Origin of the sequence: Vibrio sp. OPT41 (genome assembly GCF_015163595.1) — a bacterium.
In the GTDB taxonomy this organism is placed as follows: Bacteria; Pseudomonadota; Gammaproteobacteria; order Enterobacterales; family Vibrionaceae; genus Vibrio; species Vibrio alginolyticus.
On the sequence record NZ_JADDYH010000014.1, the window covers coordinates 551,632 to 609,302 of the forward strand.

General features: G+C 44.1%; 49 protein-coding genes (1 of these 49 running past the window's edge). 28 read left to right on the forward strand and 21 right to left on the reverse strand.

Features of this window, described 5'->3' with window-relative positions:
- From IQP38_RS06130 to purT, 7 genes are all read left to right on the forward strand, one after another.
- Positions 1-578, forward strand: partial view of an NAD(P)H-binding protein gene (locus IQP38_RS06130; protein ID WP_005377884.1) — the 3' portion only. It extends 112 nt beyond the left edge of the window; the window shows 578 of its 690 coding nt (coding positions 113-690); its start codon lies beyond the left edge, outside the window; the stop codon is at positions 576-578.
- A gap of 200 nt (positions 579-778) precedes the next feature.
- Entirely contained in the window at positions 779-2,152 is a 1,374-nt protein-coding gene (locus IQP38_RS06135; protein ID WP_193837428.1) for an L-cystine transporter, read from the forward strand.
- Between the two features lie 157 nt (positions 2,153-2,309).
- The gene (gene sbcB, locus IQP38_RS06140) at positions 2,310-3,731 is read left to right on the forward strand and encodes an exodeoxyribonuclease I (RefSeq protein ID WP_193837429.1); all 1,422 of its coding nucleotides are present in this window, start codon (positions 2,310-2,312) and stop codon (positions 3,729-3,731) included.
- 55 nt (positions 3,732-3,786) lie between these two features.
- On the forward strand, positions 3,787-4,161 hold the full coding sequence (locus IQP38_RS06145; protein WP_005397786.1) for a CidA/LrgA family protein: 375 nt from the start codon (positions 3,787-3,789) through the stop codon (positions 4,159-4,161).
- Position 4,162: 1 nt separating this feature from the next.
- Positions 4,163-4,840 carry an LrgB family protein gene (locus IQP38_RS06150; RefSeq protein ID WP_171344747.1) on the forward strand — a complete coding sequence of 226 codons (678 nt, stop codon included), beginning with the start codon at positions 4,163-4,165 and terminating at the stop codon, positions 4,838-4,840.
- 431 nt (positions 4,841-5,271) lie between these two features.
- Positions 5,272-6,159 carry a cytidine deaminase gene (cdd, locus tag IQP38_RS06155; RefSeq protein ID WP_005377892.1) on the forward strand — a complete coding sequence of 296 codons (888 nt, stop codon included), beginning with the start codon at positions 5,272-5,274 and terminating at the stop codon, positions 6,157-6,159.
- Positions 6,160-6,302: 143 nt separating this feature from the next.
- Complete coding sequence (gene purT / locus IQP38_RS06160) at positions 6,303-7,478, forward strand: formate-dependent phosphoribosylglycinamide formyltransferase (RefSeq protein WP_193837430.1); 1,176 nt, start codon at positions 6,303-6,305, stop codon at positions 7,476-7,478.
- 72 nt (positions 7,479-7,550) lie between these two features.
- Here the strand turns inward: purT and IQP38_RS06165 are convergent, their stop codons facing one another.
- Entirely contained in the window at positions 7,551-8,201 is a 651-nt protein-coding gene (locus tag IQP38_RS06165) for a thiopurine S-methyltransferase (RefSeq protein ID WP_021707633.1), read from the reverse strand.
- Between the two features lie 315 nt (positions 8,202-8,516).
- Here IQP38_RS06165 and IQP38_RS06170 point away from each other — a divergent pair, with 315 nt between their 5' ends.
- Positions 8,517-9,296, forward strand: a complete 780-nt coding sequence (locus IQP38_RS06170; protein ID WP_005377897.1) for a phosphoribosylglycinamide formyltransferase — start codon at positions 8,517-8,519, stop codon at positions 9,294-9,296.
- Between the two features lie 121 nt (positions 9,297-9,417).
- Here IQP38_RS06170 and ihfA read toward each other — a convergent pair whose 3' ends face one another.
- Positions 9,418-9,714, reverse strand: coding sequence for an integration host factor subunit alpha (gene ihfA / locus IQP38_RS06175; RefSeq protein ID WP_005377899.1), 297 nt, complete (start codon positions 9,712-9,714; stop codon positions 9,418-9,420).
- 534 nt (positions 9,715-10,248) lie between these two features.
- On the opposite strand from ihfA, the gene IQP38_RS06180 reads away from it, so the two are divergent.
- On the forward strand, positions 10,249-11,130 hold the full coding sequence (locus IQP38_RS06180) for an AEC family transporter (RefSeq protein WP_005377901.1): 882 nt from the start codon (positions 10,249-10,251) through the stop codon (positions 11,128-11,130).
- Positions 11,131-11,343: 213 nt separating this feature from the next.
- Here the strand turns inward: IQP38_RS06180 and pheT are convergent, their stop codons facing one another.
- From pheT to IQP38_RS06210, 6 genes are all read right to left on the reverse strand, one after another.
- Positions 11,344-13,749 (reverse strand): phenylalanine--tRNA ligase subunit beta, encoded by a 2,406-nt coding sequence (gene pheT / locus IQP38_RS06185; protein WP_065274407.1) that lies wholly within the window; start codon positions 13,747-13,749, stop codon positions 11,344-11,346.
- 18 nt (positions 13,750-13,767) lie between these two features.
- Positions 13,768-14,751 carry a phenylalanine--tRNA ligase subunit alpha gene (gene pheS, locus IQP38_RS06190; protein WP_193837431.1) on the reverse strand — a complete coding sequence of 328 codons (984 nt, stop codon included), beginning with the start codon at positions 14,749-14,751 and terminating at the stop codon, positions 13,768-13,770.
- Between the two features lie 191 nt (positions 14,752-14,942).
- Positions 14,943-16,118 carry a hypothetical protein gene (locus tag IQP38_RS06195; protein WP_054574059.1) on the reverse strand — a complete coding sequence of 392 codons (1,176 nt, stop codon included), beginning with the start codon at positions 16,116-16,118 and terminating at the stop codon, positions 14,943-14,945.
- 10 nt (positions 16,119-16,128) lie between these two features.
- Entirely contained in the window at positions 16,129-16,920 is a 792-nt protein-coding gene (locus IQP38_RS06200; RefSeq protein ID WP_025766823.1) for an outer membrane lipoprotein-sorting protein, read from the reverse strand.
- Positions 16,921-16,938: 18 nt separating this feature from the next.
- Positions 16,939-19,317 (reverse strand): efflux RND transporter permease subunit, encoded by a 2,379-nt coding sequence (locus IQP38_RS06205; protein WP_054574058.1) that lies wholly within the window; start codon positions 19,315-19,317, stop codon positions 16,939-16,941.
- Positions 19,318-19,566: 249 nt separating this feature from the next.
- Positions 19,567-20,355, reverse strand: coding sequence for a TetR/AcrR family transcriptional regulator (locus tag IQP38_RS06210; RefSeq protein WP_005377913.1), 789 nt, complete (start codon positions 20,353-20,355; stop codon positions 19,567-19,569).
- A 270-nt stretch (positions 20,356-20,625) separates the two neighbouring features.
- Between IQP38_RS06210 and IQP38_RS06215 the strand changes: the two genes are divergently transcribed.
- Positions 20,626-20,811: a hypothetical protein gene (locus IQP38_RS06215; protein WP_005377915.1), complete on the forward strand. Its 186-nt coding sequence runs from the start codon at positions 20,626-20,628 to the stop codon at positions 20,809-20,811.
- Here IQP38_RS06215 and IQP38_RS06220 read toward each other — a convergent pair.
- The 6 genes from IQP38_RS06220 to thrS form a co-directional block, all read right to left on the reverse strand.
- Positions 20,804-21,613 (reverse strand): helix-turn-helix domain-containing protein, encoded by an 810-nt coding sequence (locus IQP38_RS06220; RefSeq protein WP_005385480.1) that lies wholly within the window; start codon positions 21,611-21,613, stop codon positions 20,804-20,806. The two genes, IQP38_RS06215 and IQP38_RS06220, sit on opposite strands and share 8 nt — an antisense overlap.
- 366 nt (positions 21,614-21,979) lie before the next feature.
- Positions 21,980-22,297, reverse strand: coding sequence for a heavy metal-binding domain-containing protein (locus tag IQP38_RS06225; protein ID WP_033905144.1), 318 nt, complete (start codon positions 22,295-22,297; stop codon positions 21,980-21,982).
- Between the two features lie 189 nt (positions 22,298-22,486).
- Entirely contained in the window at positions 22,487-22,840 is a 354-nt protein-coding gene (rplT, locus tag IQP38_RS06230) for a 50S ribosomal protein L20 (RefSeq protein WP_004727974.1), read from the reverse strand.
- 40 nt (positions 22,841-22,880) lie between these two features.
- The gene (gene rpmI / locus IQP38_RS06235) at positions 22,881-23,075 is read right to left on the reverse strand and encodes a 50S ribosomal protein L35 (protein WP_005377932.1); all 195 of its coding nucleotides are present in this window, start codon (positions 23,073-23,075) and stop codon (positions 22,881-22,883) included.
- A 121-nt stretch (positions 23,076-23,196) separates the two neighbouring features.
- Positions 23,197-23,748 carry a translation initiation factor IF-3 gene (gene infC / locus IQP38_RS06240; protein ID WP_080276913.1) on the reverse strand — a complete coding sequence of 184 codons (552 nt, stop codon included), beginning with the start codon at positions 23,746-23,748 and terminating at the stop codon, positions 23,197-23,199.
- A 3-nt stretch (positions 23,749-23,751) separates the two neighbouring features.
- The gene (gene thrS / locus IQP38_RS06245; protein WP_005395892.1) at positions 23,752-25,680 is read right to left on the reverse strand and encodes a threonine--tRNA ligase; all 1,929 of its coding nucleotides are present in this window, start codon (positions 25,678-25,680) and stop codon (positions 23,752-23,754) included.
- A gap of 404 nt (positions 25,681-26,084) precedes the next feature.
- On the opposite strand from thrS, the gene IQP38_RS06250 reads away from it, so the two are divergent.
- Positions 26,085-27,062: a DUF3187 family protein gene (locus tag IQP38_RS06250; protein ID WP_193837432.1), complete on the forward strand. Its 978-nt coding sequence runs from the start codon at positions 26,085-26,087 to the stop codon at positions 27,060-27,062.
- Between the two features lie 6 nt (positions 27,063-27,068).
- Here IQP38_RS06250 and IQP38_RS06255 read toward each other — a convergent pair whose 3' ends face one another.
- Positions 27,069-27,812, reverse strand: coding sequence for a sporulation protein (locus IQP38_RS06255; RefSeq protein WP_005385491.1), 744 nt, complete (start codon positions 27,810-27,812; stop codon positions 27,069-27,071).
- A gap of 248 nt (positions 27,813-28,060) precedes the next feature.
- On the opposite strand from IQP38_RS06255, the gene hutC reads away from it, so the two are divergent.
- The 6 genes from hutC to IQP38_RS06285 all read left to right on the forward strand — a co-directional run bounded on the left by hutC (position 28,061) and on the right by IQP38_RS06285 (position 35,539).
- On the forward strand, positions 28,061-28,768 hold the full coding sequence (gene hutC, locus IQP38_RS06260) for a histidine utilization repressor (RefSeq protein WP_005385493.1): 708 nt from the start codon (positions 28,061-28,063) through the stop codon (positions 28,766-28,768).
- 129 nt (positions 28,769-28,897) lie between these two features.
- Positions 28,898-30,148: an imidazolonepropionase gene (hutI, locus tag IQP38_RS06265; protein ID WP_017634852.1), complete on the forward strand. Its 1,251-nt coding sequence runs from the start codon at positions 28,898-28,900 to the stop codon at positions 30,146-30,148.
- A 1-nt stretch (position 30,149) separates the two neighbouring features.
- Positions 30,150-31,160 (forward strand): formimidoylglutamase, encoded by a 1,011-nt coding sequence (gene hutG, locus IQP38_RS06270; RefSeq protein WP_170897140.1) that lies wholly within the window; start codon positions 30,150-30,152, stop codon positions 31,158-31,160.
- 73 nt (positions 31,161-31,233) lie between these two features.
- Positions 31,234-32,931: a urocanate hydratase gene (gene hutU, locus IQP38_RS06275; protein ID WP_054578031.1), complete on the forward strand. Its 1,698-nt coding sequence runs from the start codon at positions 31,234-31,236 to the stop codon at positions 32,929-32,931.
- An 11-nt stretch (positions 32,932-32,942) separates the two neighbouring features.
- Positions 32,943-34,478 carry a histidine ammonia-lyase gene (gene hutH / locus IQP38_RS06280; RefSeq protein WP_017821814.1) on the forward strand — a complete coding sequence of 512 codons (1,536 nt, stop codon included), beginning with the start codon at positions 32,943-32,945 and terminating at the stop codon, positions 34,476-34,478.
- A gap of 335 nt (positions 34,479-34,813) precedes the next feature.
- On the forward strand, positions 34,814-35,539 hold the full coding sequence (locus IQP38_RS06285; RefSeq protein ID WP_017821813.1) for a DUF3581 domain-containing protein: 726 nt from the start codon (positions 34,814-34,816) through the stop codon (positions 35,537-35,539).
- A 110-nt stretch (positions 35,540-35,649) separates the two neighbouring features.
- On the opposite strand, the gene IQP38_RS06290 is transcribed toward IQP38_RS06285, so the two are convergent.
- Positions 35,650-36,111 (reverse strand): methyltransferase family protein, encoded by a 462-nt coding sequence (locus IQP38_RS06290; RefSeq protein WP_005377951.1) that lies wholly within the window; start codon positions 36,109-36,111, stop codon positions 35,650-35,652.
- 73 nt (positions 36,112-36,184) lie between these two features.
- Entirely contained in the window at positions 36,185-39,220 is a 3,036-nt protein-coding gene (locus IQP38_RS06295) for an FAD-binding and (Fe-S)-binding domain-containing protein (protein WP_017820825.1), read from the reverse strand.
- Positions 39,221-39,483: 263 nt separating this feature from the next.
- On the opposite strand from IQP38_RS06295, the gene IQP38_RS06300 reads away from it, so the two are divergent.
- The 7 genes from IQP38_RS06300 (at position 39,484) to IQP38_RS06330 (ending at position 45,466) form a co-directional block, all read left to right on the forward strand.
- Complete coding sequence (locus IQP38_RS06300) at positions 39,484-40,164, forward strand: DUF3334 family protein (RefSeq protein WP_005388843.1); 681 nt, start codon at positions 39,484-39,486, stop codon at positions 40,162-40,164.
- A gap of 208 nt (positions 40,165-40,372) precedes the next feature.
- Positions 40,373-41,068 (forward strand): DUF2786 domain-containing protein, encoded by a 696-nt coding sequence (locus tag IQP38_RS06305; RefSeq protein WP_005377954.1) that lies wholly within the window; start codon positions 40,373-40,375, stop codon positions 41,066-41,068.
- A gap of 216 nt (positions 41,069-41,284) precedes the next feature.
- On the forward strand, positions 41,285-41,944 hold the full coding sequence (locus IQP38_RS06310) for an OmpA family protein (protein WP_005377956.1): 660 nt from the start codon (positions 41,285-41,287) through the stop codon (positions 41,942-41,944).
- A 76-nt stretch (positions 41,945-42,020) separates the two neighbouring features.
- On the forward strand, positions 42,021-42,995 hold the full coding sequence (locus tag IQP38_RS06315; RefSeq protein WP_193837433.1) for a J domain-containing protein: 975 nt from the start codon (positions 42,021-42,023) through the stop codon (positions 42,993-42,995).
- 177 nt (positions 42,996-43,172) lie between these two features.
- Complete coding sequence (locus IQP38_RS06320; RefSeq protein WP_005377960.1) at positions 43,173-43,355, forward strand: hypothetical protein; 183 nt, start codon at positions 43,173-43,175, stop codon at positions 43,353-43,355.
- Positions 43,356-43,766: 411 nt separating this feature from the next.
- Positions 43,767-44,159 carry a SulA-like leucine-rich domain-containing protein gene (locus IQP38_RS06325; protein WP_005377962.1) on the forward strand — a complete coding sequence of 131 codons (393 nt, stop codon included), beginning with the start codon at positions 43,767-43,769 and terminating at the stop codon, positions 44,157-44,159.
- 203 nt (positions 44,160-44,362) lie between these two features.
- Positions 44,363-45,466 carry a phosphoribosylaminoimidazolesuccinocarboxamide synthase gene (locus tag IQP38_RS06330; RefSeq protein WP_193837434.1) on the forward strand — a complete coding sequence of 368 codons (1,104 nt, stop codon included), beginning with the start codon at positions 44,363-44,365 and terminating at the stop codon, positions 45,464-45,466.
- A gap of 78 nt (positions 45,467-45,544) precedes the next feature.
- On the opposite strand, the gene IQP38_RS06335 is transcribed toward IQP38_RS06330, so the two are convergent.
- The 3 genes from IQP38_RS06335 to IQP38_RS06345 form a co-directional block, all read right to left on the reverse strand.
- Positions 45,545-47,218, reverse strand: a complete 1,674-nt coding sequence (locus IQP38_RS06335; RefSeq protein ID WP_104979024.1) for an alkaline phosphatase D family protein — start codon at positions 47,216-47,218, stop codon at positions 45,545-45,547.
- A gap of 330 nt (positions 47,219-47,548) precedes the next feature.
- The gene (locus IQP38_RS06340) at positions 47,549-47,926 is read right to left on the reverse strand and encodes a hypothetical protein (protein WP_005377965.1); all 378 of its coding nucleotides are present in this window, start codon (positions 47,924-47,926) and stop codon (positions 47,549-47,551) included.
- A 288-nt stretch (positions 47,927-48,214) separates the two neighbouring features.
- Positions 48,215-50,569: a helicase-related protein gene (locus tag IQP38_RS06345; protein WP_193837435.1), complete on the reverse strand. Its 2,355-nt coding sequence runs from the start codon at positions 50,567-50,569 to the stop codon at positions 48,215-48,217.
- A 213-nt stretch (positions 50,570-50,782) separates the two neighbouring features.
- Here IQP38_RS06345 and IQP38_RS06350 point away from each other — a divergent pair, with 213 nt between their 5' ends.
- The 3 genes from IQP38_RS06350 to IQP38_RS06360 all read left to right on the forward strand — a co-directional run bounded on the left by IQP38_RS06350 (position 50,783) and on the right by IQP38_RS06360 (position 54,950).
- Positions 50,783-52,471, forward strand: a complete 1,689-nt coding sequence (locus IQP38_RS06350; RefSeq protein ID WP_005377977.1) for an NAD-dependent malic enzyme — start codon at positions 50,783-50,785, stop codon at positions 52,469-52,471.
- Positions 52,472-52,625: 154 nt separating this feature from the next.
- Positions 52,626-53,360: a SanA/YdcF family protein gene (locus tag IQP38_RS06355; RefSeq protein WP_005388862.1), complete on the forward strand. Its 735-nt coding sequence runs from the start codon at positions 52,626-52,628 to the stop codon at positions 53,358-53,360.
- 219 nt (positions 53,361-53,579) lie between these two features.
- The gene (locus tag IQP38_RS06360; protein ID WP_017634863.1) at positions 53,580-54,950 is read left to right on the forward strand and encodes an SLC13 family permease; all 1,371 of its coding nucleotides are present in this window, start codon (positions 53,580-53,582) and stop codon (positions 54,948-54,950) included.
- A 143-nt stretch (positions 54,951-55,093) separates the two neighbouring features.
- Here IQP38_RS06360 and IQP38_RS06365 read toward each other — a convergent pair whose 3' ends face one another.
- Positions 55,094-56,431 (reverse strand): GGDEF domain-containing protein, encoded by a 1,338-nt coding sequence (locus IQP38_RS06365; RefSeq protein WP_031781257.1) that lies wholly within the window; start codon positions 56,429-56,431, stop codon positions 55,094-55,096.
- Between the two features lie 336 nt (positions 56,432-56,767).
- Between IQP38_RS06365 and IQP38_RS06370 the strand changes: the two genes are divergently transcribed.
- Entirely contained in the window at positions 56,768-57,592 is an 825-nt protein-coding gene (locus tag IQP38_RS06370) for a DUF2797 domain-containing protein (protein ID WP_005377984.1), read from the forward strand.
- Positions 57,593-57,671 lie beyond the last annotated feature (79 nt).

Consider the following 57,671-nt stretch of genomic DNA (forward strand, 5'->3'; position numbering starts at 1 on the left):
GCCGCCCACTCGATGGCGTCCTAGATGTGGACAACAAGCTTATTCCTCTCATTGATGCAGACCTTTCTATCCACCAATGGGATGAGAACCAACCAACACCAACCATCGGCTTTATCTGTTTAGGCACGACCCTTAAGCAAGCAGGCAGTAAGGATAATTTGCGTAGAGTAGATGTTGATCTGGTGTGCAAAGTCGCCCAACAAATGAAAACAATCGGAGTCAAACGCCTTGCGGTTGTTTCTAGCCTCGGTGCAAATAGTAAATCGCCATCCCATTACTTAGCTTGTAAAGGACAAATGGAACAACGAATCGAAGCTATGGATTTTGAGGAAATCGTATTTGTTCGCCCAGGCCCGCTTGTTGGTCAACGTCAAAACCCAAGAATGGACGAGAAGTTAGTACAAACTCTGTTTAAGGTAATTCGCCCACTTATGCTAGGCAAACTGTCCAACTTTTTACCTATTCGAGCAGAAGATGTCGCCAAAGCGATGATTTATCAACTTTTCAGTTATCAAGAAGACTCGGTGGTTTACTTACAAAGGAAAGAAATGCGTGAATTACTGCATCACTACGAATAACCATTTTGTACAATTAACGTGCTAATTCACACTCTCACGCGACTTAGATCTCGTTTTTATATTCATTTTAGATCTAGCTAATACCCGTTTGTCATTTTTAAAGTTATATCACGAGCGTTATCTTACGCTCCATAAATAAATCCGTATAAAACCCCGTATAAAAAACAACCGCCACTTCGGCTGGTTGATAAGGTCAAATTATGAATTTTGCAGTGATAGCCTCTCTAGCCGTCTTTGTTGGAATATTGTTCTTTCTATTTAATCAGCAACAAAAGAAACACACTCTTTCACGTCTCGTTTTGATCGGTCTTGTTACCGGTTCTCTTTTTGGTCTTGCTTTGCAACTCATTCACGGTGAAGGCAACAGCGCAATTGCTCAAACACTTGAATGGGTAGGCATTGTAGGCAGTGGCTACGTTGGTCTACTGAAAATGGTCATCATGCCACTAGTATTGGTATCGATGATCTCTGCAGTTGTTAAGTTGGAGAAAGGTGGATCTTTAGGTAAAATTTCTGGCCTGACCATCTCTGTTCTTCTAGTAACGACTGCAATTGCTGCAATTATCGGTATTTTGGTGACAACGACATTTGGCCTGTCAGCAGAAGGGTTAACTGAAGGTGCGCGTGAAACCGCTCGTATCGCCGTTTTAGAAAGCCGTGCCGGTACAGTAAGTGACTTAACTATTCCTCAAATGCTAGTTAGCTTCATTCCAACCAACCCATTTGCTGATCTAACAGGTGCTCGCTCGACATCAATTATCGCTGTTGTGATTTTCGGCGTGTTAACTGGTATCGCCGCTCGTAAAGTGATGATGGAAAAAGCAGAGTTGGAATCACCGATTCGTACTTTCGTAGAAGCTGCTCAATCTATCGTTATGCGACTAGTGAAGATGATCATGGCCCTAACGCCATACGGCATCGCAGCACTGATGGCAAAAGTGGTAGCGACATCAAGCGCAGGCGACATCCTAAACCTACTTGGCTTTATTGTGGCGTCTTATGTTGCTATCGCACTGATGTTTGTTGTTCATGGCGTATTAGTCTCTTTTGTCGGCGTTAGCCCTGCGGAATACTTTAAGAAAATCTGGCCTGTACTGACCTTCGCGTTTACATCTCGTAGCTCAGCAGCAACAATTCCACTAAACGTAGAAGCGCAAATCACGAAGCTTAACGTACCACCAGCGATTGCAAACCTATCAGCATCGTTTGGTGCCACTATCGGCCAAAACGGCTGTGCGGGTATCTATCCTGCAATGCTTGCAGTGATGGTAGCTCCGACAATGGGCATCAACCCACTTGATCTACACTTTATCCTGTCATTGATTGCGATTATCACCATCAGCTCATTTGGTATTGCAGGTGTCGGCGGCGGTGCGACGTTTGCAGCCTTGATTGTTCTTCCTGCAATGGGCTTACCTGTGACCATCGCGGCACTGCTTATCTCTATTGAACCACTGATTGACATGGCACGTACCGCACTAAACGTTTCAGGCTCAATGACTGCGGGTACAATTGCTAGCCGAGTGCTGAAGTCACCAGAAAGTGAAGCAACATTGGAAGAAACACGAGCATAGAACTCAAATTCCTTCCAAAGCGATAAAACATAAAATATCAAGCCGATGGTTCGCCATCGGCTTTTTTCATTTTCAAAAATTCAACTTGCATCTTTCGTTGCTAGTCAAGGCGTTGAATGGTCTAATACTGTCATCGGTTTTGTAAACGGTAAGCAGAATGCACCAAGATAATCAGCCCACTTTTTTCTTCTTTGATTATGAGACATGGGGAACCAACCCCGCGAAAGATCGCCCAAGCCAGTTTGCTGGTGTTCGTACAGATGAAAACTTTAATATCATCGGCGAGCCTTTAGTCATGTACTGTCAACCACCGGCTGATTATCTTCCGTCTCCTGAAGCTGCGCTTATTACTGGTATTACTCCGCAAAAAACGGTTCAAGAAGGCCTTTCTGAGCCAGAGTTTATCGCTAAGATTCACACTGAACTCGCGAGACCAAATACCACCAGTTTAGGCTACAACAGCATTCGCTTTGATGACGAAGTGACCCGTTATACTTGTTATCGCAACTTTATCGAACCATACGCATGGAGTTGGCAAAACGGTAACTCACGTTGGGATTTACTCGATGTACTACGCGCGTGCCATGCCCTTCGCCCAGAAGGCGTAGAATGGCCAGAAAACGAAGATGGCTTCACTAGCTTTAAATTAGAACACTTGTCTGTGGCTAACGGCATAGAGCATAGTAACGCGCACGATGCCATGGCAGATGTGGTTGCGACTATCGAAATGGCAAAGAAAGTAAAAGCAGCGCAACCAAAATTGTTTGATTACTTTTTTTCTATGCGCCAAAAGCGCAAGCTCAATGATTTAGTCGACATCGTCAACATGACACCGTTGATGCACGTTTCAGGCATGCTAGGGCGCGAATGCCAGTACACTAGCTGGATTGTGCCTGTTGCTTGGCATCCAACCAATAATAACGCCGTTATCACCATCGATTTAGCGAAAGACCCTCAACCTATTCTTGAGCTATCCGCAGAAGAGCTGCACGAAAGACTCTACACTAAGCGCGAAGATCTTGGTGAATTGCTACCAGTGCCAGTTAAACTAGTTCATTTGAACAAATGCCCTATTCTCGCCCCTGCAAAAACGTTAACGGCTGAAAATGCGGAGTCTATTGGCATTGATCGCCAGCAATGTCTCGCTAATCTCGCTTTGTTGCGCCAACATCCTGAAATTAGAGAAAAGCTGATTAGCCTCTTTTCAGTCGAGCGTAAATTCGATAAAAGTGATGACGTCGATACACAGCTTTACGACGGGTTCTTTTCTCCGGCTGATCGCGCAGCTATGGATATCATTCGAGAAACCGACCCGAATAATCTTGCTGCATTAGACATTGAATTTGATGACAAGCGTATTAAACCTCTATTGTTCCGCTATCGTGCGCGTAACTTCCCAGGCACATTAGACGAGCAAGAACAAAGACGCTGGGCACTACACTGTCGAGAAGTGTTTGAAAGCCAAATTGAAGAGTACATGCTGAATTTAGAAAACTTAGTTCACGAACATGAAAGTGACGAAAAGAAGATTGCGATATTAAAATCCGTGTACCGTTATGTAGAGAGCTTAGCTTCCTAACTCCTCCTAATACAAGCGCACCTTATGGTGTGCTTGTTGTTTATATACTGTCAAAATGATTAAAGAACGATTCTTACAACTGATCCAACTGCTCATTTCAATCTTCCTCATCATGGGAGCACTTGGCATCGGAATTACCATTCAAAAGTTCACTGGCGTTTCCGTTCCAGGAAGTGTCATCGGTATGCTCGTACTGTTTTTCTCCATGACTCTTGGGCTTGTAAAAGTCGACTGGGTCAAACCGGGCGCCACGCTATTTATCCGCTATATGATCTTATTGTTCGTTCCTATTAGCGTCGGATTAATGCAACATTTCGATATGCTACTCGCTAATGCCCTCCCTATCATTGCCAGCGCAGTTGGAGGCTCACTCATTGTACTAGTCAGCCTCGCTTGGCTGCTGGACTACTTGCTAAAGGAGAAACACTGATATGTGGTTAGTTGTTACCATTGCGGTTTTTCTTATCGCTCGCCAAATCGCAATCAAAGTGAACAATCCTCTAGCAAACCCTTTGCTGATCAGTATCGCAGTGCTCATTCCTTTGCTTACTTACTTAAATGTGCCATTTGAAAAGTATTATGCGGATAACGAAGGAATTAGCTTTTTGCTTCAACCTGCTGTAGTTGCTCTGGCTTATCCACTATATGAACAACTACCACAAATTAAAGCAAACTGGCGAATCATCACTTTCGCTTGCACAGTAGGCAGTGTGATGTCGATGATGACAACCACCTTGATCGCAGTCGCTTTCAAAGCAGATATCAGTTTAATCGCAAGTCTAGTGGGTAAATCCGTCACTACGCCAATAGCAATGGAAATTTCGAGTCACCTCGGTGGTGAAGCTGCCGTTGCGGCGATCTTGGTTCTGATTGTTGGTTTATTGGGCGCGATTTTGGCATACCCAATTTACAACTTAATTGGAATTAAACACCCGATTGCACGTGGTCTGACAATGGGTACAGTCTCTCATGCCTTAGGCACCGCTACTTGTGCAGAGAAACAGCCCATAGATGCCGCGTTCTCATCACTCGCATTGGTTTTATGTGGGATCATAACTTCTATTTTGGCTCCAAGTTTTTTTGCTTTGGCGGTCTGGCTATATCAATAGTTAAGCGCTCTCGGTCTGCCCTCCTTCCGGCAGGCCGTAGCCTTTCCGTTTCTTACTTATCCCTTTTCAAAACCCTATCTTATCTATCAAACTCACCCAGTAATATCGTGAAGGGACTTGACTGAGATATACATTCATAGCATTAGCATTCTAGCTGCTACCACTCGCTCTAGATTACGTAAGTATAAAGTAGCATAGCGGTAAAAGTCGCGTTGGTAACATACTCCTGCTCCTTGGTCATATGAATATATACTGATATGGTTAATTGTGAGACGGAGATAACGCTTCACACCTGTGCAATCGAATACATGTGTGAGCTCACTCTAATTATGTAACAGAATTATCAATTGCATTATTTATCGTGATCTAACGCACGGAACATTTCTATCTTTCACATAGAATAACTGTCCATGCAATAACAAGGATTCAACATGAAAAGTCGCATTGAACAGGCGCTAGCAGGCGCTCCAGAAGCACTTTCCAAACAACTTGCTCCTATCATCCAAGCTGATGATTTTGATGCTACGCTTTCAGTTCAACAATTTGAGCAGTTGCTTTCAGCTACCGGTCTATCAGACAAAGAGCTTCGTGTTGCGCTACTTCCTTTTGCCGCAGCGTACTCCTATGCTCCCCTTTCTGACTTTTATGTCGGCGCTATCGTTCGTGGTCTTTCAGGTCGCCTTTACTTCGGTGCCAACATGGAATTCTTTGGTGTACAGTTGGGTCAAACGGTTCACGCAGAGCAGTCTGCGATTAGCCATGCTTGGATGAAAGGCGAACGTGGTGTTAAGGATATCACTATCAACTTCAGCCCATGTGGTCACTGCCGCCAGTTCATGAATGAGTTATCTACCGCAAACGAGCTTAAAATCCAGCTCCCAGAACGCGAAGAAAAGTCACTTCATGAATACCTGCCTGAAGCCTTTGGACCAAACGATCTCGGTATCGAGTCCGGCTTAATGGCAGAAGTTAAACACCAATTCTCATGTGATGATGAAGACGCACTCATCCAAAGTGCAGTTGAAGCGATGAACATGAGCCACTCTCCATACACCAACAACTTGAGTGGTTTAGCATTAGAGATGACTAGCGGCCGTGTATTCCAAGGCGCTTATGCAGAAAATGCAGCGTTTAATCCTAGCTTGCCACCGCTACAAGTTGCGCTAATCCAAGTTTTACTTGCGGGTGAAACCTTTGACAGCATCAAAGCCGCTGCATTGGTAGAAAACTCTGAAGGTAAGATCAGTCACTTAGCCGATACGCAATCAACGTTGGAAGCGTTGAATCCAGATATTCCGCTTAGTTTTGTCAACGTATAAACGACAAATTCAACAAAAAGCTCTACAACATGTAGAGCTTTTTTATTACCTAAAAACCAAAAGCAAACGTTTGCTTTGTCATGAAACTTGAGTATGATCTCCTGCAATTTCTGTCTCATCACTCTATTTTGTAAGGGAACACTATGTTTGGCACTGCAACTAGCGCAAATGCTACCCGTGTATTACTTTTAGGCTCTGGCGAACTCGGTAAAGAAGTCGCCATTGAATGCCAGAGACTTGGTTTAGAAGTGATTGCTTGTGATCGCTATGCCAATGCTCCAGCGATGCAAGTCGCTCACCGTAGTTATGTTATCGACATGTTAGATGGGAACGCCTTAGAAGAAGTTATTACGAAGGAACAACCTACTTACGTCGTACCAGAAATTGAAGCCATCGCAACCGGCAAACTGGTAGAGCTTGAAGAAAAAGGACTGAATGTTGTTCCAACCGCTAAGGCAACCAGGCTAACAATGAATCGTGAAGGTATCCGACGTTTGGCAGCAGAAGAACTGGAATTGACGGCTTCACCTTATCGTTTTGCAGATAACTTTGAAGACTTCAAAGCCGCGGTTGAGCATGTGGGTATTCCGTGCGTGGTGAAGCCTGTGATGAGCTCTTCAGGTAAAGGGCAAAGTGTTATCAAGACCGAAGACGACGTTACAAAAGCATGGGATTACGCTCAGGAAGGCGGGCGTACGGGTGCAGGTCGCGTTATCGTGGAAGGTTTTATCGACTTCGATTACGAAATCACTTTATTGACCATCAGAGCCGTTGACGGTGTGCATTTCTGTGCTCCAATTGGTCATCGTCAGGAAGATGGCGACTACCGCGAATCATGGCAACCGCAAACTATGTCAGAAAACGCAGTAAAAGCAGCTGAATACACGGCTGAGAAAGTGGTAAACGCGCTCGGTGGCTACGGCATCTTTGGTGTAGAGCTATTTGTTAAAGGCGATAAAGTCATTTTCAATGAGGTCTCTCCTCGCCCTCACGATACGGGTATGGTTACAATGATTTCACAGGAAATGTCTGAGTTTGCTCTCCACGTGCGCGCGTTTACCGGAATGCCAATTAATAATATTGTGCAATATGGCCCATCTGCGTCTGCTGTTATTCTTGGACAAGGGACTTCCACAAACATTCGCTTTGAAAACCTAAGCAAAGCTTTAGCTCAACCTCAAACACAAGTTCGTCTATTCGGTAAGCCAGAAATCGATGGTCGCCGCCGTTTAGGTGTTGTCCTTACGCGACGAAAAACCACCGAAGAAGCCGTTCAAGATGCTATTGAAAGTGCTTCAAAAGTGAATATCATTTATTAAATACGAACCACTCATACAAAAATAGCGCAGCTCAAATTGCTGCGCTATTTCGTGTTCCAAACCGAAGAGAGCCTATTCACTCTCGATTAAGTACACTTCTTCAGAGAAGCGACTTAAGCCTTTTTTCGCAATTTTAGGATGATTCTCGTCAGCTTCATCTACGTTCAAACAAGTAACTTTGTAACCTGAAAATAACTGCTCAATCTCTTCGACCGGCACGCTAAATGGAGGCCCCGCCATCTCTTCTTGAGGATAGTTGAGTGTAACAAGCAAAATACGACCGCCTGGGTTCAAAAGTTGCTTGAGACGCTCTACATACTCCTCTCGCATATCTTGCGGTAAAGCAACCAACGCGGCGCGATCATAAATGATATCGGCTTGAGATACTGGTGCAGTGAAAAAGTCCCCAGTATAAATAGAGAGCTCATCAAATTGATAAAGCTCGTGCATGCCATTAAGAGGCGTTACCGTTGGCGTGTAAAAATGTTCAGCAAAAAAGGCACGCACAGCAATATGGCTTAGCTCAACGCCTTCAACCGAATCATGCTTCATCGCTAGCCAAATCAAGTCTTCTGACTTTCCACATAAAGGAACTAACACTTTATCTTCACGCTTTGGATTAGTGTGTTTCCAATATACTGGTAATAGCGGGTTTACATCTTCCAAGTGAAATCCGATTTGATTGCTGGCCCATTTGTTATGCCAAAATTCTTGGTCTCTCATTTTACTTTCTACTTGTCGGCTGTTTTCATTTTGAGAGGTAAGACTAACGTTTTTTTTCAATTTGTCTATGCCGTTCATCTTTGGTTAATACTGCGGTGATAGGATGTAATCGGTCTCATAGGAGACGCGCCTTTATCTGATAATCAGAATAAAGAAAAGAGAAATGGTGATCTAACGCATGATTCTACTTCAAGATAAAACTGAAACCTTGGAATCTTTCGTAATGGCCCCATTTATAAGTTAGTACCTGATTTGCCGAACTTAGCGACCTTTATGTTCCCTATTTTCTAAGTACAAGCAAGTTAAGGAGAGTGAATGAGCTTATTTCTTCGTACTACAGCATTGATGCTTTTGGTACTTAGCCGTGCACCGGCATTTGCCGCACTTCCAATTACCCCTGCGCCTAATGGCGAACAAAATCGTTCAACCAGCCAAAACGAAGTTTGTTCGAAACTTTTTAAACACAGCCTTAGCGGTTTATATGGCATTCAGTCAATCGACACCACACCAACTCAGCCATATTCTGACTTCGACATCCTTTACAGCAAAGCTCACCAAGCACAATTTGAACTTGAAACTATCTGTAAGAGTACCGCACTTCTTAATGACGCTCAGCCATACTTCGCAGGCGTGAAATCCAAACAACGAGCAGAAGAAAAGATAGCTTTAGAGTTAGATGGGAAAGTTGAACGTATTACTGACCTAGCACGTGCAACGATTGTAGCTGAAGACGTCGCGAGCTTAGTCTCCATTTATGAAACGTTAGAGCGTGAAACAACGATTGTGAAAGTAAAAAATCGATTCAAAAAACCTGGCCCTTCAGGATATAGAGACTTGAACTTGCTCGTTCGTTTACCAAAAACAAACCTAGTAGCCGAAGTTCAACTGCACTTGAAAGCAATCGCAGATGTAAAAAGCGGTCCCGAACACGACCTATACGAAAAAATCCAGAAACTAGAACGTCAAGCGATGTTGGAAAAACGTGAGCTAAGCGAAATAGAGCTTGCCTCTATTCGCAACATGCGTACACAGTCTAAGAACTTGTACCAACAAGCATGGCAACCATACTTAACAACGCATCTAGAAGCGGCGTAACCGATATCATTAAGCGTCTCTCATAAACAGAAAAACCACCGCATGGCGGTGGTTTTCATTTGTATGCACACGAATTTTACGCAAAAAAAGACCACGCCTTAGCGTGATCCATTTATTCGGCTTACTGTACTTTCTTCAGGTTTTCTACACGAGCTTTTAACTTCTGACCCGGGCGAAAAGTCACTACACGTCGAGCAGTAATTGGAATATCTTCACCAGTTTTCGGGTTACGACCAGGTCGTTCATTCTTGTCACGAAGATCAAAGTTACCAAAACCTGACAGTTTTACCTGTTCGCCACTTTCCAGTGCCTTACGAATCTCTTCAAAGAACACTTCCACCGTTTCCTTGGCGTCCCGCTTACTAAATCCTAATTTATCAAACAGGTTTTCTGCCAGTTCGGCTTTTGTGAGCGCCATAAAACTTTCCTCAAAGCTATGTTAAACAATGCTACGTTAGTGTAGCGCCAGAGCAGTTTTACCCTACCAATTCAACAACATATCGGGGTTACATCAGGAAGTGTATGACAAGCTTATGATTTTCGCCAACTTTTTTCTTGGCGAACAAAAGGAATAGCACTACGTAAATTATTGTTAAACGCCAGGAATTTGATATTTTTGTTTTTGTTTCATCTTTATCAGGAAAAACATCCAGATTATAAAACTAAAAGTAGTTTAAATATCAACATTAAACACTATTTAATAAAAATATCAGATATTGGTTATTTAACAGACACTTGACATAGAACTTGTCGTAAATTCAGTGATTTGTATGTAACTCGATACGTAACAATTAGATTAAAAGGTATGACCACCTGTACTTTGCAACTGTGCTTAGAAAGCTTGATTAAACCCACGCTTCTCGCTGTTTAACGATGACGCCATATATAAAGATTGATAATGTGGAAGTTCGTGTATTTCCTCATTAGCTTCTTACACTGCTTCTAGGCGACCATGATTAATCAAATCATAAATATTCTTTTCCCTGTTTTTGCTCTTGTCGGAGTTGGCTATTTGGTCGGTCGTTACATCAAGCCTGACTTTCGCCCAATAAACCGCATTAATATTGAGGTATTTACGCCAGCACTGGTATTTTCGTCACTCGTTAGCATGCCGCTCGATTCAAATCAGGGGCCGCTTCTTTTGGCGGCAATTGTCGCGGTTTTAATTCCCGCACTACTCATGATCCCGGTATGTCGATGGACGTCACTCTCGTTTAAAACCTGGGCGCCACCACATATGTTTCGCAATAGCGGAAATCTAGCTATTCCTTTGTTTACCTATACGTTTGGAGAAATTGCGCTGTCGTCAGCAGTGCTTTTATTTGTCGTGTCAGCATGCTTGCATATCAGCTTAGGCGTAATGCTGCTTAGTCATGGCAACCCTTTTAAGCAAATAGTCAAGATGCCAATCTTTTTAGCAGCGTCGCTGGCTCTGTTTCTCAACGTGTCAAATGTGGGTGCATGGGCGCCTTTATACGAAGCCACGGCTCTACTTGGGCAAGCGGCCGTACCCGTGATGCTTTTATCTCTGGGGGCACAAATGTGTCATTTAAGGTTGGACGGTTTAAAGATTGGTGTGTTGTGTACCGTGCAGTCACTGGCAACTGGTGCTGTCGCTTTTGCACTTATTTATTGGTTAATTCCCCTTCCAACGATGCAATTGCAAATGATGGTGCTCTTCACAATGCTGCCGCCAGCCGTCATGAATTACCTATTTGCGGAAAGGCTGAATATAGAACCCATGAAAGTGGCGTCAATGGTACTATTTGGCAACTTTTTCAGCATTCTTACGCTACCTCTTCTGCTTAGCTATACCCTCTCACTCGCTGCCTAACCGCCAACAAGCTATCGTTAGCGTGTATTAGCTGAAAAACAATACGTTCCTAATCTCGGGTAAGGGCCATCCCTAGTTTGGTCTAGTATTTTAAAGTAATGAGGGATGGTGCGAGCAGTAAGGAACTTGAACAACGATAAGGTAATCCTAAAAATAAAAAACCCTGCCAAACTGGCAGGGTTTTCATTTCTTAAGAAGATACGTTACGCGAGATTAGTCACGCAGAGACGCACCAAACTTCTCAGAAACGTGAGCAACGATAGCGTCAACCGCACCAGCGATATCTGCATCTTCAAGCGTACGCTCAAGTGACTGTAGAGTCAGAGCGATTGCTAGGCTCTTCTTACCATCTTCAACGCCTTTACCTACGTAAACGTCGAACAGTTTCGCATCTTTAAGGAACTCGCCACCTTGCTCTAGACAAGCGTTAACAATGTCACCAGATGCAACAGCTTCATCCACTACTACCGCGATATCACGACGGTTTGAAGGGAATTTAGAAAGTGCTACCGCTTCTGGGATCACTTTGCTGTTGATTGCAGACCATTCGATTTCGAATACGATAGTACGACCGTTTAGACCGAACTTACGCTCAAGCTCAGGGTGAACTGTACCGATCACGCCCACTTCTTTGCCGTCTACGATGATTGCCGCAGATTGACCTGGGTGAAGTGCTGGGTTAGCTTTTTTGCTTTCAGGTGACAGTGCAGCGAAAGAGTACGCTTTTTCGTTCGCAGATAGCTCTAGAATCGCTTCTAGATCGCCCTTAAGGTCGAAGAAATCAACAGTGTTGGTTTCGATATCCCAGTGCTCTTCACCACGAGTACCAGCAATAACACCTGCAAGCATAGGCTCTTGACGCATGCCGTTTTCTGCAGATTCACATGGGATGAAACGTAGGCCATATTCGAATAGACGAACGCGTGGCTGTTGACGCTTCTGGTTGTGAACAACCGTGTTCAACAGACCTTGGATAAGACCAAGACGCATTGCTGACATGTCTGCAGAAATTGGGTTTGGAAGTACGAGAGGCTCAACACCAGGTACAACTAGCTTTTGCTGCTCAGGCTCAACGAAGCTGTATGTGATTGCTTCGTGATAACCACGGTCAACAAGAAGATCACGAACGCGTTTCAGTGGAAGATCCGCTTCAACGTGGTTGTGCATCTTAAGTGCTGCTGCTGGGTTTTGGTTAGGAATGTTGTCGTAACCGTAGATACGGCCAACTTCTTCAATCAGGTCTTGCTCGATAGCGATATCGAAACGCCATGTTGGCGCTACTGCCACCCAACCTTCTTCAGAAGCTTCAACAGTCAAACCTAGGCGCTCTAGGATTTCTACTACGTCAGCATCAGCGATGTGGTGACCTAGTAGGTTGTCTAGTTTAGTACGACGTAGAGCAACTTTGTTTGGCTTAGGTAGGTCTGCTTCAGACTCTACTGCAACAACAGGTGCTACTTCACCACCACAGATCTCAACTAGAAGCTGAGTTGCACGCTCCATTGCGCTTACTTGTAGTGCGTAATCCACACCACGCTCGAAACGCATTGAAGAATCAGTGTGCAGACCGTAGCTACGAGCGCGACCACGGATGTGGTCAGGTGCAAAGAATGCACACTCTAGTAAAACGTCTTTAGTCTCAGTTGTTACACCTGACTCTTCACCACCAAAGATACCTGCGATTGCAAGTGCTTTGTTGTGGTCCGCTACTACTAGTGTATCTGCGTTTAGTTCTGCTTCGCTGCCGTCAAGAAGTGTTAGCTTCTCACCTTGCTCAGCCATACGAACTACGATGCCACCTTCGATCTTCGCTAGATCGAATGCGTGCATTGGTTGGCCTTGCTCTAGAAGAACGTAGTTAGTGATATCTACCACAGGGTCGATAGAGCGAATACCACAACGACGCAGTTTCTCTTGCATCCATAGTGGCGTTTCAGCTTGAACGTTTACGTTCTTAACTACACGACCTAGGTAACGTGGACACGCAGCTGGCGCTTTCACTTCGATAGACACTTTATCGTCGATTGAAGGGGCAACTGCTTCTACTAATGGCTCTGTCACGTCAGCACGGTTTAGTACGCCAACTTCACGAGCTAGACCACGAATGCTGAAACAGTCAGCGCGGTTTGCTGTTAGGTCTACGTCTACTGTTACGTCGTCTAGACCTAGGAATTCACGGAAATCAGTACCGATTACTGCGTCTTCTGCTAGTTCCATGATGCCGTCTGACTCAACGTCGATACCTAGTTCAGTGAACGAACAAAGCATGCCGTGAGATGGCTGGCCACGTAGTTTCGCTTTTTTGATTTTGAAATCACCTGGAAGAACAGCACCAACTGTTGCGACTGCTACTTTCAGACCTTGGCGACAGTTAGGTGCGCCACAAACAATGTCTAGAAGCTCTTCTTCACCCACGTCAACTTTAGTTACGCGCAGTTTGTCTGCATCTGGGTGTTGGCCACATTCAACAACGTGACCGACTTTAACGCCAGTAAAAGAACCAGCAACAGGAAGAACGTCGTCTACCTCTAGGCCGGCCATTGTAATTTGGTGAGTTAGCTCGTCAGTAGTAACCGCAGGGTTTACCCACTCACGAAGCCATGATTCGCTGAATTTCATGTTGATGAACCCTCTGGATTACTTGAACTGTTTTAGGAAACGAAGATCGTTCTCGAAGAACGCACGTAGGTCGTTCACGCCGTAACGAAGCATTGTTAGACGCTCAACACCCATACCGAATGCGAAACCAGAGTATTTTTCAGGATCGATACCTACGCTACGTAGCACGTTCGGGTGAACCATACCGCAGCCTAGTACTTCTAACCATTTACCGTTTTTGCCTTTCACGTCTACTTCAGCTGAAGGCTCAGTGAATGGGAAGTAAGATGGACGGAAACGTACTTCTACTTCTTCTTCGAAGAAGTTACATAGGAAATCGTGCAGGATGCCTTTCAGCTGAGCAAAGTTTACGTTCTCATCAACCAGCATGCCTTCCACTTGGTGGAACATTGGCGTGTGCGTTTGGTCGTAGTCGTTACGGTATACACGGCCTGGTGCGATGAAACGGAATGGTGGTTTACCATTTTCCATCGTACGGATCTGTACGCCTGACGTATGAGTACGAAGCATCAAGTCTGGGTTGAAGAAGAAAGTATCGTGGTCAGTACGCGCTGGGTGATCAGCTGAGATGTTTAGCGCATCGAAGTTGTGGAATGCATCTTCGATCTCTGGGCCAGCCTCGGTGTTAAAACCAAGTTCGCCAAAGAACTTCTCAATACGCTCTACAGTACGAGTTACTGGGTGTAAACCACCGTTTTCAATACGACGACCTGGTAGTGTTACGTCGATTGTTTCTGCTGCTAGTTTCGCTTCAAGCTCAGCACGTTGTAGTGCATCTTTACGAGCTGCGATAGCTTGCTGAACTACGCCTTTCGCTTTGTTGATCTCTTGACCAGCTTCACGGCGTTCTTCTGGTGGTAGTTTGCCTAGGCTTTGAAGTTGAGCAGTTAGCTCACCTTTTTTACCCAGATACTGAACACGCACTTCATCAAGTGCGACTAGCGATTCGGCAGCTTCAATTGCAGTGCTCGCGCTAGCAATGATCTCTTCTAGATGTTGCATCGTTTCCTCATCTACCTGTAGGTAGTGTCCATAAGGGAGTGATTGGTTTTTTGATAGCTGTACATAGTAGCCAAACCGGGCACCAATGCCAAATTGAATTACGAAAAGAAGAGGTTATTGAATAAAAAGAGCACAAAAACGTCAAAAATGTCATCTTTAGTTAATCTGCCGTTTAGTTGTGCCCTTTTGTTTTAGAAATAGTATTGAATAGATAGCTCGATAAAATCGTCATCTCTAGCGAAGTAGAGCAAATCATTTGGTGTTTCATTTTTAAACAACCAAGCATCAATTTGCCACTTAACGTGATTCGATATTCGGCTCGATGCTTCTAACTTAGCATTGTAAACATCATCGTTATCTAAATCCTTCGTAATTCCCGTCAATACTTCCGTTCCGTCCTCATCATTGAGCGCCCAACGAATACCTGCAAACACATCATTTTGACCGATAGTTTGTGCGTTGTTCCCACGACTGTCATAGAGGTACTCACCAATAACTCCCACATCCCAAACCGTGTCAAATGCACCGACGAAGGTATACTCAAAACCCGTCACAAGACCGACATGATTATCAGCGCTATCTCGATAAACACTTTCTAGTTTCCATAACCAATCGCCAACAATTCCTTGCACATCCAGACCGACATGACTCATCAGAGCGTAGTAAGGCTTTAATTCTCCGTACTCTAAACGAAAGTAAGGATCCCGGTTTGTTCCATATAAATAGCTTAGGCCTACGTCCCAATCGCCAAGCATTTTCGAATATCGAAAAGCCACATCTACGTGCTTCTCTTCTCTGCTTGATTCATAGATAGCATCATCAGAGACAACGGGTTCGGTTCGCAAGCGGCCATCTGTACCCGCAAACGTTCGTTCCCTAAAGTAAGGTAACAACATTGCGTGGACGGTGCCCCAGTCTTTGAAAGAGGTAAAATGTAACATCGGCTGACCGAGTTTATCTTCACCATCGACGGCTTCAATGGCATCTGTTTGGTTTACTACATCAACTAAATGGGCTGATTCAGTCACTCCCCAAAAGACCTTACTAATCCCAACTCGAAGCTCATAATCATCCCAATAAGTCAGATAAAGTGCCTCTCGTATGTCACCATGACTTCGCTCATCGTCTAGACCATCCAGACGATAGAAAGGTGTGAAAGTAAAGTTTGCATCACCATTTTGCATCTCCCAGTAAAATTCTGGCTGCAAAACCAATGACGTTTGCGCTTTGCTCTGACCCTGAGAGCCCGTTTTAAAAAACTGACGATGCTCAATATTGACTTGTCCTGCAAGCTCGACGGCAGTCAGAGGCATCGAGTAAAAAAAGGCTGCTGCACTAAGCAACAACCCAGCATTTAATCGCTTCATTTTTCCTCCACTACCTCACTCGCTTCAACACATTCTTATGAAAGTCATTGTCTTGTAATCCAGTGTTAAAACGCATTTCGCTAGTCGTTAGCTCAGTACTTTTTCCTGTTTGATGGTTTGTCATCGCCATAGTATGCGCTCGCCAATATTGGTTGAGATATTGCTTGTAATCGGAAAAAGAAAGCGTTTTTAACAAAGAGCCTTTGCGGTCGTAAAACTCAACTTTAAGTGGACGATAATGCGCTTTATCTAACCATACCGTTTGCTTGGTATAACCTGAGTTCTTATCGGTCGGAATTTGCTCTACGACGAAAACATCTTGCCCGTTTATGCTGTCATCTTTTAGGTAGTTGAAACGGTATTTTTCAATCTCAAAGGAACTGAGATCCTCATACGCGAATTCACTGCCCATAAAAGGACCTGATTTGTTACGCGAGGAAATACGTTTCACACGTTTCAGTGCAGGAAGGTAAAGCCATTGGTCATCGGCACCCACCGTATGAGAATGGTTAAGAAACGCCGTGCCTTTTACATCTCTCGGTTCATCAAATATCGTGAGCCCTTTGTCACCATCGCCATCAACTTCGAGTGATTGTAAGCGCATTAAACGTGTGCTGCTTTCTCCTTGCGCGTTTCGCAGAATCATTTGCATCGTAGCAACAGAATCCCCCCACCCTTCATCACGGGCTTTGCGCTCTTGGGCAATTTCTAGTCCTTTGGCTTCATCCGCCAACACCGCATGACTCATAATAAGCGAGACAGAAAGTACTGATACTTTTAAGGCATTTTTTACTAAATTCATGTTCGATCCTTTAATTCGTTATGACTGAGTAACAGTCTTGGTTTGAGAGTCAGTTGATTTAAGCTTATTTCGGCGCTCCACCTCGTCGTAAACGCCTTTGTCAAACAACATCAGTAGAGTCGGTAGGAAGATGAAATCCACAACAAGGGCAATAAAGATGACAATGGCACTCAGCTGTCCCATATCGGCATTTAAACGGAAGCTCGACATCGCCAGAACAGAGAAACCAGCAACAAGCACGACCGTCGTAATCCAGAGTGCGCGCCCCACGGTACGAAAGGCGTAGCGAACCGCTTGCTCCGCACTGTGGCCATCTTTACGAGCGTGTTGATATTTAGAAAGAAAGTGAACGGCGTCATCGACAACAACACCAAGCGTTAATGTCACAACGACAGACAATCCCAAGTTAATCTCGCCAGAAACCAGCGCCCAAATACCAAAACCAATAAGCGCAGGAGCAATATTCGGGACAAGACTAATTAAGCCAAGCTTGAACGAACGCAAGGCAAAGATCAGTAATGCAGAGATTAAGACAAGAGTAATGGGCAAGGTTGACAGCATGCTGGCCATATTCGTTTCACCAATATGCGCAAACATCAGTGAAGGACTAGACGCAACAACATCATATTGAGGCGCGTTTTCGTTAAACCATTGGTAAATGCGATTTTCCAAATCAACAAGCTCGACGCTGCCCAAGTTCTCCACGGTGAGAACCATCTTGATCGACGACTTATCTACATTGATTTGGTTGTTCAAATCTAAACCATACGGTAGTGACATTTCATAAAGCAGCAGATATTGAGCCGCTAATTCTCTGTCTTGAGGGAGCGAGTAATAAGCCTGATCATCTCCATGCATGTTCTTGTTTAGGCGCTTATAAACATCGCTCAAGGTCGCAACATGGTCCGTTTCTGACTGCAACCTTAGCCAGTCAGTAAATTTACCCACGGAATTGAGAAAATTAGGATCGGCAATGCCCTGCGATTCGTTGGTTTTTATCGCGATACTGATGTTCGCCATGCCACTGATTCGCTCTTCCATAAAATCAGCCGCTCGGCGAAATTCATTGCTATGGCCAAAGTACTCGACGGATTCATCATTGACTTTGTTCAGCGGAATCAAGCTCGCACTCGCGACAATAACAAGCACCGACAACGGCAATAACGCATGTCGCTTTGACACCACGAAATCTCCTAAATGATCCATAAAGTGCTTTCTTTCATCAGAAGTATCCGACTTCACCGTAACCGGAAGGATATTAAGCAAGGAGGGAAGTAACGTGATGGAAAGGAAACAAGCAACCATGACGCCAAGGGCTGATAGGTTGCCGAAATCTCTCAGGATTGGAGAATCCGACATATTCATCATTAAAAAGCCGATCGCGGTGGTAATGGAGGTAATCAAGATAGGCATGAAATTGAGCGCAATACTTCGCTCAATAGAGTGGGCTTTACTAAAGCCGTTTTGCATAGACTGACGCATTGTCGCGATGATGTGTACACAGTCTGCGACGGCAAGCGTCATCACCAAGGTAGGCACATTAACGGTCGCCGTGCTTAAGAACATACCAGCCCATCCTGACAAGCCCATTGTAACCATAACCGAGCCGATAATAACGATGAGTGTCGCGATGACGCTAAGCAATGAGCGCAACATGATGGTCAGAAACACCAATATCACTAGTAACATAGTAGGCACTAATGTTGCGCTATCATCTTGGGCTGCGGTCATAAACGCGTAGTTCATTGCAATAATACCAGCCTTATGGAATTCCGTGTCTGGGTACACTTGCTGATAACGCTCAATCATTCCGTTTATGTAAGCAACCACCTCTTGTACTTCAGCAGTTTTATCTATTTCAGGGAGTTGGACCGTAATGTTTACGACCGTGACATCTCCTTTTTCAGAAATCAGTGAACTTTTCAAAACCGGCTCACTCAACGCAATACTTTTGACTTTCTCTACTCGTTGAGGTGTCAATTCATATTCGCTATACAGTAAATCTTCGACAAGAAGATCATCTTCAAACGCTTCGGTATGCTGGTAGTTGGCGAGGGAATCAACGCGGGTCGAGTATGGAACTTGCCACGCCTCGTCAGTGATCTGCTGAATAAGAGATAATGTGCTAGGAGTAAAAACAGTGCCGCTCTTTGGCGCTATAACCAAAGCAAGACTGTCAGATTTTGCAAAGGTGGTTTGAATTTCATCAAACGCAAGTAACTGCTCATTTGTTCCATCAAAGAAGATGTCGTAATCTCCTCTAAAGTAAAGATTTTTTCCTCCAATGGTTGCTATGACAATCAATAAAACGGTAGCAAGCATCACCAATACACTGTAATTCGTTGGTAGCTTACCCCACCCTGAACGGGCGTATTGTTGAACGTTGTGATGTGGCATCACACTCTCCTTTTGTGACGTTTCGTCAAATTTAAAAACTAAAAAAACAGCAAATGCTGTAAATAACCAGACAAACTCGACATGCAAACTTTAGATCGAATGAATTTGGCTACATAAGTTAGTTTTTAGTAACTTCCTATGCTTCTCGTGATCATTGGCTGAACGCCAACCTTCGAGATTTAATGACGATTCGTCACAATAGTGCGATAAAAAAGCCAACCATAACGTCAGATTGGCCTTTCCAGTTTATTAGCGATTCACTGACTCTAAATAAGCAAGCTCTTCACTAAATAACTCCTGCTCCACTCGACGCCAGGTTTTACGGTAGTCCCATTCTGTAGATAAAGGCGACCAACCTAAACCATCAAGTAACATATTCGCGTTGTGCAGTACTGAGAATGGGTCTTGAATTCGCTGAATACATCGACTGTTCGATGCATTTTGCGCCAAAGCGTTTGAACCGAAGGCAATAGACCAGTTGGCGAATACAATAGCATCTGAACCAATTGCGGGAGAAAACTTAAGATCACCACATTCTACCGCATTGTTCACTAGCGCATCAGCACCATCTATTACTTGTTCTTCCAAGTTATTCAGTTCATTCACACGTTTAGGCGAAGCCTTCTCTAGAACCCAAGGCGTCTTTGCAACAATCGCACAGGTTGATAGTACTGGCTCCATACGAGCGTAAATACGATAACCTACATGCATCGCAATGATTTTTTCTCTGGTATTGCCATTAAATTTGGCGGTACGTTCGAAAAATATTGCTTCGCTTTTCAGCGAATGAATACAAAGCGCAAGAATCACATCTTCTTTGCTGCAAAAATGATTGTAGATCGTCCCTTTAGAATAAGGGCTTGACGCTGTAAGCTTGTCCATCGTTAAGTTGGCAAAGCCTTGCTCTTGAACTAAAGACTTAGCCAATTGAATAAGCTCTATCTCACGATCAGCAATCGCCTGTTGCTTTTTTGTTAGCCCTGAAGACACACGACATCCGTCTTGCTTGCTATATTTTTTACAGCGAAAGTTAAACATAATCCTTTGATCCGTATACCAACACACTCCCAATAATTGTAACACGATTCTTTAATACAGGAACGCAACTAAAGTTGACGAACCGTCATAAATGACACTTCGTCACAATAGATCAAAAAACAAACATTTCAAGTATGAATTTATAATTAGAAGATAAATAGCTACCAATTATGCATACCCAAGTAGCTACAGGATGCTTGGTTCAACGAGAATGGTTTCTTTGTAGAGGAAGCGAGAGAGGCTTTGGGAGGAACAACGAAGGAAATCAGCATGTTAAAAATAACGAAAGTAGATGCTGAACAGGTATTATTCGAAATAAGCCCAAAACACTTTAAGTCTGAATTAAGAGCAAACACCGCTGAATGCCCTACTTACAAAGTATTTGCTGTCTTAGGCTTTTTCTTTTGCAACGCCCTTTCAGAAACTCTCTTCAAAAAAGGCTCAAAATCTATATAGATAGGCTTGGCTTATCACCTGCAGCTGCGATGGCATAACGAATATCATCAATAAATCGCCCCTCTGTCTCAATAATGCCGTCAGAGAATGTGACTGGCTGATGTGGCCCAGCAAGTAGAACAATATTAGTAAAATCAGAGACATTAAAGTTCTCTGCTACAACATTTTTGGAATGAAAATCGATGACGGTCTTTGCGACTTGATCTTCCAGTAACAAAAGCTGTTCTTCGGTAATTTTCATACGCGCCAAAGCAACGCGAACACACTTATCGTGGGTAGTCGTCTGCTCTTTTATGATTTCTGTATATTTGTCGTTGAGCTTGGAGTTCTCTGCATAGCTATAATATAAAGGCCCGTGCAGCGTTATATTTTTATCTTCATCAACGTAAACGAGATCCAACAACTCTAATGCTTTTAAGTAATCAGACATGCTCTGCTCAGACAAGTCATACTTTTTCTTTAAAATAGAATAACCGTCTTTACCTCGAAGCATTCTCAATTCACGATAAAAGTCGTAAAGGTGAGGGAATTGAAAGAATACCTCATCCTGCGTACGACTAAAGTAATCCTCGTCTTCACCTTGCAATTGATTTGCGAGCTTTTGTAGTTCATCTAACGTGCAATCAACCGCTCTACAATATTCCAGCAACTTATCTAAAGCGAGATTCGTGCTTGTAAGATGTCTCTTAAAGGTAGATAGTGGCATACCCATTTTCTCAGATAGCTCTCGATATGTTAGCCCTTTTGTTTTAATCGCTTGGCGTAATGCGGCTAGCAAGTATTCGGGAGTCAGATCTCTCATCTACAATTCCTTTTGGCAATGTTACAGCTGTATAGTATTTGTAACAATTTAGAACCGCTTGGCAAGGTATAAGTTCATATTTTTATAAGAAAAACATGAATTAATATACTGAAAGTAGAATTCACACAACAAATGAAAAATTCAATATGAATTCAATTTCATTATAGATATAAAATAATATGCAAAATAAAAGTAAAGCAATCACTCTAAATTATCGTGATTAATTTTAATAGTAACGTAAAGTTGAGAATATAAATCTATTCGCTCTGCAAAAATCTAGAATAATTAACCTAAAAGGAACAGAACGGTAAATGCATAATAATTCACCGCTCTCTATTAGCATTTTTGCAATGCTATTCAAGTAGACTAGTCCGCTAGTTTCACTGCAGTACCAAATGCCAAAATTTCCGAAGAACCATCTACGATTGAGCTTGTGGTAAATCGAATCCCTACAATTGCATCGGCACCTTTAGATTCAGCGTCCGCCACCATGCGCTGTATAGCAATATCACGCGCGTCGGTCATCATTTCCGTGTAACCACGAATTTCGCCGCCAACAATGCTCTTGATACCCGCCATGAGGTCACGGCCAATATGCTTTGATTGAACAACATTACCAGTTACAACCCCTCTGATTTCAGAGATCTGCTGGCCAGGAATGCTTTCGGTCGTTGTGTAGATCATTTTTAATCCCTTATAAACGTAAAAATTTATACCCAAGCTACCTTATAACTAACATAAGATGCTAACCAATAAATTGAGAAGACTGATAAACAATACTCTAAATAGCCAAGCTAAAAGTCATTTGGGTATAAATTTTAGCAATAAAAAAGGAGAGCTAATGCTCTCCTTCTCTTAATCCTAAACTGCTAATTAAAGAGCAGCTTTCGCTTTTTCAACTAGAACTGCAAATGCAGCTTTGTCGAATACTGCGATGTCCGCAAGGATCTTACGGTCGATCTCGATAGATGCTTTCTTAAGACCGTTGATGAAACGGCTGTAAGATAGACCATTTTGACGAGATGCCGCATTGATACGTGCAATCCATAGTTGACGGAATTGACGTTTCTTAGCGCGACGGTCACGGTAAGCGTATTGACCAGCTTTAGTAACTGCTTGGAAAGCTACGCGGTAAACGCGTGAACGCGCACCGTAGTAACCTTTAGCTTGTTTTAGAACTTTCTTATGACGTGCACGAGCTTGTACACCACGTTTTACGCGAGGCATTATGCTTCTCCTAAACTAAACGATTGATAACTAAAAAGAATTAAGCGTATGGCAACATACGGATTACTGCAGCCACTTCACATTTTGGAAGGATTGCATTTGGACGTAGTTGACGCTTGTTCTTAGTAGTACGCTTAGTCAGGATGTGACGTTTTGTAGCGTGCTTGTACTTAATACCACCAGCAGTTTTCTTAAAACGCTTAGCAGCACCTTTGTTGGTTTTCATCTTAGGCATGATGAATAACTCCGCATTGAGTAGGTTTAATAAACAACGTAATTAGGGCGAACAAAACCCAGCCGTTATGCCTTTATCGAAAGGAAAGCGGCTAGGTTTTAATTACTTGATGAGCCGTTAATTACTTCTTTTTAGGGGCTAGCACCATGATCATCTGGCGACCTTCAATCTTCTTAGGGAAAGATTCAACTACAGCAATTTCTGCAGTATCTTCCTTAAGACGATTTAGAACGTCAACACCGATGTCTTGGTGTGCCATCTCTCGGCCACGGAAGCGAATTGTTACTTTCACTTTGTTGCCTTCTTCAAGGAAACGCGTCAGGTTGCGTAGTTTTACCTGATAGTCTCCAATATCAGTTCCAGGACGGAATTTTACTTCCTTGATCTGGACCTGCTTTTGCTTCTTCTTCTGCTCTTTAGCAGTTTTGCTCTTCTCGAAGAGGAACTTACCATAGTCCATCACACGACAAACAGGTGGCTCGGCGTTAGGACTGATCTCAACGAGATCCATACCAGCTTCTTCAGCAGCTGCAATGGCTTCTTGAATCGATACAACACCAACTGATTCACCGTCAGCGCCTGTTAGTCGAACTTCACGAATACCACGAATTTCACCGTTGATACGGTGCGGGTTTTGTTTTACCGGCTGTTGGCCACGTCTTCCGCCTTTAATAGCTTATTCCTCCAGATTGAGCTTACGGCTAGAGATCTCGTCTTGGATGTATGCAATAAAATCATCCACTTTAAATTTACCAAGATCTTTACCTTTACGAGTACGCACTGCAATTTCGCCAGCTTCCATTTCTTGGTCACCAACAACAAGCATATACGGTACACGCTTCAAAGTATGTTCGCGGATTTTAAAGCCAATCTTCTCATTTCTCAAGTCCGCTTTAGCTCTAATTCCACTTTTTTGTAGTTTTTGTACTATTTCTTGAACATAACCTGACTGTTTATCAGTAATGTTCATAAGAACTGCTTGTTCTGGCGCCAACCAAGTTGGGAAGAAACCAGCATATTCTTCGATAAGGATACCGATGAAGCGCTCTAGTGAACCTAGAATCGCACGGTGAATCATTACCGGTACAAGACGTTCATTGTTTTCACCTACATAAGTTGCACCTAAGCGACCTGGTAGGTTGAAGTCTAGCTGGACAGTACCACACTGCCACGCACGGTCTAGACAATCGTATAGTGTGAATTCAATCTTAGGACCGTAGAACGCACCCTCGCCTTCTTGAATTTCGTATGGAATATCCATCGATTCAAGAGACTGCTTCAATGCTTCTTCAGATTGATCCCAGATTTCATCTGAACCTACACGTTTCTCTGGACGAGTAGACAGTTTCACTACGATGTTGTCGAAACCAAATGTTTGGTACGTATCGTACACCATCTTGATACAGTTTGTTACTTCTTCTTGAATTTGGCTCTCAGTACAGAAAATGTGAGCGTCATCCTGAGTAAAGCCACGTACACGCATAATACCGTGTAGTGCACCAGATGGTTCGTTACGGTGACATGAGCCAAACTCAGCCATACGTAGCGGTAAGTCGCGGTACGATTTTAGACCTTGGTTGAAGATCTGTACGTGACCTGGACAGTTCATTGGCTTAATCGCGTATTCACGGTTCTCAGAAGAAGTTGTGAACATTGCATCAGCGTATTTGTCCCAGTGCCCAGAGCGTTCCCAAAGAACACGGTCCATCATAAGTGGACCTTTCACTTCTTGGTAACCGTACTCATCTAGCTTAGCGCGGATGAATACTTCTAGATCACGGAAGATAGACCAACCATTGTGATGCCAGAACACCATACCCGGTGCTTCTTGCTGCATGTGGAATAGGTCGAGTTGCTTACCAATCTTACGGTGATCACGCTTCGCCGCTTCTTCTAGGCGAGTTAGGTGCGCTTTCAGTGCTTTCTTGTCGTGGAAAGCCGTACCGTAGATACGTTGAAGCATTTTGTTGTCGCTGTTACCACGCCAGTAAGCACCTGCAACATTCAGCAAAGTGAAGTGTTGACAGAAGCTCATGTTAGGAACGTGAGGACCACGACACATGTCGATGTATTCTTCATGGTGGTAAAGGCCTGGACGATCATCACGAGATACGTTTTCGTCTAGGATTTCCACTTTGTATGGTTCGCCACGTGATTCAAACGTATCACGCGCTTCCTGCCAGCTTACTTTTTTCTTAACCACTTCGTACTTGGTTTTCGCTAGCTCTTTCATACGCTTTTCAATCTTTTCAAGATCTTCTTGCGTTAGAGATTCGTCTAAGTCGATATCGTAGTAGAAGCCATTGTCGATGGTTGGACCGATCGCCATTTTAGCTTGAGGGTAAAGCTGCTTAAGAGCGTGACCAAGAAGGTGAGCACAAGAGTGACGAACGATTTCTAGACCGTCTACTTCATCTTTAACTGTGATGATTTCAAGGCTTGCGTCTTCTTCAATTAGATCACACGCATCAACGCGGTTACCGTTTACACGACCAGCGATAGTTGCTTTTGCAAGACCAGGACCGATCGATTGCGCAACTTCCATAGTAGAAACTGGGTTGTCAAATTGACGCTGACTGCCGTCAGGAAGAGTAATAATAGGCATGCTATGTCCTTTACAGTGGTGTTGCACACCAAGCAACACATGTTATTCAAATTAGAAGCTATTTGTTGAAAATAGTTGAGAGTCAATAAAGGCCTCTCGGTAACACGAATACCGGACCGTTATCGAAAATGGGATTGTACCTAGCTCACATTTAGAATGCAAAGCGCGATTTTGTTTTGTCATAAGAACTTAACCGCAGACCCGTCACTACAATCTGATCATGCTTTTTTTAAGAGACCGCATAGCTGATGAATGGAATTGCCCCTCAATGAACTTACACAACAAATTACAATATCCCCTATTACGTGTGAACCGATACAAAGCCTAACACGCTGGGCGAGAGCTCAACGTGCGATTTAGGTATATAGTTGTTTTATAGAGTAGTTTGTATGTAGGTATTCATCATGGTCTATTTCAAATCGCGCTTTATGGTGCTTCTAAGCACCTCGATATGTTCTTTGCAAGCCTTCGCATCAAATGACTTATATGGCCCGCTGCGTTCTTACGCACAATCCCCAATGCAAGTGGTTAGTCACACCAACATACTGCGTTCAGGACATAGTCTGCCCTATGGTTTTGTCGAAGCCTATGGTTCAGGAACCGTGGCAAGTGTTTGGGCTCATACTGATGAATACGCACTGGATTATTACCACAATCAAATCGAATTAGGCAGCAAATGGCAAGTCAGCAACCGTTGGCAGTTGGAGCTCAACTATCGATGGGTCTTTGCCGCTGACAACCATTTAGATGGACTGACGAAAAGCTTCCATAAACTTTTCGGTATCGGACAAAATGGGCGGGATAAAGTAGACAGAGATCGTTTTTACATTTCAATGCCGCAATATGATGTGCTTGAAGATGATTTCGAAGGACAAACACTGGCCAATAACCTATCTACTTACTTACAGTATCAAGTGTTCCAAAATGAACATCACGGCCTATCGATTGGCGGCAGTTTGTATTTTAACGATGTGGCTCACGGCACTTTTCAAGGTAGCAGTTTCGAGCAAGGCTTCCAATTAAACTACAGCTACTTAAGTGATGCTCATGCATTTTATTCGATGATTGGCATGACTTTTCGCTCGGATGACCGTGCCTTGCTCGATCTGCCCTATCGACATAATACGATTGCCATTGCGGGTGGGTACCGTTATGCCTTAGAGGATAACCATCACCTGATGTTGGAATATCATTGGTATCAAGGCTCAACAGAAGGGCCCACAGAGTTTGCTGATGCCTCTAATGAACTGGTATTAGGCTATCGATATCTAATGGAAAATTCAGCGCTTGAGTTTTTAGCCGTAGAGAACGCAAGAAACATGGATAACAGTACCGATATCGCTTTCACAATAGGATATCGGTACATATTTTCATCAAGTTGATGAGAGCTATAGATTTAGCGTTGGTGCAACTGCGGCTGCGACTTGAGCATCGGTTGCATTGATCGGCAACGTAAACGAGCGATATTGGTCACCAGCCAAACTGAGCGAACGGTCAATCTCTGCCAAACAATGCATGACCTGCCCTTCCAGAATAAAAGAGAGCTCAATTTCTTTTGATGAGATAAAGCCGTTGTTACGGAACTCTAGCTCTTGATAAATACCAGAGCGAGAGGCAAACGAGCCACCGCGCAAAAAGCCTTTTTCAACATCGGCTTTAACCATTGTGAAGCCAGCTTGCTCGATCGCTTGAATAACCCGAGATGCTACTGGTAGTGGTTTCACTTCAATATAGTCACGGTCACGCGGGTCAATCGCAAAATCAATATCTAACGTCGTTTCGACCCAAACATGACATTGATTCTTAAGTGCGCTAACCGCAGTAATTGGCGTTTCATCATGCAGTTTTAGCTCAAACGGAACCTGCTTTTCTTCATTAGGTTGAATCACAAAAGGGTCAACTGCTTTCAATTGATCAATAGTGAAGGTTTGGTAACTTACGCTATCATCCACTTCGACTTTCATTTCCGTGTTCAATTTAATCGTAATAGCATCAATTTGTTGTTCGACGTCTCCGCCTTTGATATGAACATGCCCTTTCAGCGTCGCTCCTTGAAACACGCTCATTTCGTCCAAAATGGTATCTACTTTTGCAGAGCCGATCCCCAGTGATGCTTTCAATTTTTTAAACATACTTTTCCTTTTTTAGCGATTTTTCTTCTAATAATCGTTTGTTTACACAATTGTTTTCTGCTGTGCAAGCAATAGACCACAAGAAAATGTTTGAATTCAATCATCAATCCAAATAATGCTCAGCAGTAAGAGTCATTCAGCCCTTCAATAGGATTGCTCGGTCACTAAGCGGTACGTTCGTCGAGAAATGTTTGCAATTTGTACCTAAATTAAGCAGTATTTGTATAGTCAAATAAAGGGAAATCATTATGTCTGCACCACTCTACATTCAAATTAAACAATTTATCCTGGATAAAATTGATGCTGGAGAGTGGGTAGTTGGTCATCGCATCGCCACCGAGATTGAGCTTACCGAGCAATTTGGTGTCAGTAGAATGACAGTGAACAAAGCAATTCGGGATTTAGTTAATGAGGGCCGATTACAACGTCGCCCACGCTTAGGCACGTTCGTGTGTGATCCTGGTGAAAAGTCAGAATCTCCCCTGCTAGACATTCGAAACATTGCCGAAGAAGTCAGCGATAGAGGGCGAAAGTATGGCAGTAAAGTGCTCAAACAGATTGCTATAAAAGCAGATGACAACATTGCGACAAAACTCGGCGTTATGTTAGGCACGACAGTGTTTTACAGTGAAATTATTCACTATGAAGACCAAACGCCGATTCAATTGGAGCTCCGCTGGGTGAATAGCCAATATGCCCCGAGTTATTTAAATCAAGACTTCACACAAATCACTCCAAATCAATACCTGTCAGATAATTGCCCACTCAGCGCGATAGAACATACTGTAGAGGCAATTGTGCCTGAAAGCCGTATTAAGCAAGACTTAAAAATGCAAGCCAATGAACCTTGCCTTCTCTTGAATCGCAGAACGTGGAGCCAAGATAAGTTAGTCAGTACCGCCCTACTTTATCACCCTGGTAACAAATATAAGCTGAGCTCAAAAGTGCTCATTTAAGGACAAGATTTGTCCTCTAGATCTACGTTTTGATCACATTTTAGCAACATCAATCTTGTCAGTGTTCTTATTTTGCTCTATTTATTTGTATATACATTTAATGATACAAATAAACACAGGGACACAAACATGGATTTGCTGATTGAAAACGCACGTCTAGTTACCATGCAATCGGGAGAATGCGGATACCTTCCAACGCCTCCAGCGCGCATTGGTATTCAATCTGGAAAAATCGTTGCGATCAGTACCTGTGCCATTGGTGAAGACGCACCGCAAACCGAGTCTCTGTTGTCTGCCCAACATTACCCTCAGAGTATCGATCTTCAAGGCCAGTTAGTTCTGCCAGGTTTGATCGACTGCCACACTCATCTTATTTACGCGGGCAATCGTGCCAACGAATTTGAAATGCGCTTAAACGGCGTGCCATATCAAGAAATTTCCAAACAAGGCGGCGGGATTCTCTCAACGGTACATGCGACACGCTCTGCAACCGAAGCACAACTAGTTGAGTTAGCGTTACCACGTTTAGATGGGTTACTCGCGAGTGGCGTCACTTCTGTCGAGGTGAAATCTGGCTATGGATTGACACTGAATGATGAAATAAAAATGCTCCGTGCCGCCAAAATGCTAGAGCAAGAGCGCAAAGTTAAAATCACCACTACACTTCTCGCCGCTCACGCTATTCCGCCAGAGTTTCAAGGTCGTGCAGATGATTATATTGAGCACATTTGTCAGGACATAATCCCTGTTGTCGCAAAGGAAGAATTAGCTACGAGTGTCGATGTTTTTTGTGAATCGATTGGTTTCAATCTTGAACAAACAGAAAAAGTGTTTGTAGCTGCAAAACGCCACGGCTTAAAGGTTAAAGGGCATACTGAGCAACTTTCTAATCTCGGTGGTACAGCCCTCACTGCGCAATACAACGGTCTGTCAGCGGATCACATCGAGTTTTTAGATGAGCAAGGTGTTAAAGCACTTGCTCGATCAAACACCGTCGCCACTCTATTGCCTGGCGCTTTTTATTTTCTAAGAGAGACTCAGTTACCACCGATTGAGTTATTGAGAGAGCATAACGTGCCGATGGCAATTGCTACGGACGTCAACCCAGGTACATCACCATTTTCTGATCTCACACTCATGCTGAATATGGCGTGCACGCTATTTCGCCTTACACCGCAAGAAGCACTGCGTGGTGTAACGCAACATGCAGCCAAAGCTCTGGGTTATCAAAACTCACGTGGCGAAATCAAAGTAGGGTTTGATGCGGACTTCTCTATCTGGGATATCGAAAGCCCTGCGGATTTAAGCTATCAAGTCGGAGCAAAACGTCTGGTAGGTCGTATAGTAAATGGTGAATACATTTCACACGGAGGCCAATAATATGTCTCAATTCGACCTACACTCTCCCCTATTTCATTGGCAAGGCCGTCATGATGCCGAGGACGGCAAGCTTGGTCAGCGAATTCATCACGTTGTTCAACGCCAAAAAGCAGATGAGTTGAGTGCCGTTGCGCATGGCGTCTCATTACTCGGTTTTGCTACCGACGCTGGCGTTGCGAGAAACAAAGGACGCATTGGCGCGAAAAAAGCGCCAGACTTAATCCGACGAGCACTCGCTAATTTAGCATGGCACCAAGACGCCCCACTATATGACTTAGGTACTGTGGTGTGTGAAGACGACTTACTGGAAGAGAGCCAAGCTCTATGTGCAGCAACCATTTCAAGCGCACTGCCCCATACGCCAGTCATCGTGCTGGGTGGTGGGCATGAGATTGCGTGGGCCTCGTTTTCCGGCTTAGCGGAATATTTTAAAGCGCACCATCCAGAGAAGAAGCCTAAAATCGGCATTATCAATTTCGATGCGCATTTCGATTTGCGCGCATTCGAGAGTAACCTCGCCGACATAAGACCGAGCTCTGGTACACCCTTCAACCAAATTCATCATTTTTGTCAACGTAACGATTGGGACTTTCATTACGCTTGTATTGGTGTAAGCCGCAGTAGCAACACTAAAGCGCTATTTGAAAAAGCAGATGCGTTAAATGTTTGGTATGTAGAGGACAATCAGCTCTGCTACTTAAACCACAGTTATCACTTAACTCAGCTTCAGCATTTTATTGACGACTGTGACCACCTCTATTTGACCATTGATCTGGATGTATTTCCTGCCGCAACCGCACCTGGAGTCAGCGCACCAGCAGCTCGGGGAGTGAGTTACGACACAATTGCCCCCTTTTTAGATCGAATTCTTCATTACAAAAATAAGTTAATGCTGGCTGATATCGCCGAATACAACCCAAATTATGACGTCGATAGTCAAACAGCACGATTAGCTGCCCGTTTGTGTTGGGATATCGCCAACGCAATGGCGGAAAAACAGCACAAACCATAATGCATCCCAGATGCCACTGATTATTACGACCAAGCAAGTACTTGGTCATCACGAGAAACTAAAGGAGTCTGAAATGACACAGCGCCAGGGACAAGATCCACGACTTGATACAAGCAGAACAATTCGTGCACCTCACGGAGATAAACTGCGCGCAAAATCTTGGCTAACCGAAGCCCCTCTTCGTATGCTGATGAACAACCTTGATCCTGATGTTGCAGAACATCCACATTCACTGGTTGTATATGGCGGCATTGGCCGAGCAGCGCGAAACTGGGAATGTTACGACAAGATTGTTGAAGTACTTGAAAGACTCGAAGATGACCAAACGCTTTTAGTTCAATCAGGCAAGCCTGTTGGTGTTTTCCCTACTCATAAAAATGCCCCACGCGTGCTTATCGCAAACTCAAACCTTGTTCCGCATTGGGCAAACTGGGAACACTTCAACGAGCTCGATAAACAAGGCTTGATGATGTACGGCCAAATGACCGCTGGCAGCTGGATATACATTGGCTCGCAAGGTATCGTACAAGGCACATACGAAACGTTCGTATCTGTTGCAAAAAAACACTTTGACGGTGAAGCAAAGGGCCGTTGGATTCTAACAGGTGGTCTCGGTGGCATGGGTGGTGCTCAACCTCTCGCTGGTACAATGGCGGGCTTCTCCATGATTGCAGTAGAGTGTGATGAGTCACGTATCGATTACCGCCTACGTACAGGCTATGTCGATAAGAAAGCGACTTCTTTAGATGAAGCGCTAGCTATCATTAAAGAGTCAGACACACCAGTATCGGTTGGTCTACTAGGTAATGCAGCAGACGTTTTCTCTGAGCTGGTAGAACGTAATATCACGCCTGATGTAGTAACAGACCAAACGTCTGCACACGACCCGCTCAATGGCTATTTACCACAAGGCTGGAGCATGTCTCACGCAGCAGAAATGCGTTTGCAAGATGAAGCAATGGTCGTAAAAGCAGCGAAAAAATCCATGGCTGTGCAAGTTCAAGCGATGTTAGAGCTGCAAAATCGCGGCGCCGCAACACTCGACTACGGTAACAACATCCGCCAGATGGCCTTGGAAGAAGGCGTAGAAAACGCATTTGATTTCCCTGGCTTCGTTCCAGCCTACATTCGTCCTCTATTCTGTGAAGGTATCGGTCCTTTCCGTTGGGCTGCTCTCTCTGGCGATCCTGAGGACATTTATAAAACCGACCAAAAAGTAAAAGAGCTAATTCCAGATAATCCGCACTTACATAACTGGCTAGATATGGCTCGCGAACGCATCCAGTTCCAAGGTTTACCTGCGCGTATTTGCTGGGTTGGTCTTAAAGATCGTGAGCGTCTTGGTCAAGCATTCAACGAAATGGTGAAAAATGGCGAACTTAAGGCGCCCGTTGTCATTGGTCGAGACCACTTAGACTCTGGCTCTGTAGCAAGCCCGAACCGTGAAACCGAAGGTATGATGGACGGTTCTGACGCCGTATCAGACTGGCCATTATTAAACGCGCTACTCAACACGGCGGGCGGCGCAACTTGGGTTTCACTGCACCACGGTGGTGGCGTAGGTATGGGCTTCTCGCAACACTCAGGTATGGTTATCTGCTGTGACGGCAGTGAAGATGCCTCACAACGTATTGCCCGCGTGCTGCATAACGACCCAGCAACAGGCGTGATGCGTCATGCTGATGCGGGATACGATATCGCTAAACAATGTGCAGCAGAGCAAGGGCTAGATTTGCCAATGCTCAACGAAGAACTGAAGAAGCTCAAGTAAGGATGAAAGAGATGTTAAATTTAACGCTAAAGCCGGGTCATATTAGCTTAAACGAACTACGCCAAGTGAGCCGTTCACCAGTCAACCTTACTTTGGATCCTGAAGCCATTCCGGCCATTGAAGAAAGCACACAGGTCGTAGACCGAGTCATCGCGGAAGATAGAACGGTTTACGGAATTAACACTGGTTTTGGGCTATTGGCTAACACACGAATAGCACCAGAAGATTTAGAAACACTGCAACGCAGTATCGTTCTTTCTCATGCGGCAGGTATCGGTGAGTTTATGTCAGATGAAACGGTTCGTCTGATGATGGTATTAAAAATCAATAGTCTGTCTCGTGGCTTTTCTGGGATTCGCCTAAAAGTCATTAATATGCTGACCGACCTAGTCAACGCACAAGTTTACCCTTGTGTACCTAAAAAGGGCTCTGTTGGCGCATCAGGTGACTTAGCTCCTCTAGCCCATATGAGCACTGTATTACTGGGAGAAGGACAAGCTCGCCACAACGGTAAAATCATTTCCGGGCAAGAAGCATTAAAAATCGCAGGTCTAGAGCCTATCACTCTGGCGCCAAAAGAAGGCTTAGCGCTACTAAATGGGACTCAGGCATCCACAGCGTTCGCATTGGAAGGCCTGTTTATCGCGGAAGACCTTTTCGCATCAGCAACCGTTTGTGGTGCAATGTCTGTTGAAGCCGCTCTCGGCAGCCGACGTCCATTCGATCCGCGCATTCACCGTGTACGTGGTCATCGCAGCCAAATGGACGCAGCACTCGCATACCGTCATTTGTTAGACACATCGAGTGAAATAGGTGATTCGCACACTAACTGTGAAAAAGTACAAGACCCGTATTCTTTGCGCTGTCAGCCTCAAGTGATGGGCGCGTGTTTACAGCAAATCCGCAATGCGGCGGAAGTATTACAAGTAGAAGCGAACTCCGTATCAGATAATCCGTTGGTGTTTGCTGAAGATGGTGACATCATCTCTGGCGGTAACTTCCACGCGGAGCCTGTTGCAATGGCAGCCGACAACCTAGCACTTGCGATTGCCGAGATCGGTAGCTTGTCTGAACGTCGTATGGCATTACTTATCGATAGCGCGCTATCAAAACTGCCACCGTTCTTAGTCGACAATGGTGGTGTGAACTCTGGTTTCATGATTGCTCAGGTTACCTCTGCTGCGTTAGCAAGTGAAAACAAAACACTCGCTCACCCAGCGTCAGTAGACAGCTTGCCAACATCTGCAAACCAAGAAGATCACGTGTCAATGGCAACATTCGCGGCTCGCAGATTGAAAGAAATGGGCGAAAACACTCGCGGTATTCTGGCGGTAGAATACCTCTCAGCAGCACAAGGCCTAGACTTTAGAGCACCAAACAAGTCCTCTGAGCGTATTGAGATTGCGAAACAAATGTTGCGTGAAAAAGTATCGTTCTACGATAAAGATCGCTACTTTGCTCCAGACATTGAACAGGCAAATACTCTGCTTAAGCTGGCTATCCACAACACGCTCATGCCAGAGAGCTTGTTACCAAGTGTTCAATAACCAAGCATAACTGGCATTTCATCGAATAAACAGATAATGACTTGAAGGCTCTACGTTCAGCGTGGAGCCTTTTTACATACGATTAAACATGTTGATGGCACTATTTATGAACGCCTGTCTACTTTGATGGCTATACTTTAAAAGATAGGCGAGCGAAAAGGTCGTTGTTTATTGTTTTCACAAATAAAAGCGTTGCTAAAGTATGCGTTTTTAACGGTTTATCCGCCGAAATAGTGTCTTATTGTTAGGATACGGTGAAGTTTTCACTGGATGGACCATTGCTACGCAGATATTCGCATATAATCCCACACAGTTTTGGTTACTACGTAAAAATTATGTTTCTAACACCTTATTTTTCAAACACTAATCACCAGTTTCAGTTCACTCGCGAACAAGCAAGCCACTTTGCAAAACGTGTCGCAGGTGACTACAACCCAATTCATGATGAAGACAACAAACGCTTTTGTGTCCCTGGAGATTTACTTTTCGCTGTGCTTCTTAGTAAAGAAGGCGTTAGCCAAAAGATGCGTTTTAACTTCTCTGGCATGGTAAACGATGGTGTAGCACTTCATATTGAAAATAAGTGTGACAAAGAAAGCGCTGTTGTTGACGAGGCAGGTAAAGAATACTTACACATGTCCCGTGAAGGTGAAACTAACCACGATCCGGCATTTATTGAGCATGTAGTGACAAATTACGTGCAATTTTCTGGTATGAACTTCCCTCACATCATGGTTCCTCTTATGGAAGAGAAGCAAATGATGATTAACTGCCAGCGTCCATTAGTTATTTATGAAAGCATGGAAGTCGAATTTTCACGCTTAGACCTTACGCATCCAGAGGTGGATTTCACTGGCGCAACATTCGACGTAGAAGGAAAACGAGGTGTAGTCACCTTAAACTTTGCGTTTAAAGAAGACGGTGAAGTCGTTGGTAAAGGTATTAAGCGCATGGTTGCAAGTGGCTTGAAGCCATATGACCAAGAAGCGGTTGACGACCTTGTACGCCGCTTTAATGAACGTAAGGATGCATTCCTAGCAAAGTTCGTTAAGGCAGCCTAGTCGACTGCCCTATCAGAAGCGCACAAAAAAAGTGTTTACTAAAAGAAAGCCCAACGTCGACCGTTGGGCTTTCTTTTTATGTCTCATCCAAACAAAACTAAACGCAATGCTTAGAGCCAACGACGAACATGGTTTTTATAATCCACATACTCTTCACCAAACAATCGCTCTAAAACGCGTTCCTCAGGCTTGATTTGAAACCGATTCATATAACTGACAAATATCACGCCACAAAGCACCACACTCAAGTGCTGCCACCACAAACCAGTTGCTATGATTAGAAGCAATAATGCCGTGTACATAGGGTTGCGTGAAAAGGCAAACACACCTGTTCTTACAACAGAAGATGCCGCTTCAGGTTTTACTGGGTTTACTGTGGTTTTTACTTTGCGAAATTCATACACGCCAGCAATGCCCATGTAGCCAGACAACAAAGTTAATACACCTACTACAAATTCAACAAAGGGTACTCGAATGTTCATGCTCGGCGTCAAAACTTTAAGTCCGTACATCAAAAGTATGACTAGCAAAAACACCACAACAGGTGGGACTTTGAGTTCAAGTTTTCTCAAGATTCATATCCTTTGAAAGGGTCTAAATACGGTTTCTAAAAAGCCCAGTAAAACTGGGCTTGATCTAGTCCGATTACAACAAAGTTAACAATGCCTGAACGGGATGCTTGGGCTTCGTTCCTTCAAAGCGTTTAACTTGGCTGCGGCAAGAATAGCCTGTAATCAAACATCTCTCGTTATCCAACTTATCTAAGCTCGGCTTCCAGCTTAAATTGTAAATGTCTTTCGACATCGACAACTTATCAACCTCATGACCAAACGTACCCGCCATACCACAACAACCAACAGGTACCGTATTCAAAACTGCACCAAAGTGAGCAAAAATAGCGCCCCACTCTTTTTCCGCATTGGGCATTTTGGTTTTTTCAGTACAGTGCGCAAACAGATACCAAGGTTCCTGCGCCTTATGCTCTCCGCTTTCAAACGCTTCTAGTCTTGGGTAAAGCCATTCGTGGGCTGTTAGTACATCGAAATTACCTCGCTTACTGCCAAGCACTTCAGCGTATTCATCTCGATAACACAGCACCAAAGCAGGATCGACGCCAACTAATGGGATATCCAAATCCGCTACCATCGCCAAGAACTTCGCTGTGTCGGCTGCTGTGTCCTTAAACTGACGTAAAAACCCTTTAATGTGTTGTGCTTTACCATTCGGCTTAAACGGCAGAAGTACCGGATGCATACCCAGCTTTTTCAATAACTTAACGAAGTCTTCAACGACATCAGCGTCGTAGTAGCTAGTGAATGGGTCTTGAACAATTAAAACATGCTTGCTCTTTTCAGACGAAGACAAACCACTGAGCGCTTGCAGATCATAAGGCGTTGTCAGCGACTCTACTCGTTGTTTCAAGGTGGGTACTGATAACAACGGCGCATCGACATACCCGACCGTAGATGCCGTTAAACTTTTCACCCACGACTGCTTCAAAACACCATTTACGACACCTGGCGCTTTCGCCATCATCGGCAGCATAGTCTCAATGTTGGCAACCAGATAGTCTTTTGCAGGACGTTGGTAACGAGAGTGATAGATGTTTAAAAAGCGCGAGCGAAAGCTCGGAACATCGACTTTAATCGGACACTGACTCGCACACGCTTTACACGCCAAACAACCATTCATCGCTTCATACACTTCGTGAGAGAAGTCATACTCGTGACGACGATTGATAGAATGACGTACGCGGTCAATCATGGTTTTGATTGATGTTTTGTTTTCTAGTGTTTGCTTTTCTAAGTCAAGGATATCAATGCCTTGTTCAGTGAGCTGACGCAACCACTCGCGAACCAAACCCGCACGACCTTTCGGTGAATGACGACGATCGGCTGTTACTTTCATCGATGGACACATTGGCGAGCTAGTATCGTAGTTAAAACACAAACCGTTACCGTTACATTCCATCGCTTGTTTAAAGCTGTCACGTACTTGAACGTCAATCTGACGGTCATAGTAACCACGTTTGGTATCGGTAACTTTGACAAGCTCTGCATCACTATCCAGCGGTGTACAGATTTTGCCCGGGTTCATTTTGTTGTGTGGATCGAATGCCGCTTTCACACGTCTCAGTTCAGTAAACAACTCGTCGCCGAAAAACTCAGGGCCATATTCTGAACGGAAACCTTTGCCGTGTTCACCCCACATCAAACCACCGTATTTCGCCACCAGCTTGACCACTTCATCAGAAACTTCGTGCATCAATGCTTCTTGGTGCGGGTCACACAAATCCAACGCAGGACGTACGTGAAGCACCCCAGCATCGACGTGACCAAACATGCCGTAATTCAGAGACTTGCTGTCTAACAGTTCTCGAAACTCTACAATGAAGTCCGCCAGGTTTTCTGGTGGCACACAGGTATCTTCAGCGAATGCGACCGGTTTAGCACGACCTTTTGCTGCGCCTAACAAACCCACCGCTTTTTTACGCATGTTGTAAATACGCCCAATGCTCGCTACATCGTTACAAACTTGGTAGCCGATAATGCCCGCTTCTTCTGTTTCCAACATGGTATCGAGCTTGGCGGTCAATGCTGCAACCTGAGCAGCAACTTCCTCTTCGTCCTGACCTGCGTATTCCACCATATTGATACCAAGCATCTCTTTATTTGGAACATCGGTAAGTAAATCGCTCACGGTGTGCCAAACGATATCTTGCTTCGCGAGATTAAGCACTTTTGAGTCAACGGTTTCTACAGACAGCGCCTTCGCTTCTACCATAAACGGTGCATTACGCAGTGCAGAATCAAAGCTGTTGTATTTAACGTTAACCAAAGTACGCGCTTTCGGAATTGGCGTCAGGTTAAGCTTCGCTTCGGTAATGAATGCCAATGAACCTTCAGCGCCGCACAGTACTCGTGTGATATCGAAACGGTCACCTTCTTCATTCAAGGCATTTTTTAAATCGTAGCCCGTTAAAAATCGGTTAAGAGGAGGAAACTTATCTACGATCTGCTGGCGTTTTTCACGACATACGGATTCCGTTACACGTAGCGCCTTGGCAGCAAACTCGCCTTCTTTTGGGTAACCATGAGACAAGTCCGACTCTAAAATTGAACCATCAGCAAACACCGCTTGTAGCGACAAAACATGATCGGATGTTTTTCCGTATTTCAGAGAACCTTGACCAGAAGCATCGGTGTTGACCATGCCGCCAATCGTTGCACGGTTACTGGTAGATAAGTCTGGAGAGAAGAAGTAGCCATAAGGGCGAACAGCGTCATTTAACTGGTCTTTCACTACACCAGTTTGTACACGAACCCAGCCTTCTTTCTCATTAATCTCAAGCACTTTGTTCATGTGACGAGACATATCCACCACAATACCTTTGGTAAGCGACTGACCATTGGTCCCTGTGCCGCCACCACGAGGTGAAAAGGTAATTCGTTCGTACTTTTCTTTATTGCTCAGTTTCCCGAGGAGAGAAACATCTTCTGTCGTTTTGGGATGAACGACAGACTGAGGAAGTTGCTGGTAAACACTGTTGTCAGTGGCAACCGCTAGTCGACTTGAATATTGGCTTTCGATATCACCAGTGAATCCGGCGTGCTCAAGCTCTTTCAGAAAACTAAGAACAAGAGGATCGACATCAGTTTGCGAGTGTAATCTTGGTAACATTTGCTTCCTGCCCCTACGACGCTGATCCGATCAGCTGCGGGTTGTGTAATTATTTGCTCACTTCTCATACAAATTGGCGCTAAGCGAAAAATAACACCACAAAAGAGTTAGTGAAGTAATATTCTTTGAATTTCGTCACTTTACAACATTTAAAAAGACGAGCAAATCAGAATCTCGATACAATAATTAAACTTATGCTTTATTTTTTCACGCTTGATGCCTTACATTGGGGAACGAATCGCGTTTCTAGATGAGTTTTCAGAATGAAAAAAAATAAAATTGTGACCACTGAAGATATCCTTCTCAAACTTTGCCAGTCTGTTTCTGGCGTACTTACTTCGGCGACATCTTCTCAAGTAAATTATTCAGCAATGGTGCAAAAAATCCACAAGACTAGCCTCAAACCAGATTTTGGCTGTTTTGTTCTGTTTGATGGCGGATTTACCGGGCTAGTTGTGATTAATTTTACGGCAAAAGCCGCACTGGAGATCTACACCAACTACATGCGTAATATGGGCATGCCAGAAGAAGAACTGGCAATATCTCATACTTCTGACGAGGTAGGCGATGTTCTGGGTGAACTCATGAATCAACTGGTCGGAGACTTCACTAATAAAATTCGTAAAGACCTGCAAACGAACATCACACAAAACCAACCAAAAATGCTGGCGCTGAATAAGCAAGTTATCTTACAAGTTGATACCAACCTTGACCGCCCTCAAGCGCGCAGAGTGACGTTCTCCACCGAAAACAACAATATTTTCTATCTCGAGCTAGCAATGGATAAAACTGAGTTCATCCAACTGGAAGAGTTTGAAGTTGCTGAAGACGAAAACCCAGACGACATTTTAGAGGCAACACGTAAACAGTTGGCTGAGAAAGAATCTAAATCGTCGGGATCAAACGATGATGCCGATGACTTGCTCAACCAGCTCGGGTTGTAATTCTAACGAATCTTAATGAAGAATGGCTTCTTAGACACAAGTACGACTTCATACTGATTACGACGAACTAAAACGCCAGCCTCGCTTAATGCGAGGCTTCTTTTTATGTGCAGAAATTATCTTCAGTCCCACCTTGTATTTCGTTTTTATGTCAAAAAAGGTAATATGTCTGACTTCATAAATTTTCTGCTTTCGTTACTGGTTGTCGATGGATAAACAAAAAGCTCTGAAAAAAATCGCCAAGTGCTTAGAACTGGGCAATTCCGCTAATGTTAATGAGGCTGCCAATGCTATCAAAATGGCACATCGCCTCATGCTTAAATATGGTCTCGATAAAGACGATATTGAGTTCATCAGAATGGGAAAAACACAATCTTCTCATCTGCTACCAGCGAACATCAGTTCTACCATATTGCGAGTGATTCGCGGCATTAACACAAAATTCGGTGTCGAAGCAGTATTGTTGAATCACAAAGGGCTCAAACGTGTCGAATTTATCGGTGAAGCAGATCGCGCTATTTTTGCTGCATTTGCTTTCGATATTGTTTATCGCGAGATGAACGAAAGTACCGGACAATTCCGAAACAGCTTTGCTGGCACCGGCACCTCTTCTCAGGAAGTGACTCGCCGTGTGAACTCATTTGTATCTGGCTGGGTGGAAGGCGCGATTGAAAAATTGCCAATTATTTCTCCAGATGAAGAGTCGGCCAATAAAATTAATGACTATATTGATAAAGAATTCCAAAACATTGACCGCGAAACGTTCAAGAAGCAATTGAAAGAAGCGATGAAAAACCTAACTGAAGACTACGAAGTGGGCTTAAAGAAAGGTAGAAAGGTTTCAGTTAACCGTGGAGTGGGCGGCGAACAAGCACGTAAAATGTTGGGCGATTCATCGAAATAGCCAGAATAGTAAAGGATTCACATAAGCAGCAATGACTTCGATGTCTATGGGGCTTACTTTGAGAGCTTTGGCAGTATTGATAGGAATTTTCTTACATAAACTCTTATCAATCTTACTTTCTCATAACAAATATTAATGCTTGTTTATTCATAATTCGCATCCCATTATGAGGCATGGTTTCGCCTCAGTTTTATACGGAGATTTCCCTTGAAAAAGATGCCTATTGCACTAGCTCTAGTGCTAGCTCTTACTGGCTGTCAAGCCACTCAACGCCAAAATGCAACAACGGGTGAATACGAAACTAACTCCACCACGCAAGGCGCGCTTATTGGTGCGATCGCGGGCGCAGCAATCGGCCTAGCAACGGGTGATGATGCTAAAGAACGTCGTCAGCATGCACTCATTGGTGCAGCCGCAGGCGGAGCGACTGGCGCTGGCGTTGGTTACTACTTTGACCAACAAGAAGCGGAATTACGTCGCGCTTTGCTAAACTCTGGCGTACAAGTTCAGCGTGTTGGTGAAAATCAGCTTTTACTGCGTATGGAAAACGGTATCGGCTTCTCTTCAAGCTCTTACCAGCTTGATGCTAGTATCCATAATACTCTACGCGGTGTTGCTCGCATCCTAGTTGAGTACCCAGATACCAGTCTCGTTATTGATGGTTACACGGATAGCACAGGTAGTGAGTCATACAACCAAACGTTGTCAGAGCGCCGTGCAGAGTCCGTACGTCAATTCCTAGTATCTCAAAACGTTGCACCTGGTCGTGCAATTGCACGCGGCTACGGCGAACGTAACCCAATTTGCTCAAACCAAACTTCTGAAGGTCGTGCGTGCAACCGTCGTGTTGAAATCCAGATCTTGCCACTGAAGTAATTTGGTTGCACCATAACGGTAATAATAAAAAATTACCGGAGCAGGCCTAACCATTATCGTTAGGCCTGACATATTAATGTCTGTCAAAACGTCTGCCCTACTCTGCTTATTTAGCCTCAGCTTTTCTGGCTACTCACTTGCCTCTCAAGCTCCAAATGACCCCATCGAACAATACGAGTACGCACAACAATTATTGGCATCAAACGAAGCTGAAGCCTCACCAGAAACGCGCTACTGGCTAGAGCAATCCGCCAACCAAGGTTACCTCCCTGCACAAAAACAGCTCGCGAACGACTTTGCTAAAGGGATAAATGGCGAAAAAAATGAAACACAAGCGTTATATTGGCTAACCTCTATCGCACTCAATGACCCAACCGATCGTGGCTTTCTTCTCGCCGATTTTATTCAGCGCAATCCAGATAAGGTCACAACTTCTCAATTGACTGAAGCCTTGTATCAAATGGCTTCTCAGCATAATCCAGCAGCAGAACAAGCTTATAATCAACTGTTAGAGCAGCGCTTCAACCAACTGCGAGCTAAACAAGTCTCGCAAATAAAGTCGCTCGATAAAAAGGCTGAGCAAGCACAGGAAGAGAAAAGCGCAGTTGCAAACCCCAAAGTAGAACACTCGCAGTTTTTATGGCTGATCTGGCTAGCGGCGATACTAATCATCAGCGGCTTAAGTTTTCTCGTAATCAAGAAACTTAAGCAGAATAGAAAAGCGCTTGAAGCCAAAGAGGAAAGCCAAAATCAACGAATGGCGAAAAAAATAAAAGAGCTAGAGTTTACGAACAAGCAACTGAAACGCCAGCTAGAGAAAGTATTCAAAGAATTTAAGAAATCCAAAACCCAGGCAGAGAACCATAAGCTAAGCGTCGCGTGTGCTATGTTTGGCTACACACCACAACACATCCCTGATTTACAAGCAATCAAGCTACGCTATAGACAGCTATCAAAGCTTTATCATCCTGACACAAGAGGCAGTGAAGAAGAAATGAAGCGACTCAATCATGCCTTTAAGCTCGTCTCACAAAATGTTACAAAACAGTAAAAATAGGTCAGGATACTTTGGCTAGCATGCTTTTAGACCTATATAATCAAGCGCCGCAATCGATCTCCCTCTCAAACAAATTAACAGACATTTAACTTAAGTCGCGCTTTTATGCCATAATGCCCGGCGCAAAATAACACCTAACGACTCAAATTAATCTAGGTGGGGAGAAAATCAATGTTCACTGAAGAAGGCACCTGTGATTGGTGTAAAAAACCTAGCCTTGTAACTCGTCACGATTATTTAGATGGCAAGCACCACTACTCATGTAAAGCTTGTTACGACATGGCGAAAATCGACGTGCGCCTATTTAACCAAGGCGAATTACAAATGCGCGAACGCTTGCAACGAGCGAGCTAAGCAAGACGGAATCAACGGAACTGATTTTCAAAGGCGCCTCTTAAGGCGCTTTTTTGATCGGCCAAGCCCTATTTCCAATCTCTATCTCGTATTCCCTCCTATCTTACATAGCACGTCGCATCGGTTATCAGCCCTCTCCCACTGTATACAAACCATTGTCCGTGAAAAACACCTGTATATACAGTAGTAAACCCCTGTATGTCTCTCGTCCAGTTTTCTACTCACCTCACATTTTTAAATTGATGTTAGACATATCAAAAATGAAAAACAACCACATAAATTCAATTACTTAGAATCAAATCCTTTTATTTCCTTCTCAAAAAACCGCAAATAACTTTTGAGAAACTGGTTGATCAGGTCACCAAAACAAACTACTGTATACACATACAGCATGTATAAAGGAACAGTAAGATGCAGTTACAAAGTCAATCTCATACATACTCTCGTTACAACGTATTGGCACAAGCAACTAAGCCCATGGCCGTTTCGGATCAGCTTCTATCTAAGCTGGCTGTTTTATCGCAGCAGAAACAATGGATTTTGTTTACAGCAGACTGCCCTCGTCCAGACTTTGAACAACTCACTGCTTCTAATATTTGCTGTAAAAACGTTATTCAAATGAAGCCCTCTCAACAGCTTTCAGAAGTCGAGATCGTGATAAAAGCCATCCGCTCAGGCAATGCCAGTGCTGTTGTCGCATCCAATAAAATTGCACTTATGAATCAATCTATGTTGCGCGACATGGCGCAGCGCTATCAGTGTGAAGTCTTTTTCGTCGAAGGCAGAGTTAATAAGTACCACTAATAAGTTCGACGTTATCCATCCTGCATCTCGCCTCCTTTTTAAGGGGGCTTTTTTTGTATTAAAGAAAACAGGCAAACGTTTGCTTTTTCTCTGGCGAGTTAAAATAGTTCTGGTATGATGCCCACATTCGATTTATTCAGCGCCCACATTTTGCTGAATATCTTCTCTTTCTGACGTTTGATTAAGATGATAGGAATGTCGCAATGAGCCTTGCTAATCAAGTACTTGCCGTCAATGACGACCTGCCAATTCGCACCCATAAACCCGTTCATAGTGGAAAAGTTCGTTCAGTTTACTGGTTAACTGAAGAAGACAGCACCCGACTGATCAAAGAAAAAGGATACAATGTCGCTCCAGATGCGCCTTTGGCTATCATGGTGATTAGCGACCGAATCTCTGCATTCGATTGTATTTGGCATGCTGAAGGTGGTCTTAATGGTGTCCCGGGTAAAGGGGCTGCGCTTAATGCGATTTCTAATCACTGGTTCAAACTGTTCAAAGAAAATGGCTTAGCAGATAGCCATATTCTAGACATTCCTCACCCTTTTGTTTGGATTGTACAAAAAGCCAAACCGGTAAAAATCGAAGCCATCTGCCGCAAATACATCACGGGTTCGATGTGGCGCGCTTACGCAAATGGCGAGCGCGAGTTTTGTGGAATCCAACTTCCTGAAGGGTTAGGAAAAGACAAAGCACTGCCAGAGTTGCTAATGACCCCATCCACAAAAGGCATTCTAAAAGGCATTCCCGGTGTGCCAGAAGCGGATGACGTAAATATTACTCGTCAAAACATCGTAGACAACTACGAAGCATTTAACTTCTCAAGCGCTGACGATATCGCACTCTACGAAAAATTGCTGAAAGAAGGCTTTAACGTTATCAGCCAAGCGTTAGAAGAAATCGACCAAATCTTTGTCGATACCAAATTCGAATTTGGTTATGTTCATGATGCTGCTGGCAATGAAAAGCTGATTTACATGGATGAAGTGGGTACACCAGACTCGTCTCGTATATGGGATGCTAAAGAGTACCAAGCAGGTCACATCGTAGAGAACTCAAAAGAAGGTTTCCGCCAGTTCCTACTTAACCACTTCCCTGACCCAGATATCTTGCTAAACAAAGAACGTATGCCTGAGCGCGAAGCTCTCGCTCGTGATAATGCTTTGCCCGTCGAATCTTTGATGGCGATTTCGAGCACTTACATTGGTATTGCCGAGAAGATTACAAGCAAGCCGATTCATTTGAGTGAGAATCCGAAAGCGGAAATCATCGAGGTTCTGAGCAAAGAATACGGATTGATTGACTAGCACTGTCGCTAGATTGCTAAACGCTTTCCAATAAAAAGTCCGCACTAGCCTGCGGACTTTTTTCGTATTAGGCTCACCTTAGCCGATATTTAACGTAGTGCCATCTGTTGTAGAGGCTGACTTGGTCGTCACCTGATATGTTTTGTCTTTAATCGTTGATACGAAATACCAGGTCGACTCTGCCTTGTCGGGCGTAAAAGTAACGCGCATAAAGCCACGCTGTTTGATGTCTGCCCACTGTAATTCTGACACTAAGTGCGGCAGCGTGTATTCCATTTGAGCGATCGCAACAGGGTCTAACGCGAGGTAGGCCTCTAACCCAGGGGAACTCACAGAGCTAGTCGCAAACTCTACCCCGATAGGATGCTTAGATATGTCTTTAAGCTCACTTGCCCATGCGTTGTGCGTATCTCCTGCCAAGCAGACAAAGTTACCACTGCTGGCTTTGGCCAGTTGATAAACTTTCTCTCGCTCAACGTAGTAACCATCCCATGCATCTAGGTTATATGGCAAAGCAATGGTATCTAAACTTGGGTCAGAGAGATAACCCGTAATCGCAGAGTTTACCGCTAATAACGCCTCTGTTTTTTGTTCTTCAGTGGCAGTAAACAATTGAAACATCGCGGTCATAACCGAACTTGGCAACTCCATACGAGACATTAACACTTGTTGCCCTAGCACATTCCAAGTTGCGTCGTGCGTACTGAACGCATCCATCAGCCAAGCGAGTTGGTCACCGCCTAACAGCTCTCGGTCATGACTGCGCGACTGAGCAACTAAACCGCCAATAGCTTCCATCGTTGGTGAGCTGAGCGAGAAATAATCCAACGGTTTATCACGCCCCACAAGTCGCGTGTCGAGCATCATCAAATTGACTAAACCTCCAAACGAAAACTGACGGTAAATCAGCATGTTTGAGAAAGTGTTTTCACGAACGGGCAACCATTCTGTCCACGCGGCAGCCGCAGCTGCACGACGATCATTAAAACTGCCTTCCTCTTCTTGATGGTTTTCCGCACCATTTTTCCAACTATCATTTGCAAGCTCATGGTCATCCCAGACTGCAATCATTGGTAGGCTCGCATGTAACGCTTGCAGATCAGCATCTTGGCGATATTGCGCATACCGTTTTCGGTAATCATCTAAGGTAATGCATTCAGTGCCTTTGCTTGGCTCTCGCCCTAGTGCCTCAGCATCTTCATTAGCGTAGCCACCAGCACCATACTCATATATGTAATCACCGAGATGAAGCACCACATCAAACGGGTCTTGCTCATGTTGATTTAAAATCTCTCGGTACACATGGAAATAGCCAGCAGGATAGTTTGCACAAGAAACAACCGCCATGGATGCCTTTTCTACACCATCTTCTGGTAATGTTTGAGTTTGCCCGACTTCGCTAGTGACATCACCAACCATGAATCGATAGTAGTAACGAGAATTTGCGTTGAGATTTTGAACATCGACTTTTACCGTGAAATCTCGGCTCGTGTCTGTGGCAAAAGTGCCACTTTGCACGATATCAGTAAAATTTTCGTTAGATGAAACTTGCCAGTTTACATCTGCGTAGCTCGCTGAGGTTGTAACACGAGTCCAAATGATTACTTGTGTTTGAGTAGGATCTCCACTCGCCACTCCGTGCTCAAAGGTAACCGCAACAGATTCACTAGCATCGCTACCACAGCCCACCAGCCCGGTAACAATCGCCGTTGAAGAGGCAGCTTTCATAAAGTCTCGACGAGACAAAGACATATTGACTTCCTTTCTTATTGTGTTTGTTTTTATGCCCAAATGACGTGGTGACTCAATCATCCTTGTGTGCCAATAAGGGACGTTAATTCGAACTTACAGTACCAACCACTTAGTCGGTAATTTGTCCTAAAAACACAAAGTTAGAAGCTAGTTATGACAATTGCATTTCCAAACGTTACATTTTTGTTAATTTAAGTGCAAATACTCTATATTCATCACATTTCCTAAGACCTGTGACAAAAACCTCAAAATAAAAAAGCGACCTACTTTGAGGTCGCTTTTCATTGCACTATTGTTAAGTGGTACATCGATGAAGTGGAAATGCTCAGCCTAAAACTTGATGTTAAGGACATCTTGTTCTGACGTATCCACCTTCAACTGACTGCGAGATTCTATGTACTCGATTTGCTGAACATCGAGCGAATATGGCATAACGACTCGCAATTCATTGATCCCTTCATGTTTAGCTAACTGGGTTAAGCGGACCAAATTGGATTCATCACTTTTACGAGAAGACATCGATTTTAATGCGGCATCCCACAACCGATCTTCAGGCTTGCTCAATTCCGCAATGTTCTGTTTCCACATCAAACCGAAAATAGGCGCGATGGTGGCAAATGCCTCTAAGAAGGTCCATTTTTTACTACCTGTCGCCCCTAAAAAGCTAGTGTAGTCGAATTCAATGCACGTCTTTCCTTGTTGATCCATTCTATGCCCCCGACACTCGAAAATGAGATATACCAAATATCGTTCAACTGTTTTGATATAGCAATGGGATATAAAACATTCGTCTTTTATGCCCTAATTTACATACAAAAGGAAATATTAAAACCAGCTTTGTAACAACTGATGTACAGCTTCGCCATATATAAGCATTCAATTGATTAATATTTCAATTAAGAAACTAAAAACAACACGTAAGTAACGATATCAATATGAAATCATTATAGATTCACCAAGAAAATATCAATTCTTGTCACAACGTCATCCCCCGACCTACTTTACATCAATCACTCGACTGGCCTTTTTATACTGTATCTTCCAACCAGCCCAACGTGGCAGCTCCCAACGCTTCGGGTCTCCCTTACGGTTTCCCTCTCGATAAACGACCTGTACCAGCTTACGAGACGCGTAATACTCGACATCTAGTTGGAGTTCTGGCAGCGAAAGTTCTAAAGGGTACTGCTCCGTGAAATCGTCGTATTCCCATTCTGGAACACCGTTAAATTTTAAGTCTTCTGGTTCAAACAACGCCATATCATCGGTGTTTTCAACGCCTAATGTTTCCAACTGATCCTTTAACCAGCTAGAAAATGTCAAGGAGGCCAAGTCGTTAACCTCTTCTCCTTCGGCATTAAGGCCCAATGCGTTGTAGAGTTTCCAGTGTTGGATTTGCTGTTTTCTTTGAGAAGCAAAACCTGGTAACAGTGTCTCGTCTTCTATCATTTCGACAATAGACTGAACTGCCACATCACCTTTTAACGCTTGATGTTCAGTACAGATTATTCGCCCGGCGTAGACCAAGTGCATCGTTGCTCTTGAGGTCTCTTCTTCATAATTCGTCTCACCTTGTTGCCACTCCCCTAGCTCAAGTTCGCGTAATAACGTCAGCGGGATAGGCATCATAACCGATGCGAGGTTTAGTGTTTGCTTAACACCTCGTCCTGGCACGCTATGGCTATCTAGCACGATGGCCGCTTCTTCTTTATCAGGAAAGCGGCTGTTACGCCCAACCAGCATCTCGACTACGCCATTTCCTAGAGCATCCCTTCGACGAGCTCGTCGGACAAACACAAGCTCAGGGTGCAATGAGGCGATGGAGAAAAAGAGCGCTTCACGTTTATATCGAGAGGCAACGTCAAGTTCCGGCAATTCAAACACTTCTCGCATTTGTTTCGCTAAACCTTGTGCCTCTTCGAGCGCGCTAGCATCAATGATAATGCCTGAGAGTTGCTCCCCCCGAACCAAACGGATCAGTAAAGAGGCATCACATCCGTATGGCTCATCTTGAGATAGAAGCTCAGCGACTTCACCACTTTGTCGCTGATAGAGCTGCGCAGGCACAGATAAGGCGGCAGCCAAATCAATCATTGCTTCCTTCTCTGGCTTCGCTTGAATTCTGGTAACGAGATCGGCAAACAGTGCATCAATAGGTAGTGGATATACTTTTCTCCCGTGCTGCGTGACATTGCCATCCTCATCAATCGCTTCCATGGATAACAACGTCGAATGAGATGCCTCTAGCGACTTTGGGGGAATTGAGTCGAGAAAATCGAGTGTTGAGAGACGGTACCCACAACAAGCCGCTGCCAGCATGGGCTCGACGAGCTCTTCTCTGTGTAATTCTGGAGGTGTCACCAACTCTAAAGGCGCGTGCTCACCATATAGACGAATACAAGCCCCTTCGGTAACGCGACCTGCTCGCCCCATTCGCTGCGCGGCACTGGCCTTAGAAATGTTGGTTAATGTCAGTGCTGTACGTCCATTTCGTTGTACAGTTCTGCGCTCTAAACCACTATCGATTACCACACGGATATTAGGAATGGTCAGAGAGGTTTCCGCGACGTTGGTTGCCAATACGACTTTCCGTTGCTTTTGTACCGTCAGCGCACGATGTCGTTCTTCATCACTGACCGAGGCATGAAGTTTAACCACCATGACATCGCCGCAACTTTGTAGCATCTGAGCACATTGGGTGATCTCTTTGCGTCCTGGGAGAAAAACAAGAATATCGCCACCTTCATCTTCCAGTGCTTCTTTTACCGCTCCGACAACCTCCTGTTCACATCCCTTTTTGTTCGGTAAATAGCGGCTGTCTGTGGAACGATGTGTCACCGTGACTGGAAAGCAACGTCCCTCCGAACGCAGACGCTTAGCATTCAGGTAACGAGCAAGCTTTTCGCCTTCTAAGGTAGCGGAAGTGACGATCAATCGATGTTGATTTCCTTGCTTCAAAATGGCGGTTAATAGATCAATATCCCAGCGTCGCTCGTGAAATTCGTCCACTATCACGACATCAAAGTCTGCTAGCTTGTTTTCCGAAAACCAACGCAGTGCAACCCCCGGAGTGACAAATACAACTTCGGTTTTTTCATCAAAGTAGGCATGAAGCTTGATCGCGTAACCGACTTTGCGACCTATTGGCTCTCCAGATTGCTCCGCAAGAAATTCAGCCAGCGAGGTACAAGCAATTCGACGTGGTTCAATAACCAGAACGCGTCCGTGTTTTGCCGCCCACATGGGCAAGCGGGTAGATTTACCCGACCCGGTTTCGGCTTCCACCACAAGATGGTTAAGCCTTACATGATGGTCAAACTCAGCTTGCAGGCTGTCGATAGGTAGTTGAAACATAGAAATTGGATTTGATTTGATGATGCAAAACATTATACCCAAGTAAAAAAATCCTGCTTTAGGTATCTCTAAACAACCAATATTGCCGATATTTTCGTCGGTATCTGAATTTTTTTGCGACATTACATTGATGTGCATCAACGCATGTTTACAACTAAATAGTGAACCCGTTAAAATTTGGTGCGCATCCTTCAACCCTACATAAGGCACCCAATGAACAACGATAAACGCCCACTATATATTCCATATGCGGGTCCGGCTCTTTTAGCAACCCCTCTTTTGAACAAAGGCAGTGCATTCTCTGCTGAAGAACGTAGTTCATTCAACTTAGAAGGTCTGCTTCCAGAGTCGACCGAAACTATCCAAGAGCAGGTGGAACGTGCCTACCAGCAATACAAAAGTTTCGAAAGCGATATGGATAAACACATTTATCTGCGTAATATCCAAGACACCAACGAAACATTGTATTACCGCCTAGTGCAAAATCACATTTCTGAGATGATGCCTATCATCTACACGCCGACTGTTGGCGCAGCATGTGAAAACTTCTCTAACATTTACCGTCGTGGTCGCGGTCTGTTCATTTCATACCCGAACCGTGACCGTATTGACGACTTGCTGAACAACGCAGCAAACCACAACGTTAAAGTGATTGTTGTGACAGATGGAGAACGTATCCTTGGCTTGGGTGACCAAGGTATCGGCGGCATGGGTATTCCTATCGGTAAACTGTCACTATATACCGCGTGTGGTGGTATCAGCCCTGCTTACACGCTACCAATCGTGCTTGATGTGGGTACCAATAACCCGCAACGCTTAGCTGATCCGATGTACATGGGTTGGCGTCATCCTCGTATTACGGGTGCAGAATACGATGCATTTGTAGAAGAGTTTATCCAAGCGGTACAGCGCCGTTGGCCTGATGCTTTGATCCAGTTCGAAGACTTTGCTCAGAAAAATGCGATGCCTCTTCTAGAGCGTTACAAAGACCGCGTGTGTTGCTTCAATGATGATATTCAGGGTACTGCAGCTGTTACTGTTGGCTCTCTACTTGCCGCCTGTAAAGCAGCAGGAACTCAGCTTTCTAAACAACGTATTACCTTCCTAGGCGCAGGGTCTGCTGGTTGTGGTATCGCAGAAGCGATCATCGCACAAATGGTATCGGAAGGAATTTCTGACGAGCAAGCTCGCTCACAAGTTTACATGGTTGACCGTTGGGGTCTGTTACAAGAAGGCATGCCTAACCTTCTTGATTTCCAACAACGCTTGGTGCAAAAGCATACCAATACGAAAGAGTGGGAAAATGAAGGAAATGGCTTCTCACTACTCGATGTTATGCGTAACGCCAAGCCAACGGTACTAATTGGTGTTTCTGGTGCGCCTGGCCTATTTAGCCAAGAAGTCATCGAAGAAATGCATAAACACTGTAAGCGTCCGATTGTCTTCCCATTGTCGAACCCAACAAGCCGCGTGGAAGCGACACCGAACGACATCATTCGTTGGACAAATGGTGAAGCACTGGTTGCAACAGGTAGCCCATTTGAGCCAGTGGTTCATGAAGGTCGCACTTACCCTATTGCACAATGTAACAACAGCTACATCTTCCCAGGCATTGGCCTTGGTGTACTTGCTGTCAATGCAAAACGTGTCACTGACGAGATGCTAATGGAATCAAGCCGCGCGCTCGCAACATGTTCTCCTCTAGCAATCAACGGTCGTGGGGCTCTACTTCCACCACTAGAAGAGATCCACTTAGTATCGAAAAAAATCGCATTTGCCGTTGGTAAAAAGGCAATTGAACAAGGTGTCGCATTAGAAATTACTGATGAAGCATTGAACGTGGCAATTGAACAGTCGTTCTGGCAACCTGTTTACCGCCGTTACAAACGCACTGCGTTCTAAGCTTGAGACAATTCGTTTAATAATTAGCCCCTACCATGTAGGGGCTTTTATTTTTTTATCATCCTAACCAGATTTTGGCATAAATGGGCTTCTCTCTTTTTGTTTCTATCAGATATGATGAGAACTACATTTTTAGTTAAGGATATAAAACGTTTTGTTATTTTCTCGCATAAGATCAAAGTGGAAGCTGAAATTTTCCTGGAAGCGATTTGCTTTGATTTTGTCGATCTCTGCACTTAGTCTGCTTGTTTCTGTTATTGCCATCGACCGGTGGGTGGTTTTACAAGCCAAAGAGAGCATTTTCACTGAATACGAGCAAATCCCTCAACATGAGGTTGCCGTAGTTCTTGGTACCAGTAAATACATCGGAAAGATCCTCAACACTTACTACACTCATCGCATTAATGCGGCGATTGAGCTTTACAACCAAGGTAAAGTAAAACAGTTTTTATTGAGTGGTGATAACGCCCACCGTTCATACAACGAACCGTGGACAATGAAACGCGACTTACTTAAAGCAGGCGTGCCTGAAGAAGTGATTCACCTTGATTATGCTGGCTTTCGTACCTTAGATTCGATTGTACGAGCAAAAAAAATTTTTGCTTCGGAGCGATTTCTGATTGTGACTCAACGCTTTCACTGCGAACGCGCACTGTTCATCGCTGATGCTTACAGCATTGATGCACAGTGTCTCGCGGTAGCAGGGCCGACGGCCAACAAGCAAAAAACATCGATGCGTGTTCGAGAACTGCTAGCCCGTGTGAAAGCGTTTTTAGACCTGTATATTATCAATACGCAGCCTAAGTTTCTTGGCCCTCAAGAACCTATCGTCGCAGTAAAAGAGCCAAATAAAGCAGCTAACGAGCCTCTTCAAGTCCCCGTCGAATAGAGGAATAACGTGGCTCACAAGCCTAGTAACATTTCTATAAAACAAATGGGTAGTTTTCTACCCATTTCCAATTCTCAACATCACACTTTCTAATTTGCTCTACGATTCAGGCAAAACTCTTTTTCGCATTCAAAGTAACATTTCATCAATAAATAACTACAAGTCAGTTACTTTGCCATAAAAAAACCGACAAAAGGCAATGCAAAAGGAGCACTACCCATGACCGCACTCGCTGTGACATTGAAGAATTGGTTCTTCACTCGCAACAGCATGATTTTGAACGCGAATATCCTATTGTTCATTATCTTGTTTAATACCTTACCCTTTGAACCACAAGTAGTAACCGGCCTGAGCATCTTAGTTTTTGTTGCTATTTTGTGGCTAACCGAAGCGATTCACGTCAGCATTACTGCGCTGCTCATACCACTACTTGCGGTATTTTTGGGTGTGTTCAACACTCAAGCCGCACTGAATAACTTTTCCAACTCCATCATTTTTCTATTTTTGGGTGGTTTTGCACTAGCTGCGGCTCTACATAAACAAAAGTTAGATCAAGCTATTGCAGATAAAGTACTATTGCTGGCAAGAGGAAAAATGTCTGTCGCTGTATTCATGCTATTTGGTGTGAGTGCTGGCCTGTCAATGTGGATTTCAAACACCGCCACCGCCGCGATGATGTTACCGCTTGTGCTGGGTGTGATGACAAAGCTAGACGCTAAGAAAAACCACAACACCTTTTTGTTTGTTCTACTCGGTATCGCTTACAGTGCTTCAATTGGTGGTATTGCAACACTGGTTGGTAGCCCACCAAACGCAATTGCAGCAGCTGAAGTTGGCCTTAGCTTCACTGAATGGATGAAGTTTGGTGTACCTATTTCCCTAGTATTAATGCCAATCGCTATCCTCGTATTGTACACGATGACTAAGCCTGACCTTAGCCACAAGTTTGACCTTGACCATCAACCAGTCGAATGGACAAACGGCAAAATGATTACGTTGGCGATTTTCTTACTGACCGTGACGTTGTGGATATTCAGTAAGCCTATTAACGCTATGCTGGGTGGCTTCGCGAAGTTCGATACTCTTGTAGCTATTGGCGCCATCCTTCTACTTGGTGCTTCTCGCGCCGTCGAGTGGAAAGATATTGAGAAAACAACCGACTGGGGTGTGTTAATCCTATTTGGTGGTGGTATCTGTCTGAGTAACGTCCTAAAAGCAACCGGAACAAGCGTATTTTTAGCTCATAGCTTGTCAGGCTTCCTTGAGCAAGCCGGTATTCTCTTAACGATTCTTGCAGTGGTTGCTTTTGTTGTCTTCTTAACTGAGTTTGCGAGTAACACCGCCAGTGCTGCGCTACTTGTCCCTGTATTTGCGACCATTGCAGAAGCCTTAGGCATGTCTCCGGTTATTCTCTCTGCACTGATTGCCGTCGCTGCATCTTGTGCATTTATGTTACCAGTTGCAACACCTCCAAACGCGATTGTGTTCGGTACGGGTCATATCAAGCAAAAAGAAATGATGCGAATTGGTTTCGTATTAAACATTGCCTGTATTGCTGCACTAACGCTTTTCGCTTGGTTGTTCTGGTAAAAATAGCAAGTTCGATTAGCATTACACTGCTGCTCACGGTAATCGTATCGATAACCCAAACTTCCCCCCCTAAGTGGTGTTCAGCAGTTTCCCTCTTGGTGGCCAGTTGGCCACCTTTTTTCTTTCCTTTTAGTGAACGACTATCAGGCTTGCTTCTTTTCGCAAGCAAGTAAACCATAATGAGCTTCCACTCGGTTGCGACCATTGCGCTTCGCCTGATACAACACTTCGTCAGCTCTCGCCATGGTTTCTGAGACGCGTTCATTCTGCATTTGGGCAACGCCAATACTGCAAGTTAATGATTCACCGTGCACCCACAAATGATCCTCCACATTTTTGCGAATCATTTCTGCCTTCTCTAGCGCTTGTTCAATATTGGTATCAGGGCAAAATACGACAAACTCTTCGCCGCCCCAACGAACGAGTCGATCGTCTGAGTAAATAGAAGTCGCTACCACCATGACAAATTCGCGCAATATGTCATCCCCCATTTGGTGCCCAAATTTGTCGTTCACCTTTTTAAACTTATCCAAGTCCAAATAGAGAATACTGAAGGTGTTATGCCCCCAGCGAACCTGACGAGATTGTTGTTCCAGCCAGTGTTGCACAGCATATCGGTTCATCGCGCCCGTCAAAGCATCTCGATGCGCTAACTCTGCAAACTCATAGTTTTGAGCTCGCAAAGTATCATTCACCTTTTCCAAATGACGGTGACGCTTTTGCGCTTTTTCATAAGCCACTCTATTTTTTCGTAACTCATGCAGTGAAAAAGCCAGTCCAAGCGCCATCCAAGAGAGTAATAATGCATACAACAATGTTTCTTGCGCAAGGTAAGCGCCTTCAAACTCAATTTTATCAATCACAATTCTATGTTTACCAAGTGCCGCACCAGACCCAGTTGCAATATCAATACGTGTGATGTTTGAAAATTCAGGTGCAGAGTGCTCAATCGCGACTCCGTTATCCGCTAACCACCAGGTCATCACCTGAAGATTTTTAATCGGAATTTCGACAATATCGCTCGAACCCGACGGAGAAAACTGCATGCCATTATATTTAATGGTGTACTCGTCGTCCGGCTTGGAATACTCAGAATTATAATTGCGAAGATACAAACGTAGGTCGTGGCTAGGGTTAGCCCCTATTCCTGCCTCTTCATATCGCACCTTCAATCGAATCGTATGGTAGTTGGAAAGGTCAATACCCTGTGTTGGCGTTGCTGAATCGGTATAAACCGAGATTCCGCAGTAAGGCCAAGCATACGAGCTCTGCTTTAGTTCACAGCTAAGAACTAGGCTTTGCCGATCGTATGTGATATCAGCCTCACTCACACCTCCTTCACTGGCATCTTTAGTTGCATAGATATTGAAATGCTCAGGTGTAATGGTCAGCTTTCGCGTATCGCCAAGCACACTATAAAGGGCAACCAAGCTGATAGTGCAAATAGAAAGAGCAAAGATAAAGTTATGGATCCACTTCATGGGCAAGTGACCTGCTGAGATTATATGCAATACGTGAGGTTCAATAATTTCAAAAAATGAAATCAAGGTGATTTATCAAGAAATAAAATCACTTTCTCATTCAATTCTTAGTTTCGACACATAGTAACGGATTTTGAACCGTTATCACGTTTTAAAATTTCTAAAAAGTGCAGCTCAACTTCTATTTGCGAAGCATTTCACAGCCATAATTTTTAGAAAATAAAACACGATGCATAATAATTTAGTGCAAGACATTTACTTTAAAGCTCCTGTCAACCCTGCATCTCTTCTCCACTTCAGTATATACTGTGCAAAAACACAATAATGAGTAATGTCATGTCATTAATTGCAACTGGCACGCTAAACAAAATGCGTGCTTCTCTGGACGGTGCCGTCAACTACCGTCTTCCTGTCGGTGAGGAAGAAATCGACTTAACTCCGTTTCTGGGTAAAACGCTCACACTGACTCACACTGGCAATATTTTTTGTTGCTCATGTGGAAAGAAAACGAAAAAGAGTTATTCGCAAGGCCACTGTTTTGTATGCATGAAAAAGCTAGCAAGCTGCGACATGTGTATCATGAAGCCAGAGACCTGCCACTACGATCAAGGGACTTGTCGCGAACCACAATGGGGTGAAGAGAATTGCATGGTGGATCACTTTGTCTACCTGTCCAACACATCCAGCTTAAAAGTTGGTATTACTCGTCATACTCAAATCCCGACTCGTTGGATTGACCAAGGCGCGACTCAGGGCTTGCCAATTTTTAAAGTAAAAACTCGCCATATCTCCGGTTTAATTGAAGTTGAACTGGCGAAACATATCGCAGACAAGACCAATTGGCGCACACTGCTTAAAGGTGACGGTGAACCTATGGCATTGCAGGACCGTTTTGCTGAGCTATTGCCTTTAGTCGAAGAGAAAATTGCCGAGATAAAACAGCAATTCGGCGAAGATGCCATTGAAGTATTAAACGAAAGCATTACCGACCTTAGCTACCCGGTACAACAGCACCCAACGAAGATCACTTCGCATAACTTCGATAAAAACCCGGTTGTTACTGGCACTTTGCAAGGCATTAAAGGTCAATACCTCATCTTTGATACTGGCGTTATTAATGTAAGAAAATTCACTTCCTATGAAGTTGAAGTTAGTGAGTAATCGCTTGTAAAACGCGTTGATTCAAATAAAAACGAAAAAAGCTCGAGTTTGACTCGAGCTTTTGTTTTTCTATTAGGAA

Bases quoted from the DNA above. Each gene is read 5' to 3' on its own strand.
- IQP38_RS06135 (WP_193837428.1), top strand. From the start codon at position 779: ATGAATTTTGCAGTGATAGCCTCTCTAGCCGTCTTTGTTGGAATATTG.
- sbcB (WP_193837429.1), top strand. From the start codon at position 2,310: ATGCACCAAGATAATCAGCCCACTTTTTTCTTCTTTGATTATGAGACA.
- IQP38_RS06145 (WP_005397786.1), top strand. From the start codon at position 3,787: ATGATTAAAGAACGATTCTTACAACTGATCCAACTGCTCATTTCAATC.
- IQP38_RS06150 (WP_171344747.1), top strand. From the start codon at position 4,163: ATGTGGTTAGTTGTTACCATTGCGGTTTTTCTTATCGCTCGCCAAATC.
- cdd (WP_005377892.1), top strand. From the start codon at position 5,272: ATGAAAAGTCGCATTGAACAGGCGCTAGCAGGCGCTCCAGAAGCACTT.
- purT (WP_193837430.1), top strand. From the start codon at position 6,303: ATGTTTGGCACTGCAACTAGCGCAAATGCTACCCGTGTATTACTTTTA.
- IQP38_RS06165 (WP_021707633.1), bottom strand. From the start codon at position 8,201: ATGAGAGACCAAGAATTTTGGCATAACAAATGGGCCAGCAATCAAATC.
- IQP38_RS06170 (WP_005377897.1), top strand. From the start codon at position 8,517: ATGAGCTTATTTCTTCGTACTACAGCATTGATGCTTTTGGTACTTAGC.
- ihfA (WP_005377899.1), bottom strand. From the start codon at position 9,714: ATGGCGCTCACAAAAGCCGAACTGGCAGAAAACCTGTTTGATAAATTA.
- IQP38_RS06180 (WP_005377901.1), top strand. From the start codon at position 10,249: ATGATTAATCAAATCATAAATATTCTTTTCCCTGTTTTTGCTCTTGTC.
- pheT (WP_065274407.1), bottom strand. From the start codon at position 13,749: ATGAAATTCAGCGAATCATGGCTTCGTGAGTGGGTAAACCCTGCGGTT.
- pheS (WP_193837431.1), bottom strand. From the start codon at position 14,751: ATGCAACATCTAGAAGAGATCATTGCTAGCGCGAGCACTGCAATTGAA.
- IQP38_RS06195 (WP_054574059.1), bottom strand. From the start codon at position 16,118: ATGAAGCGATTAAATGCTGGGTTGTTGCTTAGTGCAGCAGCCTTTTTT.
- IQP38_RS06200 (WP_025766823.1), bottom strand. From the start codon at position 16,920: ATGAATTTAGTAAAAAATGCCTTAAAAGTATCAGTACTTTCTGTCTCG.
- IQP38_RS06205 (WP_054574058.1), bottom strand. From the start codon at position 19,317: ATGCCACATCACAACGTTCAACAATACGCCCGTTCAGGGTGGGGTAAG.
- IQP38_RS06210 (WP_005377913.1), bottom strand. From the start codon at position 20,355: ATGTTTAACTTTCGCTGTAAAAAATATAGCAAGCAAGACGGATGTCGT.
- IQP38_RS06215 (WP_005377915.1), top strand. From the start codon at position 20,626: ATGTTAAAAATAACGAAAGTAGATGCTGAACAGGTATTATTCGAAATA.
- IQP38_RS06220 (WP_005385480.1), bottom strand. From the start codon at position 21,613: ATGAGAGATCTGACTCCCGAATACTTGCTAGCCGCATTACGCCAAGCG.
- IQP38_RS06225 (WP_033905144.1), bottom strand. From the start codon at position 22,297: ATGATCTACACAACGACCGAAAGCATTCCTGGCCAGCAGATCTCTGAA.
- rplT (WP_004727974.1), bottom strand. From the start codon at position 22,840: ATGCCTCGCGTAAAACGTGGTGTACAAGCTCGTGCACGTCATAAGAAA.
- rpmI (WP_005377932.1), bottom strand. From the start codon at position 23,075: ATGCCTAAGATGAAAACCAACAAAGGTGCTGCTAAGCGTTTTAAGAAA.
- thrS (WP_005395892.1), bottom strand. From the start codon at position 25,680: ATGCCTATTATTACTCTTCCTGACGGCAGTCAGCGTCAATTTGACAAC.
- IQP38_RS06250 (WP_193837432.1), top strand. From the start codon at position 26,085: ATGGTCTATTTCAAATCGCGCTTTATGGTGCTTCTAAGCACCTCGATA.
- IQP38_RS06255 (WP_005385491.1), bottom strand. From the start codon at position 27,812: ATGTTTAAAAAATTGAAAGCATCACTGGGGATCGGCTCTGCAAAAGTA.
- hutC (WP_005385493.1), top strand. From the start codon at position 28,061: ATGTCTGCACCACTCTACATTCAAATTAAACAATTTATCCTGGATAAA.
- hutI (WP_017634852.1), top strand. From the start codon at position 28,898: ATGGATTTGCTGATTGAAAACGCACGTCTAGTTACCATGCAATCGGGA.
- hutG (WP_170897140.1), top strand. From the start codon at position 30,150: ATGTCTCAATTCGACCTACACTCTCCCCTATTTCATTGGCAAGGCCGT.
- hutU (WP_054578031.1), top strand. From the start codon at position 31,234: ATGACACAGCGCCAGGGACAAGATCCACGACTTGATACAAGCAGAACA.
- hutH (WP_017821814.1), top strand. From the start codon at position 32,943: ATGTTAAATTTAACGCTAAAGCCGGGTCATATTAGCTTAAACGAACTA.
- IQP38_RS06285 (WP_017821813.1), top strand. From the start codon at position 34,814: ATGTTTCTAACACCTTATTTTTCAAACACTAATCACCAGTTTCAGTTC.
- IQP38_RS06295 (WP_017820825.1), bottom strand. From the start codon at position 39,220: ATGTTACCAAGATTACACTCGCAAACTGATGTCGATCCTCTTGTTCTT.
- IQP38_RS06300 (WP_005388843.1), top strand. From the start codon at position 39,484: ATGAAAAAAAATAAAATTGTGACCACTGAAGATATCCTTCTCAAACTT.
- IQP38_RS06305 (WP_005377954.1), top strand. From the start codon at position 40,373: ATGGATAAACAAAAAGCTCTGAAAAAAATCGCCAAGTGCTTAGAACTG.
- IQP38_RS06310 (WP_005377956.1), top strand. From the start codon at position 41,285: ATGCCTATTGCACTAGCTCTAGTGCTAGCTCTTACTGGCTGTCAAGCC.
- IQP38_RS06315 (WP_193837433.1), top strand. From the start codon at position 42,021: ATGTCTGTCAAAACGTCTGCCCTACTCTGCTTATTTAGCCTCAGCTTT.
- IQP38_RS06320 (WP_005377960.1), top strand. From the start codon at position 43,173: ATGTTCACTGAAGAAGGCACCTGTGATTGGTGTAAAAAACCTAGCCTT.
- IQP38_RS06325 (WP_005377962.1), top strand. From the start codon at position 43,767: ATGCAGTTACAAAGTCAATCTCATACATACTCTCGTTACAACGTATTG.
- IQP38_RS06330 (WP_193837434.1), top strand. From the start codon at position 44,363: ATGAGCCTTGCTAATCAAGTACTTGCCGTCAATGACGACCTGCCAATT.
- IQP38_RS06335 (WP_104979024.1), bottom strand. From the start codon at position 47,218: ATGTCTTTGTCTCGTCGAGACTTTATGAAAGCTGCCTCTTCAACGGCG.
- IQP38_RS06340 (WP_005377965.1), bottom strand. From the start codon at position 47,926: ATGGATCAACAAGGAAAGACGTGCATTGAATTCGACTACACTAGCTTT.
- IQP38_RS06345 (WP_193837435.1), bottom strand. From the start codon at position 50,569: ATGTTTCAACTACCTATCGACAGCCTGCAAGCTGAGTTTGACCATCAT.
- IQP38_RS06350 (WP_005377977.1), top strand. From the start codon at position 50,783: ATGAACAACGATAAACGCCCACTATATATTCCATATGCGGGTCCGGCT.
- IQP38_RS06360 (WP_017634863.1), top strand. From the start codon at position 53,580: ATGACCGCACTCGCTGTGACATTGAAGAATTGGTTCTTCACTCGCAAC.
- IQP38_RS06365 (WP_031781257.1), bottom strand. From the start codon at position 56,431: ATGAAGTGGATCCATAACTTTATCTTTGCTCTTTCTATTTGCACTATC.
- IQP38_RS06370 (WP_005377984.1), top strand. From the start codon at position 56,768: ATGTCATTAATTGCAACTGGCACGCTAAACAAAATGCGTGCTTCTCTG.